Genomic DNA, 56712 nt, shown 5'->3' on the forward strand with positions numbered 1-56712 from the left:
TAAGCATAATATCGAGCTTAACGAGCTCGCTCTTTTGGAATCCTGTGATTTCGTAATCCATACTCGCATAGCCGCGCGTGCGGGACTTCAAATCGTCGACACCTCGCGCGCGAAATTGATCTACGATATTCCTCTTGCGGAGATCGTCTACGACTTTTTCGACGATTTGAAGTCCCGCACGCGCGGCTATGCGAGTATGGATTACGAAATCACAGGATTCCAAAAGAGCGAGCTCGTTAAGCTCGATATTATGCTTAACGGCGAAGTTTGCGACGCTTTGAGTTTGATCGTCCATAAGGACGACGCGTATCCCCGCGGCAGGACGATCGCGGAGAAACTCAAAGAAGTGATCCCGCGCCAAATGTTCGAAATCCCGATCCAAGCCACCGTCGGCGGGAAAGTCATTGCGCGCGAAACGGTCAAGGCGATGCGTAAAGACGTCCTTGCCAAGTGCTACGGCGGCGATATAACGAGAAAGAAAAAGCTTCTCGAAAAGCAAAAAGAGGGTAAAAAGAGGATGCGGCAGGTCGGCAGCGTCAGCCTTCCGAGCGAAGCCTTTATGTCTATTTTGAAGCGGTGAGATCTTTTTTCGACGATTTTTCCCTGTATATTCATATCCCGTATTGCGCTTCGAAATGCGCGTACTGCGATTTTTTGTCCTTTGCGGATCGAACGACGATGCGCGATTATTTCGGCGCGCTCGTCAAGGAGATCGAAAGAGAATCGAAAAAGCATAAGAGAAAGGTGACGAGCGTCTATATCGGCGGGGGAACGCCGTCGCTTACCACTGCATTTTTCCCTGCGCTCAAAGACGCGATCTTCGGGAATTTCTCCGTCGAGAGCGATGCGGAAATCAGCGTCGAAGCGAATCCCGAAAGCGTAACGGAAGAATTCGTCCGCGCGGCGAAGGACCTCGGCGTCAACCGAGTCAGCCTCGGCGTCCAGTCTTTGTCCGATCGCCTCTTAAAGCGGATCGGTCGCGTTCACGACGAAAAAACGGCGCTTGCCGCGCTGACGCTCTTGACCGAAAATTTTCCTTCCGTCGGCGCGGACGTAATGGTCGGGCTTCCTTCCGAGACGGATTCGGACGTTTCGGAGACGATCGAAAAACTTTCCGATTTTCCGCTGTCGCATCTGTCCTGTTACGGTTTGATCCTCGAAAAGGGGACGAGATTATACGAAGAAGCGAAACACGGCGATTTTATACCCGACGAGGACCTTTCCGCGGATCGTTACGATCTCGCTTGCGATCTCCTCGGGAAGCGCGGGTTTTCGCGCTATGAGATCAGTAACTTTTGCCGCGACGGAAAAGTCTGCCGATATAATACCTCCGTTTGGCAGTACGCGGATTATCTCGGTCTCGGTCTCGGAGCGAGTTCTTTTATCAAGCGCGACGGAGGATTTCCCGCATCGCGCAGGCGCAACGCGCGCGATCTTATCAAATATATCGAAAGCGAAGGCGCGGCGCGCCCCGCCTTTCAAAGGATCGACTCGGAAGAGGGAAAAGAAGAATTCATTATGCTCGGTTTGCGCCTTTCCGAGGGGCTGGATCTCGCTCGTTACCGTTTGCTTTTCGGATCGGATCTTCTCGAAGAGAGGGCGGAAAATCTTGAAAAACTCGCTCCTTTTCTCTTGTTTTCCGAGGATAAACTTGCGATCAGACCCGAATTTTTTTACGTCTCGAATTCGATCATTTCCGATCTAATATAATATATTGTTATTTGTTTATTTGTGTTTTTCCGCACGCAATCATTATCGGATTTTTGTCGTCGCGGAATTTTTTTGGAAAATTTTCGAAAAAACGGCATAAAGGGGTTGACAAAGGAACATAATGGTAATACAATGTTAGCAGTCGAAAGTCGAGAGTGCTAACACTCGAAAAAGAAAACTGCCAAGGCAGTAAAGGAGGCAAAAAGATGGACCTTTCCGCGAGGAAAAGAAAAATTCTCGGATTACTCGTCGAGCGGTACATTAAAACAGCCGAACCCGTTTCGAGTTCAGAGATCAAAACGTTATACGGCGAGGATATCAGCTCCGCGACGATCCGCAGCGAGCTTTCCGCGCTCGAAGAGCTCGGCTATCTCGTTCAGCCGCACGTTTCCGCGGGGCGCATTCCGACCGAGCTTGCCTATAAACTCTACGTCGAGAACGTTCTCTCGGGAGAGAAGAAGGAGATCGAGGTCGCCGGCGTTCGCGATTATCTCGGAAGAAAGATCGTCGAGATCGAGGACGTCGTCCGCAACACGGCGCGCGTCATTTCCGACGCAACGAATTACACGAGCGTCATCGTCATCAAAAACACCGATGAGATCCGCATCCGCGAAGTCAAGATCGTCGAGGTGGACGCGGGCAAAGCGCTCGTCGTCATTATGACGGACAGCGGCGTTATAAAAGATAACATCATCGACATCCCCGTCAATATGGGAAGCGGCTACGTCAGCGCGGCGAATAACGTCGTGAACGATCTGTTTTCGGGGCGCACCTTGAAAGAGATCAAGTCGCAAAATATGAATATTGAAGGCGAAATGCTTCAATATCACGATATTTTCGATAAGATCGTCAATCTTTTGGAGGAGTACGCTTCGGGGCGTCACGATAAAGTCTTCGTCGAAGGGACGAGCAAAATGTTCGATCACCCCGAGTTCAACGAACCGGATAACGCGAAGAACTTCATCAAACTTCTCGATGAAAAAGATAAACTCGGCGAACTTATGACGACGGACGGCGATATCGAGCTTTCCGTCCGAATCGGAAAGCCGGATGGACTGAACGACAACTGCTCGATGGTCACGGCGCGCTATTCGATCGGCGGCGCGGAGATCGGAAAAGCGGGCGTTATCGGTCCGGAAAGAATGGATTACGACAAGGTCGTCAGCGTCCTGCACTATATCCAAAAGGTATTCGGCGGGGAAGCGGACGAGAAAAAGGAGAACTCAAATGGCGAAATCAGGACAAGAAAATAAAAAGAAGGCTCCGGAGAATGACGGGGCGGAAGAGCTCGTTTCTTTCGATACCGAATCCTTGGTCAAGGAAGAGGAAAAGAAAGTCGATCCCGAAGTCGAAAGGCTGACGGCTGAGCTCAAAACGGAAAAAGATAACTATTTAAGGCTTCGCGCCGATTACGAGAATTTCCGTCGCAGAAATCTGGACGCGACGATTAAGGCGCGGCAAGACGGGACGGCGGACGCCGTCGAAGCGATCCTTCCGATCATCGACAGCATCGATCGCGCGCTGAAAATCTCGCAGGACGATAAGTCGAAAGAAGGATTGAATTTGATCAAAAAGCAGATCGAGACCTCGCTCACCGGACTCGGCGTCAGCGAGATCGAGACGGACGGAGCGGAATTCGACCATAACTTGCATAACGCGGTCCAGCGCGCGGAAGTCGAAGAAAGCGAAGTCGGAAAGATCCTCGAAACCTACCAACGCGGCTACAAACTCGGAAATAAAGTCATCCGTTACGCGATGGTCAAGGTCGGTGTGGAGAAATCGGAATAAAAGGATAAAGGTTATCCTTAATAAATAAAAACGTATCGAGGCGTTGCCTCAAATAAATAAAAGGAGATGTGAATTATGAGTAAAATTATCGGTATTGATTTGGGAACCACGAACTCTTGCGTAGCCGTTATGGAAGGCGGCGAAGCCACCGTTATCGCAAACGCGGAAGGCTCGAGGACCACTCCGTCCGTCGTCGCTTTCTCGAAAGACGGCGAAAGAATCGTCGGTCAAGCCGCGAAGCGTCAGGCGGTCACCAACCCGCAACGCACCGTTTCTTCGATCAAGAGAGAAATGGGAACGACTTACACCGTTAAAATCGACAACAACAGCTTTTCTCCGCAAGAGATCAGCGCAATGATCCTTTCCAAACTGAAAAAGGACGCGGAAGCCTATATCGGACAAAAAGTCACCCAAGCGGTCATCACCGTCCCGGCGTACTTCTCCGACAGCCAGCGTCAAGCGACCAAGGACGCGGGTAAGATCGCGGGTCTCGAAGTCCTTCGTATCATCAACGAACCGACCGCGGCGGCGCTTGCGTACGGTCTTGATAAATCGGAAAACAAGAACCAAAAGGTCTTGATCTACGACCTCGGCGGCGGTACGTTCGACGTGTCGATCCTCGAAATCGGCGACGGCGTCTTCGAAGTCCTTTCCACGAACGGCGATACTCGTCTCGGCGGCGACGACTTCGATAACAAATTGATGGACTATATCGTCAGCGAATTCAAAGCGAAAGAGGGCGTCGATCTCTCCACGGACAAAGTCGCGATGCAGCGTATCAAAGAAGCGGCGGAGAAGGCGAAGATCGAGCTTTCCGGTATGACCAAGACGAACGTTAACTTGCCGTTCATCACGGCGGGCGCGGACGGTCCGAAACACCTTGATATGGATATCACGAAAGTGAAATTCGACAGCTTGACCGCCGACCTTATCGAGAGAACGATCCGCCCGACCAAGCAGGCGATGTCCGATGCGGGGCTTACCTTCTCGGAGATCTCCAAAGTCATCCTCGTCGGCGGCAGCACCCGTATCCCCGCGGTTATCGACGCGGTTCGTAACTTGACCGGAAAAGAGCCTTACAAGGGTATCAACCCGGATGAGTGCGTCGCGATCGGCGCGGCGATCCAAGCGGGCGTTCTCGGCGGCGAAGTCAAAGACGTCTTGCTTCTCGACGTTACTCCGCTTTCCCTCGGTATCGAGACGATGGGCGGCGTCTTTACCAAACTCATCGACAGAAACACCACGATTCCGACTTCGAAATCGCAGATCTTCTCGACTGCGGCGGATAATCAACCTTCCGTCGAGATCCACGTCCTGCAAGGCGAGCGCGCGATGGCGAGCGGCAATAAGACCCTCGGCAGATTTATTTTGGACGGCATCGCTCCCGCGCCCCGCGGCATCCCGCAGATCGAAGTTACCTTCGATATCGACGCGAACGGCATCGTAAACGTCAAGGCGAAGGATAAAGGCACGAACAAAGAGCAGAGCATTACGTTGACCGCGAGCTCCAACCTCTCCGAAAGCGATATCGACGCGGCGATCAAAGACGCGGAGAAGTACGCGGAAGAGGATAACAAGCGTAAGGAACTCTTTGAAATGAAGAACAGCGGCGAGCAGCTCATCTACACCGCGGAAAAAGCGGTCAAGGACAGCGGCGACAAGCTCAGCGAAGAAGATAAAAAGACCGTCGAAGATGCGGTCAAAGTCGCGAAGGAAGAAATGAACGTGGACGACGTCGACAAGATCAAAGCCGCGATCGAGAAACTTTCCTCGGCGATCAATCCGGTCTTTACCAAGCTCTATCAACAAGAGCAAGCGAACAATCCGGGCGCGGGAGAAAACCCCGGCGACGGAAATATCAACGGGAACGGAACCGTCGAATAATTCAATTCAATAACGTTTGCAGAGAGGACAAAACCTCTCTGCAATTCGACGTTTTATCGAGCGATCGACAGCGCGTCGAAAAGGGAAAACTATGGCAGAAAAATTTGACTATTATGAAACGCTCGGCGTAAATAAGAACGCAACGGACGAGGAGATCAAATCCGCCTATCGCAAGATGGCGAAAAAGTATCACCCCGACCTTTATTCGACCAAACCCGAAGCGGAGCGCAAGCAAGCGGAAGAGCAATTCAAAAAGGTGAATCACGCTTACGACGTCTTGTCCGATAAGCAAAAACGCGCGGCGTACGACCAATACGGCGATGAAAACGGCCCGATGGGCGGTGGATTCGGCGGCGCGGGCGGCGCGCAGGGATTCAGCGGTTTCGACGACTTCTTCGGCGATTTCTTCAATGCGTTTACGGGCGGCAGAAGAGGCGGTTCGCGCGGATCCAATCGAATCGACGGCGACGATATCACCTTGAATATAACGATCGACTTTACCGAAGCCGTCAAAGGCGTTCAAAAGGATATTCCGATCACGCGTCAGGAATCCTGCCCGGACTGTAAAGGAACGGGGGCGAAAGGCGGGACGGCTTATAGGACCTGCGCCAAGTGCGGCGGGACCGGTAGGGTGACGATGCGCCAAAACACGATCTTCGGCACGCAAGTCATTCAAAGCGTTTGCCCGGATTGCCGCGGCGCGGGTAAGATCATCACCGACACTTGTAAAAACTGCGGCGGGAAAGGAACGGTTAAAAAGTCTCGCGTGATCCACGCGAATATCCCTGCGGGAATCGACAACGGGCAGATGATGACCTTCTATAACGAAGGAAACGCGGGTAAGAACGGCGGCAAAAACGGAAACTTGATCATTATCGTGAACGTTCGACCGCACGCGCTTTTCAAGAGAAAAGGTTACGACGTCTATTTCGACGTTCCGATCTCTTATGCGACGGCGGCGCTCGGAGGTGAGATCCAAGTCCCGACTTTGGACGGCGTCGTAAAATACAAAGTCGCGGAGGGGACGCAGACCGGGACGGTTTGCAGGCTTTCCGGAAAGGGGATCAAACGCGTAAATTCCGAATCGCACGGCGATATTTACTTTACTTTGCAGGTCCAGACGCCGAGCGGTCTTTCGAGATCGCAAAAAGAAATTCTTGAAAAATTCGACGAGAGCCTTTCTTCCGGGCAAAGTCCCAAGCAAAAGAAATTCGCGGAGTATTTGAAAAAATGATCAAGATCATCGTTAAGACGACGCATGAGGGCGCGGAGATCGTCTCCGACGCCCTTTATCGCTTTTCAAGATCGGGCGTCGCGGTGGACGACGCCGCGGATCTCGCTGATCTTTGGGGATCTTCTCTGGTCTGGGATTACCTCGAAGACAGCGTCCTGAACCGCCCGAAAGAGGTCACGGTGACGGGATTTTACGAGGGAAATTATTCGGATATTTCCGATGATCTCGAAGAAACGATCTCCCGCATAAAAGAGAACTGTCCTTTTGCATGTCCTTTGGAGTTATCCATTGAAGAAGTAAAAGAGCAAAACTGGACGGAAGATTGGAAAAAGTGTTATAAGATCATCGAAGTCGGAAAGATCTCGGTCGTCCCGATCTGGAAGAAAGACGAGGCGACTGGCGAAATCAAAGTCCTGATCGATCCCGGATCCGCGTTCGGAACGGGCGAGCATGAAAGCACGCGCCTTTGTTTGAAACTCTTATCCGAAATTCCTCTCGAAGGGCGTTCCGTCATCGACACCGGAGCGGGGAGCGGAATCCTCGGAATCGCGGCGATCAAACTCGGCGCGAAAGAATGTCTGTTTCGCGACATCGACGAATCCGCGCTTTGCAATCTCAGAGAAAACCTTTCGCTGAACGGCGTTTCCGCGCCTGTCGAATGCGCTTCGCTGCTCGAAGGAATTGAAAAGAAAACGGACGTTTTACTCGCCAATATTACGGCGGATATTCTCGCGCGAATGACGAACGCGGGCGATGTCGTCAAATTAGGCGGCTATGCCGTTCTCGGCGGGATCATCGATAAGTTCGCGCCCGATTTGATCAAACGATTCGAGAATATGGGGTTCGAAATCGTGAAGGAAGAGCGCGACGGCGTTTGGGTCGGTTTGCTCTTTCGCAAAAAGGAATAATTATTGAAATCGAGGTCTTTTAGACCTCTTTTTTATGATTCTTCTTGCGCCTTTCCCTGAAAAGCAATATAATAAATCTATGGAAATCAAACGTTTTTTCGTTTCGCACGAAGTTCCCGTAAAAATCGGAGAACCCATTCGAATTTACGGGGATGAATTCATTCACGCAGTCAAGGTCAGTCGCTATAAAGTCGGCTATAAGCTGATTCTTTCGAACGGCGACGGCTTCGATTATTTTTGCGTCGTGACGGAGGTCGGCAAAGACTTTTTCGAATGCGTTCCCGAACGCGCGGAAAAGAACGGAAACGAACTGACCGTTCCGCTCGCCCTTTATATGTGCGCGATCGAAAAGACCGACGTCGCCGTCCAAAAAGCGACGGAGATCGGGGCTTCGGAGATCCGATTGATGATTTCGGCGTTTACGAACGCAAAGAATCAAAATCTCGATCGATTGAATAAGATCGCTCTCGAATCGGCGAAGCAATGCGGAAGGGCGGTCGTCCCGAAAATCTATGCGCCCGTTTCTTTCGAAGAGGGAGTCGAGAACGCCGCAAAAAGATTTTCCAAAGTGATCTTTTGTTATGAAAACGCGACGTCCGGCAGAATCGCTTCCGAGATTTCGGAAAAAGATGGCTCCGTCGCGATCGTGATCGGCAGCGAAGGCGGCTTTTCGCCCGACGAAGTGCGTTTTGCGGAAGAAAGAGGAGCAAAAGTCGTAACGCTCGGTCGGCGCATCCTGCGCGCGGAAACGGCGTGTATCGTGAGTTTGGCGTTTGCTGCGGAGGAACTGGAAAAATATGAAAATTTGCGTTCTGAATCTCGGATGTAAAGTAAATCAATACGAGTGTGACAGCTTGACCGCAAGCCTGATCAAGCTCGGGCATACCGTGTCGGACGAGCTTTCCGTCGCGGATTGTTATTTGATCAATACCTGCGCGGTCACCAAAGAAGCGGAACGAAAATCCCGTCAGTATATCGGGAAGGTTTTGAAACTCAATCCGCGCGCGAAAGTCTTCGTGATCGGTTGCGCCGCGGAAAAGAATCCGGAGCAGTTCTCGATGAAGGGCGTGACTTTCGTCTCGGGAACGGCGGCGAAAGAAAAAGTCCTTGATTTCGTCGGAGAGGGCGTCCATATCGAGCCTTTGCCGACCGAGTATGAAGAAATGGCGGAGGCGAAGAACTTCCGCGCCCGCGCTTACGTCAAGATCGAGGACGGATGCAATAATTTCTGTTCGTACTGCATTATTCCTTATCTTCGCGGAAGAGTCCGTTCGAGAAAGGTCGAGTCCATCCTCGAAGAGTGTCAAAACGCAGCTTTGAGCACGGATGAGATCGTCTTGACCGGTATCAATATTTCCGCTTACGGAACCGATATCGGCAGTTCTTTTGCCGAATTGATCGCCGCGCTTTCCGTCGTCCCCGCGCGCATTCGTCTCGGCAGCATCGAAGTCGGCGTGATCGACGAGGCATTTTTGCAGGCGATCGTTTCGGCGGGAAACGTCTGCCCGCATTTTCATCTTTCCCTGCAAAGCGGGTCGGATGCGGTCTTGAAAGCGATGAATCGCCATTACACGACGGAGGAATTCGCGAAAAAGGTCGAATTGATCCGTTCGTATTTCCCGCAGGCGGCAATCACGACGGATATCATCGTCGGATTCCCCGCCGAAAGCGAAGAAAACTTCGAAGAGACGCTTGCTTTCGCGCGTTTGATCGGGTTTTCGGATATTCACGTTTTCCCGTATTCGAGAAGAAGCGGCACCGCGGCGTATCCTTTGGGCGCGCTCGATCCCGCCGTCGTCAAATCGCGCGCGGATCGCTTGATCGGTTTGAAGGCGGAGCTGAAACGCTCGTATGAAAGTCTGTTCGTCGGAAGGCGTCTCGAAGTCGTGATCGAGCGGACGGACGGTGTCTTCGCGGAAGGACATTCGGAAAATTATATCCGCGTCTACGTCCCGGACAGAGAGCAGGCGATCGGTAAAAAAATCATCGTCACGATCCAAGGCGAACACGCCGACGGACTTGTGGCGGAATAGGAGGATAAATATGGACTGTATTTTTTGTAAGATTATTAAAGGGGAGATCCCGAGCGCGAAGGTTTACGAGGATGACGATATGATCATGATCAAAGATATCGCGCCCCAAGCGAAATATCATTTTCTCGCGATTCCGAAAAAACATTTTGCGGACGTGACCGAAATGACCGAGGAAGATGAAGCGCTCGTCGGTCGTATGCTTCGCACGATCGGCAGGATCTCGAAAGACCTCGGACTCGAAGGCGGGTTCAGACTCGTTTCCAATAAAGGCGCAGACGCGAAGCAAAGCGTTCCGCATCTGCATATTCACGTTCTCGGCGGGGAAATATTGTCCGATAAAATGTGCTGAAACGATTGACAGCGGCTGCGAATCGTTGTAAACTTTTTTTATAACTATTTTACCGGTGTCGGAAGGTGGGTGAGAAAAGTGACAATCGTTAAAGTTCGTGAAAATGAATCTTTGGATAGCGCGATCAGACGTTTCAAGCGTCAATGCACCAAGGACGGTATTATAGGCGATATCAAAAAAAGAGAGGCTTATGAGAAGCCCAGCGTGAAGCGCAAGAAGAAAGAAGAAGCCGCGCGCAAAAGAAAATCTTCGAGAGACTAAAAGAAAAATCGAGCAAACGCTCGATTTTTTTTATCGTTGATTCATTTAGCTTCGTTTGAAAGGTTTGGTTTCTTCGTCGAATTCATCCGCGTCGAATATATCTTTGATCAGGTTTGCCCGTTGCAGAATTTTTACGCCGTATTTTTCGCGAAGCGCGTCCACCGTCTTTTCGAAGCGTGTGTGTCGCTCCGCGTTTTCGTTTTCTCCGAATAGGGAAGGTTGCGCGTAATCACCCGAGCCGAGGAGATAGATCGAAGTCAAGGTGATCGCGCGGATCGGGCGACGTTCTTTCCAAAGTTCGTCGAAGACGGTTTCCGCCGCGGCGGTCAGATCGGTTGCGGACGCGGTCGGGCAGGGAAGTTTCCTTTGCTTTCCTTCGGTGGAAAGATCGCTGTACTTCAAGCAAAGGTGAACGCCGCACGCCGCCTTTCCGTGTTTTCGTAGGCGAAAGGCGACTCTTTCGGCAAGCGCGGTTATAAAGCTTTCGCATTCTTCTTTCGTCAAAAGATCGCGCGCGGCGGTCGCTCCGTTTCCGATGCTTTCGGGGTCGCGTTTTTCATAATAATACTTTACTCGATCCTCTTCTTCGCCGTTCGCCCATTTCTTTAACGTCACGCCCGTTTGACCGAGCCTGCTTTTCAAAAGTTGCTCGTTTGCGTTCGCGAGATCGCCGATCGTTCGGATGCCGACGCTTTTGAAAAAGTTTTTTGCGCTTTTTCCGACCATCAAAATGTCTTCGACCGGGAGATTCCAAGCGATCGTTTTATAGTTTTCGCGGCTGATCAAGGTCTGTGCGTCGGGTTTTTTATAGTCCGATCCGAGTTTAGCGAAAACCTTCGTAAAGGAGATCCCGACGCTGACGGTCAAGCCGAGTTCTTCGCGCGCTCTTCTTCGAATGGTTTCCGCGATGGTTTCGCTCGATCCGAATAAACCGTGGCTCCCTTTGACGTCGAGCCAGCATTCGTCCAGCCCAAAGCTTTCCACTTTGTCCGTAAAAGAGGTATAGATATCGAAAAGGGCGTTCGAGTATCGCAGATAACTTTGAAAATCGGGCGGCAAAAAAATCAGGTCGGGGCATTTTTGTTTTGCTTGCCAAACCGTGTCGCCCGTCTTTACGCCGCGCGCTTTCGCGCCTTCGCTCTTGGCGAGGACGATTCCGTGCCTTTTTTCCGGATCGCCGCAAACCGCGACGTTTTTTCCTTTGAGCGACGGATCTTTGACGATCTCGACGGACGCGTAAAAATTATTCGCGTCGCAATGTAAAATATCGTTTTCCGACATAGCGCACCTTTCGCCGTTTTTCGTGAATATATTATAGCATATATTTATAATAATTTATAGTTAATCTTGATTTTTTTTCTCGATCGGACTATAATAAAGGAGAGAAAAGATGGCTCGAAAAGCAGTCGTTCTCGCGGCGGGTAACGGAGCGAGGCTCGCGCCGATTACCGCTTGCGTTCCGAAAGAACTCTTGCCGCTCGCGGGGCTTCCCGCCTTGCATCACGTCCTTGCCGAAGCGGCGGAAGCCGGGGTTACGGACGCGCGGATCGTCCTCTCGAAGGGGAAGGATTCGATCAAACGATATTTCGACCGCGCTTGTTCTTCGAAAGGAGACTTGGCGAAAATTTTATGCGCCGAACGCGATCGGATTCTCGATCGAATGCGCGTTTCCTTCGTTTATCAAAAGAAACCGCTCGGGACGGGCGACGCGATTCTCGCGGCGGGTGATTTCGCGGGAGAGGATCCGATCCTTGTCCTTTATCCGGACGACGTCCTCGGGATCTCGACAGTGCGCGGTTTTCGTTCGTTCGGATCTTGCGGAGATCAAACTCCGACGTCGGTTCTTTTTCACGAGGCGGAATGCGGAAGATCCGCTGTCCTCGTTCGCGAAATACCCGGAAGGGAAGCGAAAAACTACGGCGTCGTCTATCCCGCGGGTTCGGAGACCGATGATCGATTCTTCGTTCGAAAGATCGAAGAAAAGCCGATCGGATACGCGCTTCCTCGGGCGGACGTCCTTTTGGGGCGAATGGTTCTGTCGCCTTCCGCGATTCGGAGCCTATCCGTTCTTCCGAGAAGAGACGACGCGGGCGTCGTCCCCGCGCTCAATCTCGAAGCGAAAAACGGAGCGTTGATCGCCGTTCGATTTCAGGGCGAATGCTTCGATCTCGGTTCGCATGAAAGCTATCTTTCCGCTGCCGTAAAATGCGCGGAGTTTCTCGAATAAAACCGTTTTTTACGCCTTTTCATAAAAAGGTTTGCTATATGGAAAAAGTGTTGTGTCAAATCTGTCATACCCGAATCGCGGAGTATTCCTTCGTGCGCGTCGTTAACGGCGTAAGCACGACGTATCGCGTTTGCTCGCATTGCAAGGCGCTGATGGATAACAAATATAAAGAGCTCCAAGAGCAAGCCGTCCTTCGCAACACGCCGCCCGAAGAGCGCGTTTGCCCCGTTTGCGGAATGCGGTTGAACGATTTCCTTTCGACGGGGCTTCTCGGTTGCGATAACTGTTATCGCGTCTTCGAGGATTATCTCGTCGAGTATATTCGCGGTTATCACGGAGCGGTTCGCCACGTCGGTATGGACGCGACGCCTCCGCCGCCGACGGACGTCGAAGAATTCTATCGCGATTTGAAGGATGCGCTGGATCGAAAGGATTACGAAACCGCCGCAAAGCTCAAAGAGAAAATCGATAGGGTATGGGGGAAAGAGCAATGATCGATTACACCGTCGTTTCCTCCCGCGTTCGTCTTGCGAGAAATTTTGCCGATATGCGTTTTCCTTCCCGCGCCTCTCTTTCGGATGCGGATAAGGTCGAGAAAGCCGTCGTTTCGGCGGGAAAAGAGCTGTTTGACGCGTCTTTTTACCGAATGTCGGAGCTTGAAGAGCAGGAGAAAAGCTATCTCGTCGAGCGCCGCTTGATCAGTCCCGCATTGACCGAATCGCCTTACGGCGGCGCGCTCATCAGAAAGGACAAGTCTCTTTCCGTTATGACGATGGAAGAAGATCACGTCCGCGCGCAGAGTTTTACGTCCGGTCTCGATCTCGAATCCTGCTTCCGAAAGGTCAAGGAGTTCGATCTGTCTCTTCGCTCGAAAGCGCGGCTTGCTTTCGATAAAAGCCTCGGCTATCTGACGGCTTGCCCGACGAACGTCGGAACCGGGATGCGCGCTTCCGTTATGCTTTTTTTGCCTGCGCTTACTTCTCTCGGAAAGATCGGCGAACTCGAAGAGGAGCTCAACAGCGCGAGTTTGACCCTTCGCGGCGCGCTCGGCGAGGGAACGAAAGCGGAAGGATATTTTTATCAAATCTCGAACGGGGTCTCTCTCGGCGTTTCCGAAGAAACGATCTTGAACCGCGTTTCTTCCGCGGCGGAGAGGATTCGTTCGATCGAAAAAGATCTTTTGAGCGCATATTATCGGCGCGAAACGATCGCTCTCGAAGACGCGATCTATCGGGCGTTTGCGATCCTGACTTCGGCGAGGGTGCTTTCGGAAAAGGAACTCGAAAGCTTGATCGTTAACGTCAAGATCGGAGTTTCGCTCGGTTTGATCGAATTAAACGACGTAAATTTGGACGATCTCGCCCTGATGTGTAAACCGCTGAGTTTGGTGCGGCTTACGGGATGCGGCGATTCGCCTGCGGAGCGCGACGTCACTCGCGCGGATACGGTAAGAAAAATATTAAAAGGAAAGGAGGGCTGATTGTGTTTGATGATTTTTCCAAACAAGCCGAACAGGTCGTGGATTATGCAACGAAATTGGCTTCTCGCTCCGGGGGACTTCTCGGAACGGAGCACCTTTTGGCGGGCGTGCTTGCGATCGCGCCCGATCTCGGAAGCAAAATCGGAGGGCGCGTCACGCTTGACGCGGTTCTTCGCCATATCGACGTCAATCGCGGGATGATCTCGACGATAAAAGTATCGGAGAATTCCGCCGTAGTCATTAAAAAATCGCAATTATTCGCAAAGAGACTGGGGGCGGGGGAAGTCGAACCCGCGCATATCCTTCTCGGAATTTTGGACACACCGAGCGTCGCGACCAGCATTTTGATGGCGTACGGCTGCAATCCGCGCGACGCATATGAAAACGTCGTCTCGTCTTTTTCGGGCGGGCAAAACGAAAACGGTTCGGACGATTTCTTTTCCGATCTCGAACAAATGTACGACAAACTCCGTTTCGGAGGGCAGGATGAAGAAGCGAACGTTTCCGGACAAGCCGGCGGGCGAAAATCCGGGAAACTCGAAGAAGCGTTGAAAGGGATCGGCGAGGATCTTACCGCTCGCGCAAAAAGCGATAAACTCGACCCCGTCATCGGAAGAAAGAACGAGATCGAAAGGATCATTCAGATTTTGAGCCGCAGGACGAAGAATAACCCCGTCTTGATCGGCGAACCCGGCGTCGGTAAGACCGCGATCGTCGAGGGTCTTGCGCAGGCGATCGTCTCCGGGAACGTCCCCGAAACGCTTAAAAACAAGCGCATCTTTACGCTCGATATAACGGGCGTCGTCGCGGGGACGAAATATCGCGGTGAATTCGAAGAAAAACTCAAAAACGCGATCGACGCGATCAAAGAAGCGGGGGACATCATCGTCTTTATCGACGAGATCCATATGATCGTCGGCGCGGGCGCGGGAAACGAAAGCAGCATGGACGCGGCAAATATCTTAAAACCGATGCTTGCGAGAGGAGAGCTCCAAGTCGTCGGCGCGACGACGCTGGACGAGTATCGCAAGAATATCGAGAAAGACGCGGCGCTCGAAAGAAGATTCCAACCGATCATGGTCGATCCGCCTTCGGTGGAAGACACGATCACGATCTTAAAAGGGCTTCGCAATAAGTACGAAACGCACCACAAAGTCAAAATTACGGACGAGGCTTTGGTTGCCGCGGCGCAATTATCCGACCGCTATATTGCCGATCGTTATTTGCCCGATAAGGCGATCGATCTGATCGACGAAGCCGCGAGCCGCAAACGCATTTTGTGCTACACCGCGCCCGATTCTATCAACGAGCTCGAAACAAAGATCACCGAACTCGATAATCAAATCTCCGCTTGCTTGAAGCAGGAGGACTATGCGAAAGCGGCGACTTTGAAAAACGAAAAGGACGAACTCGTAAGCAAACTCTCGAAAAGTAAGTTGAATTGGTCTTCGGAAGTCAGTACCGCAGATCTCTCCATCAACGAGCAGGACATCGCGGAGATCGTCTCGAAATGGACGCATATCCCCGTCGTCAAACTGACCGAAGCGGAAGCGGACAGGCTGATGAATCTCGAAGCGGAGCTCGGAAAAAGAGTCGTCGGGCAAAAAGAAGCGATCAGCGCGCTTTCGAGGGCGATCCGCCGCGCGAGAGCGGGGCTCGGAGATCCCAAACGCCCGATCGGTTCCTTTATCTTTATGGGACCGACCGGCGTCGGTAAAACCGAGCTGTGCAAAGCTCTTGCGGAATGTATGTTCGGCGACGAGAACAATATCGTTCGTATCGATATGAGCGAATACATGGACAAGACTTCGGTTTCGAAACTGACCGGTTCCGCACCGGGGTACGTGGGCTATGACGAAGGCGGTCAACTCACCGAAAAGATCCGCCGCAAGCCGTATTCGGTCGTCCTGTTCGACGAGATCGAAAAGGCGCATCCGGACGTCTTCAACGTCCTTCTCCAAATTATGGACGACGGAAGATTGACCGACAGCCACGGAAGGACGGTCAGCTTCAAAAATACGATCATCATTCTGACTTCGAATATCGGAGCGAATTCTTCAAAACAGACCAAGCGTCTCGGATTCGGGACGGTGGACGAGTACGAGGACGAGCGCGAGCGTCAGATCGACGCTTTGAAGTCGGTAATGCGTCCCGAGTTTATCAATCGTTTGGATGATATCATCGTCTTCCACAGCCTTACGCCCGAGAATATTTCCGATATCGCGTCCATTATGCTCGCGGGTCTCGAAAAGCGTCTTGAGAGTAAAAATATCAGGATAGTATTGACTGAAAACGCGAAAAAGTTTATTATAGAGAAGGGAACGAACGTCGAGTACGGAGCGCGTCCGCTTCGCAGAACGGTCGAGCGTCTTTTGGAAGACGCGCTGTCCGAAAAACTGATTCGCGGCGAGATCGAGATCGGCGACGTCGTTTCCGTCGATTACGAAGGCGGAGACGGGCTTTCTTTCAAGAGAGAAGGCAAATAAATCGGTATGAGCGCTTCGGCGTTTATATAAAAACTACGTTAAGGAGGCAAAAATATGCGTATTGACATTGTGGGGAAAAATTATAACGTCAGCGACAGATTGGATGACATCATTCGCAAGAAAGCGGAAAGACTCGATCGTTTTTTCTCGGATGACGTCACCGCGAGGGTGGTGTGTAAAGAGGAGCACAAAGGTCGGTTTACGATGGAGCTTACCATTATCGTGGACGGCGTTGTAATACGTAGCGAAGAAACCAGCGATAACATGTATAACAATATCGACGTCGTCGTCCCGAAGATCGATCGTCAAATCCGTAAATACAGAACGAAATTGACCAAGAAATTCAAGGACAGCGTCTTTAACTTCAAGGCAGTCGAAGAAGAAGCGGCGGCGCTCAACGAGCCGCAAGAGCCGATCGAGGAGCCGACGATCGTCAAGACCAAGAAATTCGAGCTTCAACCGATGAGCGTCGAAGAAGCTCTCGATCAAATGGATCTTCTCGAAAACAAATTCTTCGTCTATCTGAATCCCACGACGGGAAAAGTCAATATCGTTTACAGGAGATACGACAAGACCATCGGTCTTATTGAGCCGCAATACTAAAAGGAGCATACAACAAAAATGGCAAGAATCAACAAATCCGAAAATCAGATCCGTTTCGACTTCAACAACATGATGAGCGACTACATCGGAGCGGAGCAGGGCATTCGCGAGAGCGATATCGTCGCGGTGCAAAACAAAGTCAAAGAGTCGTTCAAATCGGTCGTCGATCAAGGCGGCGCGGGTTGGCAGGGTTGGATGGACCTTCCTTTTAACCAAGACGAGATCGTCAAAGATATTATCGAAACCGCGAAAAACGTCCGCAAAGATTTCAAGACCTTCGTCGTCCTCGGAATCGGCGGAAGCGCGCTCGGTCCGATCGCCGTTTTCCAAGCGCTTCGTCATCTTCATTATAACGAACTTCCTCATAAAGTTCGGAAAGGTCCGAAGTTTTACGTTGAAGACAATATCGACCCGGAGCGTATGGCGGCTCTTCTCGACGTGATCGACGTCAACACGACGATGTTCAACGTCATCACCAAGAGCGGCGCGACGAGCGAGACGATGAGCCAATATCTCGTCATCATCGACGTCCTTAAAAAGGCGCTCGGCGATAAGTTCGCTTCTCACGTCATCGCGACGACGGATAAAGAAAAAGGCAACCTTATCAAGCTTGCGAAGAAAGAAGGGTTCAAAACTTTCTACATTCCCTCGGGCGTCGGAGGTCGTTTCTCCGAGCTTTGCCCGGTCGGTCTTTTGCCCGCCGCCGTCCTCGGTATCGATATCAAATTGATGCTTGCGGGTGCGCGCGATATGGTGAAGAAGGGCAAAAAGAGCAATAATCCGTATAAGAATATGCCTTTGATGGCGGCAACGCTTCAATACGTCGCGATGAACCGCGGCAAGAACGTTTCCGTTATGATGCCGTATGCGGATAGTTTGAAGTACATTGCCGACTGGTACTGCCAGCTTTGGGGCGAGAGCCTCGGAAAGGCGGTCGATAAGGACGGAAACGAAGTCTTCGCGGGGCAAACTCCCGTCAAAGCGCTCGGCGTTACCGATCAACACAGCCAGATTCAGCTTTACACCGAAGGTCCGTTCGATAAGGTCATCACCTTTATCGCCGTTGATTCTTTCCGCAAGGAAGTCATGATCCCGGAAGGTCTTCCCGAGTTCCCCGACGTCAATTTCCTCTGCGGAAACACGATGGGCACTTTGCTCAACACGGAGCGCAGGGCGACCGAATATGCTCTCCAAAAGAAGAAGAGACTCAATCGCACGATCATCGTTCCCGAAGTCAACGAGTACACGATCGGTCAACTTTTGATGCTCTTTATGCTTGAAACCGCTTTCGTCGGCGCGATGCTGAACATCGACACCTTCAATCAACCCGGCGTCGAAGAGGGCAAGAACGCGACCTACGCGATGTTCGGCAGAAAGGGCTATGAAGCGAAGAAAGCCGAGCTTGACGGCGCGAAGCAAAAGTCCGACAGATATATCATCGACTGATCGAAATATTTGTCGAAAGTTCGTCGGATTTCCTTGACAAAGGAGATTCGGCGGAATACAATAAAGTCAAATTGAGTTTAGGGGTGCCCGAAAGGGCTGAGATTATACCCTTTGAACATGATGAGGTAATTCTCGGCATGGAAAAACAGCGAATTGATTTTTTCACCTCCCGAGAATTCGGGAGGTTTTTTTTATGGGACTTTTGCAACTTTTGGCTGCCGATAAGGCTACTTGGTATCCGATCCTGTTCGATTCGACGTTTAACGCCGTCCGTTCGGTCCTTACTTGGTTGACCGTCGCGCTTGCGATCGCCTACGTCGTTACGTTTATCGCGTTAAACGATAAACCGATTTGGGAAAAGATCAGAAAGCCGCTTTTCTTTGCGGCGATCTTGTATGCCGCCGCCGTGGCGATCACGCTTTTGACGATGACTTTTGTCGAAGACGGTATCGTCGCGATCTTATTCTATCCGCTGCTCGCCTTGATCCTCGCGATTGCGCTCGGCGCGATCCTTCTCGTTTTCAAGCGCAGCACGCCGATCTATATCGCGGTCGCGTCGATCGTCGCCGCGGGCGTCATCGCCGTCCTCGTCTGTATGGGCGTCCATTTTTCGGGCGGAAAAGCCGCGGAAATGAACTGGATCTCGAATGACGACGTTAATCCGCTTGCGCTTTATATCTTCGCTGCGGTCGCGCTCGCCGTCCTTGTCTTCGTTGCGCTTTTCATCGGAAGAAAGGATAAAACGGGATTTACGACGAAATCCATTACCTACGGCGCGATCTCGGTCGCGATGAGTTTCGCGCTTTCTTATCTCCGCATCGTCAAGATGCCTCAGGGCGGTTCGATCACGGTCGCGTCGCTCCTTCCTTTGATGATCTATGCCTTTATGTTCGGCGTAAAGAAGGGCGTCTTCGTCGGAATGGTCTACGGACTTTTGCAAGCGATCCAAGATACTTATATCCTGCATCCCGCGCAATTCGTTCTCGATTATCCCGCCGCTTTTGCGTGTATCGGTCTCGCGGGGCTCTTCGTCTCGCTCGGCGTCTTGAATAAGATCCCGCAACTTCAATTCGCGCTCGGCGCAATCGTCGCGGGCGTCGGCCGCTTCTTAATGCACTTTATTTCCGGGATCTTCGCGTTCGGTGCGTTCGCGCCCGAAGGAACGCCCGTTCCCCTGTATAGCTTAACGTATCAATGTTTCTACGTTTTCCCCGATCTTGCGATTTGCATCGTCGTCGGCGTCATACTGTTCTCGTCCAAAGCGTTCGTCCGCACCCTTCGCCGCAGCGCGGCGCAATGATCGGTCCGCGGTCTGAAACGATAAAAAACTCTCCGATTTTTTCGGGGAGTTTTTTTTATCTCCCGAAACCGACGAACCTTTATTTGACTATTTGGGGAAAAGAGGACTATAATTTACTTATGAGTAAATTAGAGTGCAGAGACGTATCGATCAAATATTTCGGTTACGATGAATCCGTGGCGGGATTTTCCTCCTCGTTTTCGGACGGCGTAAACGTCGTTTTCGGCGCGCAGGGAAGCGGTAAGACGACGCTTTTGAAAGCGCTTGCCGGTTTGATCGAATCTTCGGGCGAGATTCTTTTCGACGGCGCGAGCGTCCGCGATATTCCTTTGAAAGATCGCGATTTTCAACTCGTATTCGACGATCTCGGTCTCTTTTCGCGCCACAGCGTTTTATATAATCTCGAATATCCTTTGAAAAAAAGAGGGATTCCGAAAGAGAAAAGGCGCGACGCCGTCTATCAAGCGGCGAAGCTTTTCGGGCTCGACGTCATGATCGAAGCGCCTGTCTATCGCCTGACCGAATGGCATAAAGTCGCGCTCGCGCTTTGCAGGGTGTATCTTCGCAAGGCGAAAGTCGTTTTTATCGACAACGTTTTTTCCCGTTTGGACGTTTGCGCGAGAAAGCAGGCGTTTTTGGAATTCATGCCTCTTTTATCCGATCGCGGGATCGTTGTCTTCGCGACGGACGAGGTCGCGGAAGCAGCGGCGCTTTCCGAGGAAATTTATTTTTTGAATGCGGGATATTTGCTTCAAAAGGGCAGTTTGCGGGAAATTATGGAAAAACCTTCGTGCGTCGCCGCTTTTTCCGCGTTTCAAGAATATCCTTCTGTTTTGACGGCGGAACTCGGCGAAGACGAGATCTCGGTCGGAAATGCCATCGCGGAATTCAAATCGCCCGTTTCGGACGTTTATATCGGGAAATCCGTTCTCGCTGGGTTTCTTCCTTTCGATTTCGTTCTATCGGAAGACGGTTTCGAGGCGAAAGTCCTTGCCCGCCTTTTTTCGGCGGAAACTCCGCTTTACGTTTTCGAAACGGAGCAAGGTAGGGTGTTCGCCGCGATTAAAGAAAAGCTCTCGATCGGAGAAAAAGTCAAACTCGGGATCGTTCGCGCGCGTTTTTTGTTTGACTTAACGAACGAACGCTGCATTATGAGGAGTCAAAATGAAAAAAGTAATTAAAATTTTGTTTTGCGTCGTGCTTTCGGCAGCGACGCTTTTATGCGTCTTTTCGTGCAAAAAAAATCCCGATTTGACCACGGACGGGGATTACGATCTTTTGCAGAACGTGATCCGTTTCGTTCAGGAAAACTACTACAAGGAAATGGATAAGGACACCGCGGATCTTTACGCGGCGTACGGAATTATCGAAAGTCTCGGCGAGCATAATTACATTTTTCCCGACAGACCGTCCGCTTCAACCGGTGACACCTCTGGATTCGGACTTCTCGTCAAATCCACTTTTTACAACGAAGTCTTTATCGATTGGATCTTGCCCGGATCGCCTTTCGAAAACGAGAGCAACGGCGTAAAACCGCAGCGCGGCGACGAGATCTACGCGATCGACGGGAAAAGAATCTCCGGCGCGGATAAAAGTTATTTTCAGTCGTTGGTCGCGGCGAAAAAGAAGGGTGTGGACACCGTCTTTACGCTGAAAAGAAACGGCGAATCGTTGAACGTTACCTATCAAAAGATCGATTACGACTTTCCGCGATGCTATTATGTAAACGATCTTCCGGGCGTACCTTCGGATTTCGGATATATCTGTTTGCGATCTTTCGACGGGTCTTACACGCGTATTTTGGCGGAAATCACCGAGTCTTTCAAGTCCTATCTCGAAGACGGGAATAAAGCTTTGATCCTCGATCTTCGCGGAAACGGCGGCGGCAGTACTTCGGTTCTTACGAGAATGGCTTCCTATTTGATCGGCGACGTTAAGGATGAAAAGTATTATAACGCGAAAACCAAGAATTACAACGTTCCGCTTGTCGAAGTTAATTACGTCAGGGCGGGAAAGACCCACGTTTATTCCACGACGCCTTCGCAATACGCGATCAAAGATCCGATCTACGTTTTGGCGGACGGCGGAACGGCTTCCGCATCCGAAGCCTTGATCGGCGCGATGAAAGCCCACGGAACGCTGACCAAACTCATCGGCAAAGAGACGGTCGGCAAGGGCGTCGCGCAAAACGGATTTACCTATTATTCGGATCGTGATCCCGGATACCTTTACGATTATTTCAAAAACGAGGACGGGGAGACGGTGCGCGAAGGATTCTTCGTCCAAGTCGTCGTCGGTGAGTATTACATTATCGACGATTCGAAAGAAGGCGGAAAGTACTGCATGAACGGAGTCCCGTTTAAGCCCGACGTCGAGATCGACGGAACGAATCCGATCACGACATCGTTTGCGGAGGATCTGTATATCGCGGCGGCGATCGCCGATTATCAATCCAAGTAATAAAAAATTTTCCAAGGGGGAAAAATTATGAAAAAAATATTAGCTGCATTACTCGTTCTTTCCTTTGTCATCGTTTCGATCTTCTCTTTTTCCGCTTGTACGGGAAAAGCCTCCGTTAAAACGGTTGCCATCACGATCGCAGTCCCGGACGGTGGTCCCGCGCTCGGTATGGCGTACCTTATGAAGAACTATGAAAAGATCGGGGAAACGAGCGTTACCTACAAGATCGTGGACGGCGCGAACGGGATCAAAGCCGCCGTTATGAGCGGGGAAGCCGATATCGCGATCCTGCCTTCGAATATGGCGGCGATCTTGTATAACAACAAAATCGATATCAAACTCGTCGGAACGAACAGTTACGGCTTGCTTTATATGCTTTCGAACGTCGTTTCCGCGGAAAGCTTTACGCTCGATTCTCTCAAAGGCGAGGTCTTAAACCTGCTCGGGCAAGGCGGGACTCCCGAGATCGTCGTCAAGAAGGTTCTCGACGCGGCGGAGATCGCTTATGAAGAAAGCGACGTTGCGATCCCGAATAAAGTCGCGTTGAAATTCCACGCCGACGGAAAGACCATCATCGGTGGGTTGAAGCAAAAGACGATCCGTTTCGCCGTCCTCGGCGAACCCGCCGTGTCGACCGCATTGCAACAGGTCGGTTCTCCGCTCGGAATCGTTTTGAATCTGCAAGATGCTTGGAAGACCGCAGCGGGAACCGCGGCGAGCTATCCGCAAACCGCGCTCGTCGCGAAGAGTTCTTTAATCAAAACTGATGCGGAACTCGTAAAAAAGGTCGCGAAATTGACTTTCGATAACAGTTTGAAACTTAATCAGGACGCGCAGCCTTTGATCGACTGTTTGCGCGAAAAGGGCGCGACCGTTCCCGCTACGTTCGGCACCGAGGGCGTCCAAAGGACGAATATCACGCCGAAATTCGGCGCTCGTGCAAAATCGGATCTCGTGGCGTATTTTACGATCTTGAAAGAGTATAAAGCGCAGTTGATCGGCGGAAAGCTCCCCGCGGACGACTTCTATATGGAAGGAGCGGATCTCGAAACCTATCAAGGCGACGAATAATCGATGGATAGAAAGAGGATCGTTGAAAATATCGTCGCGCCCCTCGTCGGTCTTGCGGCGTTCATCGGGATTTGGTACGCCGCGGCGGCGTGGATCGGCGTTTCGATCATTCTGCCGTCGCCGACGGAAACCCTTTCGAGTTTTTTCCGTTTGCTCGGAAGCTCCTTCTTTTACGTCGCGGTAGGACATACCTTGCTTCGAACGATTCTCAGCTTTCTCGTCGCGTTTTTTCTCGCTTGTGTTTTTGCATTTTTATCGAAAATATCCGCATTTTTCAGAAACGCGTTTTCTCCGATCGCGATCATTATGCGCGTCCTGCCGACGATTTCCGTCATCTTGCTCGTCTTGATTTGGTTTAAGAGCGCGACGGCGCCGTTCGTCATCACGTTTATCGTAATCTTTCCGATGCTCTATACGACCGTTTTGAACGCGTCGGACGGAGTCGATAAAAATCTCGTCGAAATGGGACAGGTATACGGATTTTCCCGCCTGAAACTTTTTTCCCGAATTTACGTTCCGCAAATGACGCCCGCCGTCCTGACCGGCGTCGGGATCACTCTTTCTTTCTCCGTTAAGTTGACGGTCGCGGCGGAAGTCTTGTCTTCGACGAAAGAGAGTATGGGGCGTTATATGCAGTCTTCCTCCGCTTATATCGAGACCGCGAACCTTCTCGCTTGGACGATCGCGGCGATCCTTCTCGGTTTTTTGCTCGAAACCGCGGTGCTTCTCATCAAGAAAAAGACGACGGGGTGGTATTATGGAAAATAAAGTAATATCCGTGCGTTTCGGCGAAAACGTCATTTTCGATCGGTTTGAATTCAAGCCCGAGGAGAATAAAATTACCTGCGTCCTCGGTCCTTCCGGGTCTGGTAAAACGACTCTTCTGAAAGCTTTTTGCGGGTTGGTGAAACAAGAGTTTTCTCCGGAAAAGTGTTCGGTCGTATTTCAAGATCAAAGGCTTCTTCCTCATTTGAATGTCCTCGATAATATCGCGATCGTTCTTCCCGGGAAAAGGAAAGAAAGAAAGGAAAAAGCTTTATCTCTTCTTGCCGACATGGAGCTCTCTTCCTCGTCGAAACTCTATCCGTCGGAGCTGTCCGGGGGAATGGCGCAACGCGTCGCGATCGCGCGCGCTCTCGCTTACAGCGCGCCTTATCTTTTGATGGACGAACCTTTCAAAGGGCTCGATCTCGCTTTACAAGAGCGATTGATCCGCTATTTTCTCTCGGTTTGGGAGAAGGATAGGAGGACGACCCTTTTCGTTACTCATAGCATTCTTGAAGCCATCCTCGTCGCGGATCGGATTGTCGTCTTGAAAAAAGAAGAGGCGGGCGCGAAGATCCTCTTCGATCGCTCTTTCGATATGCCGAGAGAAGATCGCGCGCTCGGCAATCCCGAAGTGGACGCGCTGCGTTCGGATCTACACGCCGTTCTTTCAAGGCTTTAATCGATTTCCTTTTAACATTTCGATCACGCCGTTTAACCGTTGCTTTTGCTCCTCGTTCAGCATCGGAGCGACGCTGTCGGCGAACGCGCGAAGTTTTTCGTCGCTTAAACTTCCGTTTGCTTTTTGTTCGTTCGCAACTTTGAAAATGTCGGAAAGAAGCTCGGAATCGCTTTTGTTTTTATAGGATTCCGCCGTTTTTCTCGCGTCGTTTTGATCGAATGAACCCTGCGTTTTTTCTCTTTGATCCGCCTGATTTTTGAATGATCTGAAATCCATCGTTTTCTCCTTTACACACTGAATTATATTTCGGCGCATATAGTTTTGTTACGGAGGGAGTTTATGGATCTGTCTAATCTACTCGGTGAGATCGGAAAGGGAAAGGCGGGCGCGCTCGGCGCGCTTCTGCCTTTTTTACTCGGAGGAAAAGGCGTCGACCTCGGCGGATTGTTATCGGGCGCGCTCGGCGGGAATAACGCTATTTCAGAGCTTTTCCCGTTTTTCGAAAAAAAAGGAGAGAGCGGTTCGGGATCGTATCCTCCTCTTTTCGGATCCGAAGAAATGCCGCTGAACGTTTTGTCGTCTGTGCTGAATTCTTCCGCATTATCGGGGCATAATGCGAAAACGGATAAGAAAAAGGGCGGCGAATATCCATATGAGTTACAATATAATCGCCCGGAACCTGTCATTAAAAAATAAATATAGTATAAATACTTCCCAAAAACCACAAGATATGGTATAATATCGAAGATTTTAGCGCAAAAGGCTTTTTTTGTGCGAAAATATGAAGCGTCGGTTCGTTTGAATCGCGTCGATTTTTCGGAGGCATTTGTGAGCAAAGAGTATAACGCAAAGGACATACAAGTTCTCGAAGGTTTGGAAGCGGTTCGCCTTCGCCCCGGTATGTATATCGGAACGACGGGCGCGAAAGGTCTGCACCATATCTTGTGGGAGATCGTCGATAATGCGCTGGACGAGATCTGCAACGGGTTCGGTTCTCGCGTGGAGATCATCATTTATCCGGACGGAAGCATTTCCGTTGAGGACGACGGGCGCGGTATCCCGGTCGATAAACATCCGCAGCTCGGCATCAGCGGCGTCGAGGTCGTCTTTACGCAACTGCATGCGGGCGGTAAATTCAATAACGATAATTACACCTTTTCCGGTGGTTTGCACGGCGTCGGCGCGTCCGTTACGAACGCTCTTTCCGAATGGCTCGACGTCACGATCTATAAAAACAAAAAAGTCTATAAGCAGGAGTTCCATTCTCCCGAGATCAACGGCAAGATTTTGAGCGGTATTCCGCGCACCGCGCTTGTCGAGACAGCGGAAAAGACGGATAAACACGGGACTTTCGTCCGCTTTATGCCCGATAAACGCGTCTTCGGGAAAGAGGTCTTCAATTATCAAACGATCGTCACCCACGTTCAGGAACAAGCCTTTTTGAATAAGGGGATCACGATCTCCGTCGAGGATAAACGCCAACTTGACGACGATTTGAACAGTCTCAAATCGACGTTTTGTTACGAGCGCGGAATCACGGATTTCGTAAAGTATTTGAACGACGGAAAGGAAACTCTGTTCCCCGAGCCCATCGAATTCGAGGTTTCGCAGGATAAATTTTATCTCGGTCTTTCGATGCAACACACCGGCGCCTACACCGAGAGCATTTTCTCTTTTGTAAACAGCATCCCGACGACCGAAGGCGGGACGCACGAGATCGGTTTCAAGAGCGCTTTGACCAAGGTAATGAACGATTACGGGAGAAAGCGCGGATTGATCAAAGATAAAGATCCTTCGCTCCAAGGCGAAGATTTTCGCGAAGGGTTGACTTGCGTCCTTTCGATCCGCATGCAAAACGTCCAATTCGAAGGACAGACGAAGACCAAGCTCGGAAACCCGGAGATCCGCCCGCTCGTGGAAAGCATCGTCATGGAAAAACTCGACGCTTATTTGAGCGAGAAAAAGCATTTCGAATGCGGCGACGCGATCATCGAAAAGGCGCTCGGCGCGGCGAAGGTCAGAGAAGCGGGTAAAAAGGCGAAAGAGCTTGCGCGCCAGAAGAATAACGCGACGACGAATATGCTGATCGGCAAACTCGCGAACTGCACCGGCAAAAAAGCGGAGTTGAACGAGCTTTTTATCGTCGAGGGCGATTCCGCAGGCGGCAGCGCGAAACAGGGCAGAGATCGCCGCTATCAAGCGATCCTTCCGCTTCGCGGCAAGCCGATCAACGCGGAAAAGAAAAGGATCGATCAACTCCTTTCCAATGAAGAAATATGCACGATTATTTCCGCGCTCGGCGCGAATTTCGATACCGAATTCAACGTTAACGCTTTGAAATTCGGCAAAGTCATCATTCTCGCCGATGCAGACCAAGACGGCGCGCACATTCGCTCCATTCTTTTAACCTTCTTCTTCCGCTATATGAAAGAATTGATTACGGAAGGTCACCTCTTTATCGGAATGCCGCCGCTTTTCAAAGTCGAGAAAAAGGACGTCGTAAAATATGCTTACGACGATTCCGCGCTCGAACAGATTATTTCGGAAGTCGGAAGGAATTATAAATTGCAACGCTATAAAGGTCTCGGCGAAATGAACCCCGAGCAACTTTGGGACACGACGATGAATCCCGAAACGCGTTGCCTGACGCGCGTTTCGATCGAGGACGCCGCTTCCGCCGATCGTTTGATCTCGACCCTGATGGGCGACAACGTGGACGCGCGTAAGTCCTATATCTACCAATACGCGAACTTTAACAGGAAAGACGAAATCGAGAAAAAAGGGTACTTAAATGTCTAACGAAAGAGAATTGGAAACGGAAAACAAGGAAACTTCCGAAAGAATGTACGAAAAAACCGTGGAGCAGGTGCTTCACGAGTCGATGATCCCGTACTCCGAGTACGTTATCTTGGATCGCGCGCTTCCGCGCGTCGAAGACGGATTAAAGCCCGTTCAGCGCAGAATTTTGTACAGTATGTACGAGCTTGGGATCACGCACGATAAACCGCATAAAAAGTGCGCGCGTATCGTCGGTGAATGCTTGGGTAAATACCATCCGCACGGCGATACTTCCGTGTACGACGCTTTGGTCCGTCTCGCGCAATCTTTCAATATGAGCGAACCGCTCGTGGACGGTCACGGTAACTTCGGTTCGGTGGACGGTGACAGCGCGGCGGCAATGCGTTATACCGAAGCGCGCCTTGCTCCGATCGCGCAGGAAATGCTTCGCGATATCGATAAAGATACCGTAACGTACAGCTTGAACTTCGACGACACCTTAAAAGAGCCGGATATGCTCCCGGGCAGATTCCCGAACCTCCTCGTAAACGGCGCTTCGGGTATTGCGGTCGGTCTCGCCACGAATATTCCGACGCATAATATCACCGAAGTGATCGACGGCGCGGTCGCGATGATCGACGATCCGCATATCAAGCTGGACGAACTGATGAAGGTCATCAAAGGACCGGATTTCCCGACCGGCGGTATTTTGACGGCGGGGGAAGAACTGAAACAAGCCTATGAAACGGGTAAGGGCAAAGTCCAGATCACCGCGAAAATGCATATCGAGCGCGAGGGCGATAAAAAGAGCATCGTCATAACCGAGCTTCCGTATCAGGTCAACAAAGCGAAACTTCTCCAAAAGATCAACGAACTTCGTGAAAGCAAGAAGGAGCCTTTCGTCCAGATCGCGGATATTTTGGATGAATCCGACCGTCAAGGTCTCCGCGCGACGATCAAATTGAAGCGCGACGCCGAAGTCGACAGGATCGTAAAACTCCTTTTGAAACACACCGATCTTCAAACGAATTTCGGCATCAATATGGTCGTTATCGCTGACGGGAAGCCCCGTCTGATGGGTCTTCGCGAGATCTTAAAGTATTATCTCGATTATCAACGCACGTTGATCCAAAGGCGCACTCGTTTCGATCTGAACGCGGCGAAAGAGCGTGACGAGATCTTGCGCGGTCTCCTTGTCGCGATACAAAATATCGACGAAGTCATCGCGATCATCAAAAAGGCGAGAAACGTAGGCGACGCGAAAGACGCTCTTCGCGAGAGATTTTCTCTTTCCGAAAAGCAAGCGAACGCGATCGTCGAAATGAAGCTTCGCCGCTTGACCAACCTCGAAACGGATGAGATCATAACCGAGCTCGAAGAACTCAGAAAAAAGATCGATTATCTTACCAAAGTCCTCGGTTCGACCCGTATGCAATATCAAGTCATCAAAGAAGAACTCCTCGATATCAAAAAGAGATATAAGAGGGCGCGTCGCACCGAGATCGTAAACGGTGACGGCGAAACGGTCGTCAGTGAAATCAAGCCCGAGGAAGCGGCGTCCAAGCCTGTCGTAAACGGCGGGATCGTTCTCTTTGAGAACGGCAATATCAAATTCTGCAATCAACGCACGCTCGGCGCGGGCGGAAAGAGCCTTTCCGGTCTGACCGAAGCCGACGTCGTCAAAGAGATCGTCTATCTGACTTCGGATAAGAATTTCTATGCGTTTACCGATAAAGGTAACGTCGCGAGGATCGCTGCCTCCGACCTTCCCGAGAAGTCTTGGAAAGACCGCGGAACGCCTTTCGTAAAACTTGTTCCGCAAGCGGATCGTGAGGAAAAAGTCGTCTCGATCCTCGTCCTTGACGAGGGCGAAAAGGCTTCGCCGGAAGATTCGATCGTCTTCTTTACGACGGACGGTATGGTTAAGCGCACTCTGTCGCAGGAGTATGTCCAGCTTTCCAAGAGCTACTTCCAAGCGACCGTCGTAAAAGAGGGCGAACGCGTTTTGAACGTTTGCAATTTCAAGGAAGGGGATTCCATGGTTTTCGTTTCCGTCGACGGAATGGTTTTGAACGCCGAGACGACGGACGTTCCCGTTCAGGGAAGGCGTTCCGCCGGCGTCAAAGGAATGATGCTTGCGGACGGCGATTCCATTTCTTCCGCTTCGCTGACGAGCGATATGGGCGAAGTCATCGTCGTTACCGAACTCGGATACGGAAAAAGAGTCTTGATCGGCGATCTTGAAATCTCCAAGCGTTACAGAAAAGGACTGAAGATCATCGACACCGATCTTTCGAGAGGGAAGGTTATCTTCTCGGGCGTCGTCACGATGCCGTATATGGTCGCGTTCTTCTATGACGACGGATTATGCGAATTCGTCGTAACCGATTTGATCCCGATTCAAAACAGAACGGATATCGGTTCTTATCTGCCCGAAGACACCACGGTTCGGATCGTCTCTGCGGGTAAACACAGGACGAATTGATTTAACCGCGCTTTCTTGCGCCTCGGAAAACCGAGGCGCTTTTTTTTGCTTGTCCCGAAAATTCGGTTTGGAAGTGATAGCTTGGGACAAGTTCGCATACAGTAAAGTATGTTAAAAGGTTATTTTCCCGAAACGCTATATAAAATGATTCCCGATCCCGTGCTTGAAGTCAGGGTAAGGCGAGGTCTTCCATTGACCTTTCTGACGGAAAAACGTCGCTCGATCTCTTCTCGCGCGATCCGCGAGGAAGAGTTTGATGAATGCTTGATGCTCGCGACCGAACACTCTTTGTATGCGATGACGGAACGGCTCGTCAGCGGATATTTGCCGCTTCGCGGCGGAGTCCGCGTCGGGGTCGCGGGAGAGGGCGTCTCGGAAGGCAGGTCGATCAAGAACGTAAAGAACGTTACTTCGCTCGTTTATCGCGTCCCTCACCAAATCTTCGGCGCGTCCGATTTTATTCGGATCGACGGAAATTTCAAGCAAAACGTTCTGATCGTTTCGCCGCCCGCCTGCGGTAAAACGACGCTTTTAAGGGATCTTACGAGGAAGCTTTCGAACGTGGGGAATAACGTCGCTGTTTTGGATGAAAGAGGGGAAATCGGCGGAGTCGTCAAAACCGAACGAACGCTGGATCTCGGATCGAATGCGGACGTCCTCGTCGGATTTCCGAAGCGCATCGCGTACGAAAACGCGCTTCGCGCTTTGAGCCCCGATTATATCGTTACCGACGAACTATCGGGCGAAGAGGACGTCGAAGGCGTCCTTCGCGCCTATTACGGCGGCGTAAAAGTCGTCGCGACTTTGCACGGGAAGGGCGACTTCGTCTTTTACGGGATTTTCGCGCCGCTTGAAAAGGTTTTCGATCGGGTGATCGTCCTTTCCAAAGATCCGAAAGTCGGTTCGGTCGTTCGCGACGAAAAGCGATGAGCGCGTTCTCCGTCTTTGCTGGCGCATGCGCCTTTCTTTCCGCGTCGCTCGTCGGATTATGGTTGAAACGGCGGCTTTTGAATAAAGCCGATTTCTATAAAGACTACTATGATTTTCTGTGTTACGCTCTTGAAAAAATCTCTTCCGAACGGACGGTCGTTTCGGAGATCAAACGGACGTTTCAAGGAAAAAGTAAAGAGTTCACCGAGCTTTTGAAGGGTAACGAGGTCTCGGCTCCGATCGGTGAAAAAGAGCGGAACGCCGTAAAAGAGTATCTTTCGGGGATCGGTTCCACGGATGCGGAATCGCAGATCGCTTCGCTTTCGTCAAAGTGCTCGACGTTAAAGCGATTCGTCGAAAACGAATGCGCCGCTTATCGAAAAGACGCGGCGTTACGATTCAAACTCGCCGTCCTCGTCGGCGCCGCTCTCTTTATCATTTTGGTTTGACGGGAGGAAACTATGGATATAAGCGTTTTGTTTAAGATCGCGGGGATCGGGTTGCTCGCGGCGATCATGAATACGATTTTGAAGAAAAGCGACAAAGAAGAGATCGCGACGGTGACGACGCTTGCGTCTTTGGTGATCGCGCTCGTGATCGTGCTTGATATGATCGCGTCTTTGTTTGACAGCGTCAAGTCCATTTTCAGCTTATATTGATATGCAGATCGTCAAAGTGATCGGCGTCGGCTTGATCGGCGCGCTCGTCGCCGGGATTCTGCGGCAGGAAAAATCGGAAATCTATATTTTCGCCGTGATCGCAAGCGGCGCGCTGATTCTGATTATCATTCTATCCTCGTTAACGGACGTAATCGCCGAATTCGGGCTTCTCGTCGGAAAGAGCGGGGTGGACGAATCTCTGTTCGCCGGCGTTTTGAAGATCCTCGGCGTGGGGTACATCACGGAGTACGCCGCTTCCCTTTGCAACGATTACGGCGTTTCGAGTATCTCGAATAAGATCCAACTTGCGGGAAAAATTTCGATCTTTTTTATGACCTTTCCCGTCTTGACCAATCTGATCGGCGTCATTTCTTCGATCGTATGAAACCGTTTCTTCGATTCCTTCTTATCCTGATTTTTTCCGCGATGCTTTTCTCTTTGCCTCTGTCGAGCGCATCGGCGAAAGGAATTAAACCGAAAACGAATCCGGATGAAGAATTAGCGAAAGCGATCGAAAAGTATATTGAAAATCTCGACCTCGCGGATCTTGACGAATTCGTTCGGGATATAGACGATCACGGGGTTTTGAAAGGCTCTCTCGCCGATCTTGTCAAGCGTATGACGAAGGGAGAGCTTTCCTTTGACTTTAAGACGATTTTGTCCTATTTATGGGGAAATATCGCGTCTTTGCTTTCCGAAACGTTCGCCGCGTTATTGACTGTCTTGATTCTTGCGGTTTTGAGTAGTCTTTTATCCGGACTGACCTCGGGATTTATGAATAAGCAGACGATCGAGATCGTCCATTACGTCTTTTATACCCTTGCGGTTACCGTGATCATGGTCAAAGTCGGAGGGATCGTAAAAGAAAGCGCGGACCTTGTAAATCGACTGACTCGGCTGACCGAGACGGCGTTTCCGCCGCTCGTAACTTTGATGAGCGCGCTCGGCGGGAGCGTTTCTTCGACGCTTTATAAGCCGCAACTCGCTTTTTTCTGCGCTTTGATCTCCAAAATCATAGGTAGCTTAATTCTGCCTTTGTTTACCGCTTCCGTGGCTTTTTGCCTGATCGGGCATCTTTCCGCGACGGTAAAGACGGATAAAATCCAATCCGCGATCCGTTACGGATCGACCTTCGTTTTAACTTCGGTTTTCGGTTTGTTTCTGACCTATTTGACCGTCGCGGGTATCACCGGGGGAATGGTGGACGGAATCAGCGTCAAAGCGGCGAAATTCGTCGTTTCGAGCTACGTCCCGATCCTCGGCGGCTACTTATCGCAGGGATTCGATCTCATCAGCGCGGGGTGCGTCCTCATCAAAAACGCGATCGGCGTGATCGGGATCGTCTGCGTTTTGGCGATCCTATTGAAACCGATTTTGCATATCGTCGTTTTTACGTTCGCGTTAAAAGTCGTCGCGTCCGTCGTCCAGCCGATCGGTGATAAAAGGATTTCGGACTTTTTATATTCGGTTTCGAACAGCACGAAAGTTTTGATTACGGCGATCGTCGGAACGGGCTTCGTCTTTATCGTGTCGTTGCTTTTGGTCGTCGTCACCTGTAACGCGGGGGTATTGTGATATGAAAGGATGGATTTTGAGCGTCGTAGGAATGGTTTTGACCGTTACGCTTGCGGAGATCATGCTTCCCGAGGGGCAAACCTCGAAGTACGTCAAAGGGGTCGTCTCGCTTATGGTCGTTTACGTTATGATCTTACCGATCCCGAAACTTTTATCGTTAAAATTCGACGCAAATTCTTTTTTTAATTTTTCCGCGTCGAGTTATGAAATCGATTCGGGTTTCATACAAATTATCAAAGAGGACAAACAGTCCGCGCTATCCGATTCGCTGACTTCCGTCTTTCGGGATTCCGGGATCGCGAGCGCTTCGGCAACCGTCCTGATCCAAGGCGAAAACGAGATCGATCGGGTCATTCTTTCGGCGAAAGAAGAGGACGTCGAATCCGCGTTTGCGATAACGCTTTCGTATTTGAACGTAAAGGAGGATAGGGTTGTGATCCATGAAATCGATACGTGATCTTTGGCAAAAGTTCAAGTCGTCCGAACCGATCGCAAAGCTTCGATCCGTAAAGAACGTCGAAATCGTTCTTGCCGCGATCCTCGCCCTGATCGCGATCGTCGCCTATTTCGCGATCTCCGCAAACGGTCGAAAGTCCCGATACGCGCCGACCCTTGCGACGGAAGTGAAAATGACGGACGAAGAACAGAGGCTTTCCGCGCTCTTGTCGAAGATACAAGGAATCGGAGAAGCGCGCGTCTATATCAGCTACGGCGACAAAAAAGACGTTACGGGCGTCGTCATCGTCGCAAAAGGCGCGGATACTTCGGAAAAAAGAGTCTCGGTCGTTCGCTGCGTGGAGATCGCTACCGGAGCGTCGGTAGATCAAATACAAATATTTCAAATGGAAAATGGAGGGTAAAACAATGTCGAACAAAAAGAAAATCATCATTATCTGCTCAATGGTCGTTCTGCTCATCGCGGCGGCGTACTTAAACGTCCTGATCTCGCATCGCTCGACCAAGACGGTTTCCGGAAGAATCGACGACAGAGAGTCGACGACCGTTTCGTTCTTTACGAGTTATCGGACGGCGCGCGATTCTTCGAGGCAAGAAAGTTTTATGTATTACGATTCGATCATAAACTCCGAAACCGCTTCCGCGGCGGCGATCACTTCCGCCGAGAGTAAGAGAGAAGAACTCGCCGGCTTTGCGGAAAGCGAACTCGTTCTCGAAGGATTGATCAAAGCGAAAGGATTCGAGGATGCGGTCGTTACGATCTCCACGGCGAACGTCAACGTCATCGTTAAGAAAGCGGGAGAAGTCGACGCAACCGACGCCGCGCAGATTCTCTCGATCATTACGGAAGAAACGGGAGTGACCGCAAGCAAAGTCATTATCACGCCGTATACGGTTTGATCGGAATAAAATATTCCCGCTTCGAGAGACCGCCGCCTGTTTCAAACGGACGGCGATTTTTCTTTTTCGCAAACGACGCTTGAAAAGTCCTTTCGTCGGGCTTAGTATATTTTGCCCATTCCGCTTGAAATAATAGATATACTATGTTACAATATTTTTACGGAGGAATCATAATGGACGACACCAGATACGAAGACATTATTGCGTCGATTGCGGGCGTGGCGGCTTTCAAAGTGGAAGGCGTCGCTTCTTTGTCCGGCGTGGCGGGAATGCGCGGTAAAAAACAAAAACGCGAAAAGAAAAGCGTTCAGGTCCTTATCCTCGGAGAGGATTCCGTTCGAATCGACGTCTACGTTAACGCGTTTTCGGGCGTTTCCGTTCCCGACCTTGCATACGATATTCAGGAAAGCGTTTGCAAAGAGGTCGAAAGCGCGACGAAGTTTAAGGTAAAATCCGTCAACGTCAACGTGGCTGGTATCGTTTTCAATCAATAATTTTCAATCAATAATTATGAGCAGAAAGAACGCAAGAGAAATTTTATACAAATTGGTTTTCGAATATTCCTTTTCCCGCGTCCCGAACGAGGTGACCGAAGCAATGTTTTTATCCGACGCGACTTTGTCCGAAGACGATAAAACCTACGTCAAAAATACCTACCTCGGGATCACGGAAAAGTTCGACGAACTCTCGAACCTGATCTTGAAATACACCACCGGGTACGCCTCGGCGGATCGTCTCGTCAAAGCGGATCTGATCGCGATGATCGTCTCCGCCTACGAGCTTTCTTACGAGCCCGAAATCCCCGCCGGCGTTTCGATCAGCGAGGCGGTGGATCTCGTCAAACAATACAGCACGAGCAAAAGCAGCGGTTTTGTAAACGGCGTGCTTGCGAGCATCAATAAGGAGGTAAGGGAAAATGGCTAAAATCATCGACGGAAAAGCGATCGCGAACGCTTTGCAGGAAAGACTGAAAGAGCAGTGCGCTTATTTTGCGATGCAATTCGGCAGAAAGCCCAAACTTGCCGTTATTATGGTCGGCGAGGATCCCGCGAGCGCGATCTACGTTCGCAATAAGATCCGCGCTTGCGAAGCGGTCGGTATCAATTCGGAATCCTATCGTTTACCCGAATCGACCGAACAGGCGCAACTCGAAAGCATTATCGAGAAATTGAACGCCGATCCGACGGCGGACGGAATCCTCGTTCAGTTGCCGCTTCCTTCGCGCCTCAATGCGAAAAGGATCATTCCTTTGATCGATCCTCGGAAAGACGTGGACGGATTCAGCGATTCCAATCTCGGTGCGCTCGTTTCGGATGATAAAAGCGGGCTTTATTCCTGCACGCCCCTTGGGATCATTCAACTGATCAAAAGCACGGGGATCGATCTGACGGGAAAGCGCGCGGTCGTCGTCGGTCGCTCGAACGAAGTCGGGAAGCCGGTCGCTTTAATGCTTTTGCAACAAAACGCGACGGTTACGATCTGCCACAGCAAAACCGTAAATCTCGGTGAAATCACGCGCACGGCGGACGTCCTCGTCGTCGCGGTCGGCAAAAAGAAACTCGTTACTGGCGATATGGTAAAAGAGGGCGCGGTCGTGATCGACGTCGGTATCAATCGCGACGAAGACGGAAAGCTTTGCGGCGACGTCGATTTTGCGTCCGTCGAGCCGAAAGCGGGATTCATTACGCCCGTTCCCGGTGGCGTCGGTCCCATGACGATCGCGATGCTGATGACGAACACGATCAAAGCGGCGAAACGAAATGTTCAATAAAGCGCTCAGCGTCGAAGAGTTAAACAAATATATCCATCAAATCTTTTTAGCCGAGGAAATGTTGATCGGCGTTTCGGTTTTCGGCGAAGTTTCGGGCGTTCGGGTGAGCGGTCCTCACGCGTATTTTACCGTGAAAGGGGAAAGCGCCGCGATTTCTTGCACGCTCTTTTCTTACGCGCGGACGTATCTTCCGAAGGACGGCGAAAGCGTCTTGTTGAAGGGCAGTCCGGATTATTACGTTAAGACGGGTAAACTCTCTTTCAACGTTACGCAGATCCAACCGATCGGAGTCGGAAAACTGCACGTCGAGCTTGAAAAACTCAAAGCCGCGCTCGCGAAAGAGGGCGTTTTCGACGAATCGCATAAAAAACCTATTCCCCGATTTTCGAAAGACGTTTGCGTGATCACGAGCAAAACGGGCGCGGTAATCCGCGATATTTATCGGACGATCCGTAACGTCAATCGCTCGATCAATATTCACGTTTACAACGTGCGCGTCCAAGGAGAAGGCGCGGAAAACGAGATCGCTCGCGCGATCGAAAGGACGGATAAAAAGTTCGACGTCATTATCGTGGCGCGCGGCGGCGGTTCCTTCGAAGATCTCGCGCCTTTTAATACTGAGATTGTCGCAAGGGCGATTTATCGAGCCGAAACCCCGATCGTTTCCGCAGTCGGGCACGAAACGGACTTTTCTTTGTCCGACTTTGCGGCGGACGCTCGCGCCGCCACTCCGACAGCCGCGGCGCATCTCGTCGCATACGACGAATCGGAGATCCTTTCTTCGATTTTCAACTCGCTTTCCGAAATGGGACTTTCGCTTCAACAAAAAGAAGCGTTATGCGAAAAAGATCTGACGCGCGTCGTTCGGGCGATCGAGCGCAACGCTTCGCTCCTTTCGGAACGCGGTTCGGCGAAACTCCGTTCGCTGTTATCCGCACTCTCCGGATCGCATAAATTGTTTGTTCGGAAGAAAGAAAGCGATCTCGAAAAGATCCTCGTTCGTTTGAGCGGATTAAATCCGCTTGCCGAACTTGCGAAGGGGTATGCGGCGGCATCCGTTAACGGAAGGCGCGTTTCTTCCGCTCGGGACGTCCAAGTCGGCGACGAAATGGAACTTATTTTGAAAGACGGCGCTTTAAAAGCGCAAATAAAGGAGATACGATATGACGTTTGAAGAAATTCTCGCGAAACTCGAATCGATTTCGGATTCTTTGGAAAACGGAAATCTTCCGCTTGAAAAGGGGATCGAACTCTATAACGAGGGTTTGGAATTATCCAAAAAGGCGATCGCGATCTTAAAGGAAGGAAAGGGTAAGATCACCCTTTTGAACGATGAACTCGGAAAGCTTGCGGACGAAGCGTTCGAGGTGGAGGAAGGCAATGATTAAAGACGTTCTTTCCGCATTTGCGGAAAAGTTTAATAAAGATCTCGAAAAGGTCATGGGCGAGTTGAAAGGCGGCGCGCTCGTCTCCGCCATGAGGTATTCCGTCACGGGCGGCGGGAAGCGTTTGCGCCCGTTTATGGTGCTTTTGACGGCGGAAATGGGCGGCTTGACCTACGACGACGTTTTCCCGCTTATGGTCGGCGTCGAACTCATCCATACCTATTCTTTGGTTCACGACGATTTGCCTTGTATGGATGACGACGATTATCGCCGCGGAAGAAAAGCGACGCACGCCGAATTCGGCGAAGCAATGGGCGTTCTCGCGGGCGACGCGCTTTTGAATTACGCCTACGAGTATATGCTCGCAAACGCCGTTAAAGCGAAAAATATCGGAGGTTTTATCACGGCGATCAGCTGCATTATGGTTCGCGCGGGGTATTTGGGAATGCTCGGCGGTCAAAGCTACGATATCGACGAAGAGATCAAAAAGCAGTTCAAGCGCGAAGATTTTATCAATATGTACGCGGGAAAGACGGGCGCATTGTTTCAAGCTGCGCTCGGCGCCGGCGCGTTTGCAGCCGGGCTTTCGGAAGACGATCTTACCGCGCTTTTGAAATGCGGAACCTATCTCGGCGTCGCATTTCAGCTGAAAGACGACCTCGACGATTTGACGCAGGATCAAAAGGGCGTGGACGAGAAGGAAAAGAAGCCTTGTTTGACGATGCTTGCAACCTTTGAAAATGCGTCCGCAAAAGAATTCGTCGAGCTCAATCGCGACGTCGCAAAGGATACCGTTCGAAACGTAAAAGGAAGCGAGAACCTGATCGCTTTGATCGATTATCTTTTGACGTTCTCGGAGGAAAATTCCGAAAAATCCGATAAAGACGAAGAAAAATCCGAGAATTGACGGCTCTTTATAACGGGCGTTGATCCGAGAAATTCGCTTTTTTATTGTAATTTCGGAAAAGATATGATAATATATTTATACGGTGGTGCAGTATTCTAGTCAGAACATACGCGTACGAGGGCGGGGTTAAAATATCGCCGTAGGGCACATCGATGAAGTTTCTTGTGTTGGCTCGTTTTGCCCAAATTCGGGTCGATGCTGGGAGTTAAGAATTGCGGGCGTTTCGTAACGGCATACGGAAGCCGACCCACTTTTCGTGGAGACCTAATATGGTGGTCGCTCACGGGCACTGTTTAGGATTAAACCTGCAATGCGGTCTCAAAGCTGTGTGCAGCGTAGCCTGCCTTGAGTGAAATAGGCGGATTGGGAACCACACCGATTCCGTCGGCAGACGGAGTCCGGTGATTGCCCATGAAACTTAAATTGCAAAAGAGGATAAGTCGCGTGTGGTCTGTTAAGGAAATCTTCTAGACTGTAAATCAAGCACGATAAGGATTATAGTGCGACCTTAGTGGTGATTCAGTTGCGTTTGGGGCGACCCGCGCTCTGCGGATTAAAAGGAAACTGCGCGTTCGGCGACGGCGCGTTCCGCTTGGGGAAAGCCTACTGGACCTATGGCGCAAGGTTTACTTATTTTGCTACCACCGATTCTCAAAGGAGTTATTTTTTTTGAAAGAAGACGGATCGATTCCAAGCCCGAATTCGGAAGAACCATCACCGAAAGAGCGAAAGAAAAAGGGTAATAAGCATAACGTTTGGCCATTGAAAGTAACGGTCATAACGCTTGTGTTGTCCGCTTTTTTCAGTTTTTTTACCGAGATCGTTTCAACGAAAAGTAATTTGGTCGTCGCTTTGTTGATCTGCGTCTTATTGATCGTGATCAGCATCGTTTTCGACGGGATCGGCGTCTCCGTTACGAATTGTGACCCGAAGCCTTTGACCGCGATGGCAGCAAGGCGCGTCCCCGCGAGCAAAAGGGCGCTGCGCCTCGTCCAAAACTCCGAAAAGGTCAGCAGCATTTGTTGCGACGTGATCGGAGATATCTGCGGCGTTATTTCGGGCGCGTGTTCCGCGGCGATCGTCTTGAAAATCGTTTTATTTACGGGAAACAAATATCAACTTTTGTTTTCGATCGTAGCAAGCGCGGTGATCGCGGCGATCACGGTCGGCGGGAAGGCGTTCGAAAAGACGATCGCGATCAAAAATTCGAAAGAAATGGTTATGCTGACCGCTCGTATTATGGGCATTTTCAGCAAAGAAGATAGGAAGGATCGGAAAGATGCTGCTAAAAAGAATAAATCTTCCCAATGACGTAAAAAAACTGAATATTTCCGAATTATCCGAACTCTCTCAGGAAGTCAGATCGAGAATCGTCGAAGTTACGCTTCAAAACGGAGGGCATATCGGCGCGTCTCTCGGCGCGGTCGAGCTCATCGTCTCGCTGCTTTACGTCTTCGATGCGGAAAAAGATAAAATCGTTTTCGACGTCGGGCATCAAGCCTATGCGTACAAAATTTTGACGGGGCGAAACGCGGAATTCGATTCGCTTCGAACGTTCGGAGGAATCAGCGGATTCCCGAAACCGAGTGAAAGCAAGTATGATTCCTTTGTCGGCGGACATGCGGGCAACGCGATCTCGGCTGCCTGCGGATACGCCAAAGCGCGAGAACTCTCGGGCGAGAATTACGAAGTGATCTCTGTCCTCGGCGACGGCGTTATGGTGAACGGCGAGACCGCGGAAGGCTTTAATCTCGCGTCCTCGATCGGAAAACAGATCATCGTTCTCAACGATAATACCTATTCGATCTCGGAAGGCGTCGGAAGCGTCCCGGAATATTTGAAAGCCCTACGCGCAAAACCTTGCTCGACAAAGCTCAGGAAGGGGGCGGAGAGTCCGTTCGCGCATTACGATCTTTCCTATGTCGGTCCCGTTTGCGGTCACGATATTCCTTCTTTGGTCAAAGCATTTGAAACTGCGAAAAATTCGGATAAATCCGTCGTTTTACATATCGTAACCAGTAAAGGAAAAGGGTATCTTCCCGCGGAGCAAAACCCATTGAAACTTCACGGCGTTCCTCCGAAGGGAGAGCGCGACGGCGTTTCGTTCGGTTCCGTTTTCGGAAAAACGCTCGTAAAGCTTCGCGAAAAGGACGATAAGATCGTCGCGATCGCGGCGGCAATGGCGATCGGAACGGGATTATCGGAATTCGTCGATCGATTTCCGAATAGTTTTATAGACGTCGGGATCGCGGAAAGCACGGCGGTTTCCGTCGCTGCGGCTCTTGCGAGGGCAGGTTTTAAGCCGTACGTCGCGATCTATTCCACTTTTTTGCAGCGCGCTTACGACCAAATGCTTTACGACGTGGCGATGGACGACCTCGGCGTAACGTTCATCGTGGATCGTGCGGGCATCGTCGGGGAAGACGGCGAATCGCATCAGGGGATCTACGACCTTTGTCTGCTTTCATCCGTTTCCTCCTCGCGCGTTTTTTCGCCGAGTTCGGGCGAAGAACTCGAAAAAATGCTCGAATACTGCGCCTCGGTTCCCGGACTCAAAGTGATCCGCTATCCGAAAGGCAGTGCGGAAACGGGCATTCCGACGAACGCCGATTTCCCGCATTGGGTCACGATCAAGCAAGGAAATTCGAACGCGTTTATCGTTGCCCACGGCGCGCGTATGGTTCAAAACGCGATGGAAGCGGCGAGCGTCCTTGAAACAGACGGGATCTCCGTCGGCGTCGTTAACGCGCGCTCGATCAAGCCTTTCGATTCGGAATTTCTTTCGTCCGTTCAAGGCGCGAGACTATTCGTCTTGGAAGACGTCGTGTATTCGGGTTCGCTTTCGGAAAATCTCCTCGCGAACGGTTTTGACGTTTCCGCGATCACCTTGCCGGACGGTTACGTTACTTTCGGAAAAGTTTCCGAATTGCAGCGTCTCTTCGGGCTCGACGCGGAGAGCGTCGCGGCTAAGATCAAAAAAGAGTATGAGACTGGACGTTTTTCTGGCGGAAAGAGATAATCTCTCGCGGACGCGCGCGGCGAATTTGATCAAAACGGGCGGTGTCTCGGTCAACGGAAAGCGCGTGGATAAGCCGTCCGCGGAAATCTCCGGGGAAGAGATCGTCGAAGTCGTCGACACGTTGAAATTCGCGTCTCTCGGCGGCGTTAAACTCGAAAACGCGCTGGATTTCTTTCACATCGATCTGAAAAATAAATCTTGCTTGGACGTCGGCGCGGCAAACGGCGGTTTCACCGATTGTATGCTGAAACGAGGCGCGGAACGCGTTACGGCGGTCGATCTGCACGTCGCGTTTCCCGATTTTCTCAAAGAAGACGCGCGCGTCGAGATCGCGGACGAAATCAATGCTAAGGATCTTGCCGAGCATTTCCGAGGTAGGGCATTCGACTTTATTTCGGTCGATTTGAGCTTTATTTCGCTTTGCGGTCTTTTCCCGATCTTTCGTTCGTTGCTTTCCGAAAACGGCGAATTGATCTGTCTTTTTAAGCCTCAGTTCGAAGTCGGAAGGAAAGATCTGCCGAAAAGCGGCGTCGTCAGGGATAAAAAAGCCATTGAAAAAGCCTTTGCGCGCGTCCTTCTCGCGGCAAAAGAGTCCGGATTGCGTTTTTTCGGAGATTGCGCCGTCCCCGAATTGTTCGATGATAAAAACGCGGAGCGGACGATCTTATTTCGTCTGAACTGATTTCTTTTATAAAATTTATATTTTTTTCAATATTTCGATAAATTTGCATATTTTCCTTGTAAATACTGAATAATCGCGTTATAATTTCAGTATGAAACTGTGTATTGTTATCAATGACGGAAAGAAAAAAGCGCGTGAAATCGCGGGCGAATTCATGGATGAGCTTACGGCTCGTTCGATTGATTTTTACGTTTTTTCGGGCGTTCTCTCGAAAGGAACGACGGCTGCCGTCGTCTTCGGCGGAGACGGAACGATCCTGAAATTCATCCGCACGGGCATCGTCAACGTCCCCGTTCTCGGGATCAATTGCGGAAAGATGGGATTTCTCGCGGAAACCGCGCGTCCCGCTTCGGAGACGATCGACAAGCTCCTTCGCGGCGAATATTCGATCGACGAACGGAAACTTTTGCGCGTAGATTGCGGCGGAGAAGTCTATTACGCCTTGAACGAAGTCGTTCTCGGGCGCGCGGACTCGATCAATCTCGTGGACGTAGAGATCTCGACGGACGAAGGTTCGCTCGATATGTACCGCGCGGACGGCGTGATCGTCGCGACTCCGACAGGTTCCACGGCGTATTCTTTGTCGGCGGGCGGTCCCGTTTTGAGTCCGAAAGTCCCTGCGTACGTCGTAACGCCGGTTTGTCCGCACAGCCTGCATTCCCGACCGATGGTCCTATCCGACGACGAGGTCATAAACGTGTCCGTTCGGACGTCCGGAAAATGCATCGCGGTGATCGACGGGGCAAACGTCCTTTCTTCGATGGATGGATTCGATATCCGCGTTTCGACGGACGGGAAATGCGCCGCGTTTATTCGAACGGAAAAGCGCAGTTTTTATAAAACGATGTTAAACAAAATGACGAAGGAAGGTTGAAAATGTCTTGCGATAACAGAAGGCTCCGCATCTTGGAATTGATTAAAAAATATAACGTAGGCAGGCAGGATCAGCTCGTCGAACTCCTGAACGCGGAAGGTTTCGGCGTGACGCAAGCCACCGTTTCGCGCGACATCAACGAGCTTCAACTCAAAAAGATCAAAGAAGGCGGCGTTTTCCGCTATATTCAAGCCGATGCGCCGACGATGATCACGGAAAGCAAGGTCTCCATTATGTTTAAGCAGACGGTCAACAGCGTAGCCGTCAGCCAAAATCTAATTATCGTTAAGACGCTGGCGGGCAGCGCGAACGCCGTTTGCGCGATCCTCGATAACTTTAATCTCGAAGGCGTTTTAGGCTCCGTCGCGGGCGACGATTGCATCTTTATCGCAACCGAACCCGGGAAAGCGGAAGCGATTGCGAACACCTTTCGCTCTTATCTTTGATTTTTTGCTATGTTACGCAGCTTACGCATTAAAAACATCGCTTTGATCGAACAATGTACGATCGAATTCGGCGAAAATCTGAACGTTTTAAGCGGAGAAACGGGCGCGGGTAAGTCGATCATTATCGACTCGCTTTCTTTTGCGCTCGGCGCGAGAGCGGATAAGACGCTGATTCGTCACGGAGAAAAGACGGCGGAGGTCGAAGCGGTCTTCGATCTCTCGGATTCTCCCGCGGCAAAAGCCGTTATGGTCGGTTTTGGGCTCGAAGAAGAGGATCTCTTGATCGTTTTCCGTTCGATGACCGAAAATAAAAGCGAGATTCGCTTGAACGGAAGACTCGCGACGCTCTCGATGCTGAAAGAGGTCACACGTTTGCTCGTCGATATTTTAAGCCAACACGAGAATCAATCTCTTTTGTCCGTTTCGTCGCATATCGAGCTGTTGGATAAATACGGAGAATCGAGTCTTTTGCGTTTAAAAAACACCGTCTCAGAACTGTTTGACAGCTATAAAGAAACCGAAAACGCGCTCGGATCGTTCGGAAGCGAGGCGGATCGCGCTCGAAAAATGGATATATTATCCTATCAAATCGACGAAATCGCGGCTGCGGAGTTAAAAGAAGGCGAGGAAGAAGAGCTTCTTGCCGAAAGAGAACGCTTCCGAAACTCGGAAAAGATCGTTTCCGCCGTCTCGACCGCGGCGTCCGCAATGAACGGTGACGACGCTTTCAGCGTTCAGTCCGCGATCTCCGCGGCGATGAACGCGCTTCGTTCGGTCGTTTCTTATGATAAAACGCTCGAAGAAACCTACGATCGCTTGGATCAATCCTACGCCGAAATTAAAGATCTTTCGGACGAATTATCGTCTTACGTCGATTCGTTCGATTTTGACGAGGCTACGGCGGCGTACGTCGAAAAAAGAGTGGATCAAATCCGTTCGTTAAAGAGGAAATACGGTTCTACCGTTTCCGAAATCCTCCGCGCGTACGACGAATTTTCAAAAGAATACGCCGTTTTGTCCGACGCGGACGGAGAAGTCGAGCGTTTGACGAAGAAAAAAGGCGAACTTTATGAAAAATTGATGCAAGCCTGCGCGGAACTATCCGAAAAAAGGAAGAAAACGGCAAAGGCGTTTTCCGCGGAGATCGAAAAGGAGCTTTCCGAACTCGGGATGAAAGGAAGCAAATTCGAAGTATCCTTCGCGTCCGGGGAAGCGTTTTTAACGGAAAACGGCTTTGACAAGGTTGAATTTTTGATTTCTCCGAATCCCGGGGAACCGCTTCGCGAACTTGCGAAGATCATATCCGGCGGCGAGATGTCGCGCTTTATGCTTGCGTTAAAAGTGATCACCGCTCGTCTCGACGGGATCGGAACGCTCGTCTTCGATGAAGTGGACGCAGGCATCAGCGGGCATATCGGAGAGGTGGTTGCCGAAAAATTGGTTTTGGTCTCTCGCGTGAGACAGGTTTTGACGATCACGCATTTGCCGCAGGTCGCCGCAGTCAGCGATCGCCATTTTCTGATCGAAAAGAAGACGACGAACGGTAAGACCCTTTCGTCCGTTACGCCGCTCGAAGAAGAGGGCGTTTTGAAAGAGATCGAAAGATTGTCAGCGGGCGTCGGAGCCTACGGCGCATTGCACGCAAAAGAGCTTCGAGATCTTGCAAAACAGAAAAAAGCAAATTAACGGTATCTTTATTCGGCAGGCATTTGCCTGCCTTTTTTATTATAAAATACTTTATATTTCGCTATATTGTTATAAAAACCTCTCTAAATTATAATAGTTTAGACAAATTTTCATATCAATTTGCAGATTTTACCAATTACAAATTCGATGATACGCAAATAGAAATCCCGTATTTGCAGACCATAAAACCGAGGTGGCAAAATGAAGAACAAAGTCAGGTTGATCCTGTTTTCGGTCGTTATCGCCGTTTTATGTTTCACTTTTACCGGGACGTTTGCGTTCGCGGAAGAGCGAGAAGTTTATCTCGGAGGAACGCCTCTCGGGATCGGACTTGCCGAACGAGGTCTTATCGTTACGGGGTTTGTCGATGTGATCACCGATGAGGGGACGGCTTGTCCCGCTCGCGGCAGCGAAATTTTGACGAACGACGTAATCGTTAAGCTGAACGGCAAAGAGATCGTCGGGGTAAGGGATTTTGCGTCCGCTTTGCAAGGTTCGGACGGAGTCGTGACTTTGACTGTAAAGAGGGGGGAGCGGGATTTCCTATTCTCGCTCGCTCCCGTCACCGATAGCGTAACGGGCTTAAAGAAACTCGGAATTACGGTGAAAACGGGAATTTCCGGGATCGGAACGCTGACGTTCGTTCTTCCGAACGGGCGTTTCGGCGCGCTCGGACACGGGATCGTGGATGCGGATACGGGAAAACCGTTTTTTACCGACCGAGGCTCCGTTTATTCTTGCAATATCAGCGGATTTCGACCGGCGAACGGCGGGAAAGCGGGTGAGCTCATCGGTCGATTCGTAAATCGTTTGACCCCGATCGGACAAATCGATCTATGTAACGGATTCGGCGTTTACGGAGAAGCCGGGCAAGCGATGACGAAAGGTCTTTCCAAAGTCGTTTTGGGTTCGAAAAGATCGGTAAAGACAGGGAAAGCGCAGATTTATTCGACGATCTCGGGCGGAGAGCCGAAAATGTACGAGATCGAGATCGTTAAATTGCAAAATCAGAAAACACCGAAAGAAAAGAGTATGTTGATCCGCGTGACCGATCGCGATCTCCTATCCGAAACGGGCGGGATCTTGCAGGGAATGAGCGGAAGCCCGATCGTGCAAGACGGAAAATTGGTCGGCGCGGTTACGCACGTCCTTCTTTCGGACGCGAAACTCGGTTACGGCTTATATATCGATTGGATGCTTCCGTTTGCCGTCGGCTGATCGTCCGTCGTAAATCGTTCTGGATCTCGGCGGGGCGGCATAGAATGAATTATGCCGCATATTTGTTCCGCAAAGCCGTTTCTTTTGTTGAACGACTTAAAAAACTGCGTAAAGAAGAATTCGAAACTCATTGCATTGTCCTTTGTTTTAGCGTTCGCAGGCGCCGCGCTCGGCGCGCTCATCGCCTGTAAAATCGGAGAAAAGGCGGCTCCTTACTCGGTTTTCGCTCGCTTATTCAAACTTTCTTACGCCCCGTTTTCTTTCGTCTTTTCCTATCTTTTGCGGTTTTTTCTGTATCTTTTGATCGCTTCTTTCGGTTTTTTCCTTCCGTTTTCGGCGTTTTATCCTTCGATCGCGCTCGTTCTTTACGGAAGATTCGTCGCTCGAAACGTCGCTACGGCGTTTTTGACCGATTCGATCGGATGTTCCGTCCTTTCTCTCATCTTCGTCGAATTGCCTCTGTTTCTTCTCGGCGTAAGTCTTTTTGCTTTTACGTTCGTTAAGATATCCGAGCGGAAGATGTGCCGCGGGATTGCGCTGAACGCCAAGACTTTAACCGAGATTTTACCGTATTTATTGGAATGTTTGACTCTATATTTTATCGCGTTGTTCTTGATTTTCGTCGTGATTTGCGGCGCTACGTATCTTTGGGTCGTCGTTTTGTGATAATTTTTCTCCGAGATCGCATACTAAGCGCGAGGTGAAAATATGAAAAAGATTGTTTGGATTGCGATATTTGCGGTATTTGCGTTTTTCGCGCTCGCCGTTCCCGTCAAAGGGGCGCGGGCGGATTCCGTTTCTCCCGTAAAAGCGAGAAGCGCTTATTTGATGGATAAGCGAACGGGCGAAACTTTATACGGGCAGAGGGAAAACGACGAATTCCCGATCGCGAGTATGGTGAAGATCATGACCGCGGTTTTAACTTTCGAAGAGATCGAAAAGGGCTCTCTTCGCTTTGACGAGTCGATCACGATCAGCGACGCCGCGGCCGGGATGGGCGGTTCTCAAATGTTTCTCGATCGAGGTTTATCCTATCCCGTGACCGATCTTTTGAAAGGTGTGATCGTCGTTTCCGCGAACGACGCTTGCGTCGCTCTTGCCGAGAGGATCAGCGGCAGTGAAGAAAGTTTCGTCGAAAAAATGAACGAAAAAGCAAAAGAACTCGGTATGACGCGCACGGTTTTCGTGAACGCGACGGGACTTCCGAAAGAGGGCGGGCATTCGACGGCGCACGACGTTGCTTTGATGCTTCGCGCTCTGACGTCTCACGAACGGTATTACGATTACAGCAAGATCTGGCTCGAAGAGTACAAACATCCCGACGGCAGGATCACGACGCTGACGAACACCAATAAATTCGTTCGGTTTTACGATGAATGCGACGGAGGAAAGACCGGGTTTACGAGCGAAGCGAAGTTTTGCTTGGCGGCGAGCGCGACGAGAGGGGACACGAAACTTATATCCGTCGTGATCGGCGCGGACGATTCCAAGACGAGATTCTCGGAAAGCAAACGGCTCCTTTGTTACGGATTCTCGAATTACAAAACGGAGATCGTCCTGAAAAAAGGGGAAGCCACGTTTTACGCGCCGTTGTCACGAGGCGCGAAGAATGCCGCCGCCTGCGGCGTCCTCGAAGATCTGTCCGTCTTGCTGAAAACGGGTGAAAAATCCGATAATATCGATATAAAAGCGGAGTTTCTCCCGCTTCGCGCGCCGATCGAGATCGGGCAAACGGTCGGATCGTGCGTCTTGACGGCGAACGGGAAAACGGTAACCGTTCCGATCGTCGCTTTGGAAAAGGTCGGGAAGGCGACCATAGGAGACAGTTATCAAAAGATCCTCGGAGAGTGGGCGTAACTGAGAAAAGAAACGGAAAACGGGAGTGAACGAACTCTCGTTTTCTTTTTCGCCGCCGCAAATCCTTGACTATTTTATTTTTTGCAAATATACTTATTTTAGGTAGATTATGATCACAAACATTCTTTTCAGTTCAATTTACGACACGGCGCAAAAGATCTTGCTTTTGTGCGCGTTCGTTTTCAGCGCGCTTCTCGCAATCTCCGTTCACGAGACTTCGCACGGTTTCGCCGCGTACAAAATGGGGGATATGACCGCGAAGATCCAAGGACGGTTGACGTTGAATCCCGTGGCGCATTTCGACCCGTTCGGCTTTTTAATGTTTATTCTCGTAGGGATCGGTTTCGCAAAACCCGTTCCGATCAATCCGTACAACTTCAAAAATCTCCGAAAAGGGCTGTTTTGGGTCTCGATCGCAGGCGTTTTGTCCAACCTCGCGCAAGCGTTGATCGCGTTCGGAATGCTCGTCGGGTTCGGATATTTGTATTTTACGGCGGTCAGCGCGGTTAGAGCCGTTAAACTCTTGCTGTTTTTCTTTTTGTACTTTTCGTTATACGCGATGCTTATCAACGTCGCTTTGATCGCGTTCAACCTTCTTCCGATCTATCCGCTGGACGGGTTTCACGTCGTCGAGTCCTTGACTCCTTATAATAACGGGTACGTCCGCTTTATGCGTCGCTACGGGCAATACATTTTGATCGGTATCGTTGCGATCGGTTTTCTTTGCGAAAGGCTCGGATTCCCGCAAGGCGACGTCTTCGGGATGTATCTTTCTTGGATCCAAAACGGGATCCTCGATCTTTTCTATAAAATAATCGGAGGTTTGCTTGGCTGATGGAAGATTTTTTCGCCGACAGTAAAGAAACTTTCCAATTCAAGTTGGATGATTTCGAAGGTCCTCTCGATCTTTTGTTACATATGCTCAAAGAAGCGAAGATCGAGATCAAAAACATCTTCGTTTCCAATATTACGGGGCAGTATTTGAAATACGTCGAGCAAATGCGCGAGCTTGATCTTGAAAAGGCGAGCAACTTCGCGGGAATGGCGGCGACGCTTCTCGACATTAAACTCCGCAGCGTCCTTCCGAGGACGGAAGAAGAGGACGTCGTCCTCGAAGAGGACAAAAACTCGATCATTCTTCTTTTGGAAGAGTACGATTTGATCAAGGAAACCGCCGGAAAGCTCAAAATCACCGAAACGACCAATCGCTTTTTCCGCGAACCCGAGTTCGACGAAAAGGATTGCCGTATTCTTTTAAAGAATTTCAAACTGAATAATTTACTCGACGCGTTCGCGAAGATCATGCATAAAGCGGAGACCAAAGCGACCGTCGTTCAGCCGCGCGTCATCGTCAAAGACAGGTTTACCGTCGGGGAAAAGACGAAATCGCTTGCCGCCGCCTTGATCGAAAGACGCGAATTGACGTTCTTTTCGCTGTTTGACGACGACTACACGGACAGCGAAAAAATCAACACGTTTCTCGCGCTTCTCGAACTTTTGAAGAAGCAATTCGCCGAAGCGACGCAAGATAAGCCTTTCGAAGATATTAAAATAACGATCCGCGCCGGGGCTGAAAATCTTTCCTACGAGGGGGTATTCGATGAACAACCTGATGAGTACAATTGAGGCGATCGTTTTCGCTTCGGGTAAAGGAATTACCAAAGCCGAGATTTTGGAAAAGCTCGACGTGACGAAAAAGCGTTTGGACGCGATCGTCGAAGATCTGAAAGAAAAATACGCGCCGGAAAAGGGCGGTATCGTCTTCATACAGAATAACGACACGCTTCGTTTCGTCACCGCGCCGGACGTCGGCGAGACGGTGGCGGAAGTCTTGAAGCCCTTAAAAGAGCGCGAACTCAGCCGTTCGCTTCTCGAAGTTATGGCGATCGTCGCTTACAAACAACCCGTAACGAGACTTGAAATCGACGATATCCGTTCCGCGTCTTCCGATTACGCGATCTCGATGCTTTTGAAGGCGAATTTGATCGCAGTCGTCGGCAGGAAAGACGCGATCGGTCGCCCGCTTTTATACGGCACGACCGAAGATTTCCTCGTAAAATTTCAGTTGAAAGACCTTTCCGAATTGCCTTCCGTCAAAGAAGTGCAGGAGAGGATCAAGGTTTTGGACGAAGGTTTGCAAAAGTCTCTCGAACTCTTCCCGGAGAAAGCCGTTAACGAAGTCGACGCGCCGATGCTTGCGGTCGGAGAGGAGATCAAATTCGAAAAGCCCTCGGAAGAGGAGGTCGAAGTCGACCTTTCGGGCGTCGAAATCGAAGTAGCAGCCGATCAAGAATAACCGCAAAATCAACCGTTATAATGAATTCTTCCGTTCGGATAGATCGGGAGAATTTTTTTATACTATAATCGTGACGGCACTTTTTACGATCGTTCTTACGCTTTTGATCCTCCTTGCGCCCTTTGTTTTTCGGGTGGACGGAGACTTTTGCCTTCAAAAGAAGACGGCGTTCGTCGCCGTTCGTTTCTTTCGCGTTCGCGTTTTTTCGTTGCTCCTGTATTTTTCCGACGATGGAGTCTATTATTCGATTTACGGGAAAAAGGGGAAAAAGTTCGGTAGTGAGCGCAGAAAAAAGAAAAAGAAGACGATCAAACTCCCGTTTTCGCTTGATTCGATTCGATTTGCGGATATTTCGGTAAAAATTTATCTCGGCGGAGATGCGGAAACCCTCGCTTATTCCTGCGGCGCGGCGGCGACCCTTACGGGCGAAATCTTGGATTTTCTCGAAAAACGAAAGCTCTTGGATAAAGGGAAGATCCTCGTTCTCCCGTGTTTTTCGTCGAATCAAACGACGGTAAACTTTTCCATTTGTTTTTTTACTTCAATCGTCAAACTCTTGTCGTCGATCGTCCATACTAACGACGGAGAAAACTATGCAAAACGACGTTATAGGAAATATCATGGATAAAACGCTGGATAACCTGAAAAGCCTTGCGGACGGCGAAACCGTGATCGGGAAGACGATCTACGCGCCGGACGGGACGATGGTTTTACCCGTTTCGAAAGTCACGATCGGAATGGTTTCGGGCGGCGGAGAATACGGATTGCAGAAATTCAACGGCGATTTTTCGGGTGCCGGCGCGGGAGGCGCAGGCGCTTCGATCACGCCGATCGGCTTTTTGCTTCTCGGCAAAAACGCAAACGCTTTTATCAAAGCGGATTCCGGAGAGGAGGGAAACAAATGGATCGCGGTGGCAAGTTCGGTCGCCAAACTGTTTTCAAAGAAAAAAGATTCTTGATCGCGCTCGTTTGCTTGATCGTCCTCGGGTGGATCGCGTCCTTTTTCGGCGTCGCGGAGGTTGCGAAAGGGTATAACCGATCGTCCGCGATTCTTTTGATGAATGCGGATACGGGCGAGATCCTTTATTCGGAGAATCCGGACGTTTCGATGGAGATCGCTTCCACGACGAAGATCTTGACCGCGCTTTGCGTGATCGAAAACAACGACGTTTTTTCTTTATGCGAGATCCCGAGTATTTCGGTCGGTATCGAAGGTTCGTCGATCTATTTACGAAAAGGAGAGAAATGGCGAATTCTCGATCTGTTATACGGATTGATGCTTCGCAGCGGAAACGACGCGGCAAGCGCGCTTGCGATCCTGACTTCGGGAAGCGAAGAAAAGTTCGCGGCGCTTATGAATGAGACGGCAAAGAAGATCGGCGCTTCGAAAAGCAATTTCACCAACCCGCACGGACTGCACGACGCGAAACATTATTCGACGGCGCGCGATATGGCTCTCATCACGGCTTACGCCTTAAAATGCCCGATTTTTGCGGCGATCTGCAAAACCAAGACGCACTCGTATTCTTTTGAAAAAGAAAGCGGAGAGCGCGCCAAAGGCGTTTTTTATAACAAAAACAAGTTGCTGTACGCCTACGAACCCGCGACGGGAGTGAAAACCGGTTACACGAAACATTCCGGCAGGTGCCTCGTCTCTTCCGCGTCGAAAGGCGGCGTAAACCTCGTTTGCGTCGTTCTGAACGTCTACGACACCTACGGCGTATCAAAGTCTCTGTTTGAAAAGCATTTTGCGATCCCGCCGAAAGAAGACACTTCCGAAAACGCTTGATAAATCCCCGCGAATAGAGTATGATTTTCTATGGGAGAAAACTATGAGAATCAATAAATATATCGCGGAATCGGGCGTTGCTTCGAGAAGAAGCGCGGACGAGATGATCAAACAAGGCAGAGTTTCCGTCAACGGAAAGAAAATCACCGAATGCGGATTGGACGTAAACGTCGAAAACGATTCCGTTTTCGTGGACGGTCGAAAGATCGTCCCCGTTCGCCGTTATACCTACATAATGTTCAATAAGCCGAAAGGATGCATTACCTCGTCGCAGGACGAATTCGGAAGGAAAACGATCTACGATTATTTGGAGCAATTCTCGGGGCGCGGACTTTTCCCGGTCGGAAGGCTCGATTACGACAGCGAAGGACTTCTGCTTTTAACGAACGACGGCGCGCTCGCGCAGATTTTGACGCATCCGAGCTACGAAGTTCCGAAAACCTATCTCGTAAAAATCGAAGGCACGATCGAAGAAAACGACGTTAAAAAGATCCGAAACGGCGTAAAAGGGCTGGACGGGACGCGCTACGCACCCGCGAAACTCTCGATCAAAGAAGTCAAGGATCCCTTTACGAAGATTGAGATCACCGTTACCGAAGGAAAGAATCGCGAGGTTCGCAAAATCTTCGAAGCGGTCGGCAAAAACGTGGTTTTCCTTTGCCGAAAAAAGATCGGGGATCTTTCGCTCGGCGGCTTGACCCGCGGAACCGCTCGCTATCTGACGGACAAGGAGATCGCCTATCTCAAATCGCTCGGCGAATAAAAAAGGTTGCAATTTTTATAAATATTTATCTATAATTACTATATGAGAATTTTGATCGTAAACGACGACGGTATTCAGGGGGCGGGGCTTCACAAGCTCGCAGAAGTTTTCTCGAAACGACACGAAGTCACCGTCGTCGCTCCCCACACGCAACAGTCGGGGTTCAGTCATTCGCTTTCTTTTCAAAAGACGATTTCCTACGCGCCTTATAATCTCGGGTTGCCCGTTCGGGCGTACTCTTTGACGGGAACGCCCTGCGATTGCGTAAAATTCGCGATCAACGTTTTAATGAAAGATGCGCTTCCGGACGTTATCCTTTGCGGCATTAACGACGACCATAACCTCGGAACGGACGTCGTCTACTCCGCGACGGTGAACGCCGCGCTCGAAGGCGTTCTTTTGGGATTCCCGTCTTTCGCGATCTCGATCGGCAAAGAAAACGCGGATGATTTTACCTATCCCGCGCATTTTATCGAAAAAAATCTCGACGCGCTTTTGTCGCTTCGCCGTTCGGACACCGTTTGTTACAGCATCAATTTCCCGTCCAATCGAAAAGAGAAGATCAAAGGCGTCCGTTTCGCGACGCTCGGTCTTCGCAAATTCAGCGATCGCTACGAACTGCGCGAGAATTCGGACGGAAGCGGCTATCTTTTGCTCGGAGAACCTTTGCCTTTGGATAATTCGCCCGAGTCGGACGTCGAACTGATTAAAGAAGGATATATCACCGTAACGCCCGTTCGCATTCAGGACACCGATTTCGAGATCTACGGAAAGATCGGGGAGTGTACTTTATGCTTATAGCGGTCGTAGGCGGCGGAGCGTCGGGAATGATGGCGGCTTTTGCCGCGGCGAAGAACGGCGCGCGCGTTACGCTTTTCGATAAAAACGAAAAACTCGGGAAAAAACTCTTTATTTCCGGAAAAGGCAGATGTAATCTGACGAACGATTCGGAAATTTCCGAACATATGAATAACGTCGTCACCAATCCGCGCTTTCTCTTTTCTTCCTACGGCGCGCTTTCTCCTTTCGATCTTATGAAACTCGTCTCGTCCTACGGAACTCCGCTGAAAACGGAGCGGGGCGGAAGAGTTTTTCCCGTTTCCGATAAATCGTCCGACGTTATAAACGCTTTCAAAAGGATGCTATCGGACGCAAAAGTCGAGATCAAATTGAACGAAGGCGTCAGCAAAATCGAAAAAACAAACGATCGTTTCCATATAAAGACGGAAAAGGGCGAATACGATTTCGATAAAGTCATCCTTTGTACGGGCGGCGCAACCTACCGCGCGACGGGCTCGACGGGAGACGGCTATCGATTCGCGGGCGCTTTCGGGCATACGGTCACGCCGCTCTTTCCGGCTCTTGTCGGGATTCGGGCGGATATCCCCGACGATTTGGCGGGGTTATCTTTAAAAAACGTCGAATTATCCGCATATAAGAAAGGAAAAAAGATCTATTCCGAATTCGGGGAAATGCTCTTTACGCATAGCGGGATTTCGGGGCCGCTCGTCCTGACGCTATCCAGCAAAATCAATAAATTCGATTTGAAAGAGATCAATCTGTCGATCGATTTGAAGCCCGCGCTTACGGAAGAAACGTTGAGCGCGCGTTTGGTTCGCGAATTTTCCGCCGCGCCGAATAAAAGCGTGAAAAACGTTTTCGCTTCCTTGATGCCGCGTTCGCTGATTCCGTTCGTTCTCGATCAATCGGGCGTATCGGAAAACAAAGCGTGTAACGAGATTACGAAAAAGGAAAGAGCCAATCTCGTCTCCGTAATCAAAAAACTCCCGATTATTCCGAACGATTTCGAAGAGTTCAACGGAGCGATCGTTACCTCCGGCGGCGTTAAAACGAGCGAGGTCGATCCGAAGGATATGCAAAGCAAACTCGTCAACGGGTTGTATTTCGCGGGCGAGTTACTGGACGTGGACGCTCTGACGGGCGGTTTTAATCTTCAAATCGCGTTTTCCACGGGGTACCTTGCGGGAACCGCCGCTGCAAACGCTTGCTAATTTGACGCCTCTATGTTACAATCGACTATAAAAGGAGAAGAAATATGATCAATATCGCGATAGACGGTCCCGCCGGAGCGGGGAAAAGCACGATCGCCAAAGAATTGGCGAAACGATTGAATATCACCTATCTCGACACGGGCGCAATGTATCGCGCCGTCGCGCTGAAAAGCATTTACCTCGGAGTTGACGTAAACGACGCGGAAAGCGTCAAGGCGTTTCTTCCGAGCGTAGACCTCGATATTCGCTATATCGACGGCGTTCAACACGTCTATTTGGACGGCGTCGACGTCTCGAAAGAGATCCGCGAACACAGAATGAGCAAAGCGGCGTCGGATATTTCGAGGATCCCGGACGTCCGTTTGAAACTCGTCGAAATGCAACGCGCGCTCGCGAATAAATACGATTGCGTACTCGACGGAAGGGACATCACGTCCTACGTCCTGCCGAACGCAAAGTATAAATTCTTCATTACCGCGTCGCCCGAAGTCCGCGCCCGTCGCCGCCTTCTCGAACTCGAAGCGAAAGGGGAAAAGGTCGATTTTTCCGTGCTTTTGGAAGATATCAAGCAAAGAGATTATAACGACAGCCATCGTCCGTTCGCGCCGCTTATAAGGACGGAGGACAGCGTCTATATCGACACAAGCGGGCTTTCAATCGATGAAGTTCTTTCGAAAGTTCTCGGATATATCGAGGAAAAATAATATGTACCGTTTTATAAGGTTTCTCTTCAAGCCGTTCATTTCGCTCATTTATCCGACGACCGTCATTCATAAAGAAAAGTATACCGACGAGAGCGCGATCGTCTGCTGCAACCATTACGCGTCCTGCGACGTCGTCGTCGTCGCGAACAAGCTGATCAAAAAGGATCTCAACGTCCTTGCGAAAGCGGAACTCTTCCGCAAAAAATTTTCGGCTTGGTTCTTAAAGAAGATTGGTGCGATCGCCGTCAACCGAGGAACGCCCGAAGTATCCGTCCATAAAGAGATCCTTCGCAGGCTTAAAAACGGAAAAAGGATCTTGATTTTCCCGGAAGGAACGAGAAATCTCGCGGGAACGCACGAAATGGCGGAATTCAAGTCGGGAGCGGGCGTCTATGCGATGAAAGCGAAAGTGCCGATCGTTCCTTTGATGTTTCACCATCAATCGAAAGCGTTCAAGAGAAACTATCTGATCGTAGGCGATCCGATCGATCTTTCGGAATTTTACGGAAAAAATATGCACGACGTAAAAGACGAAGTCGCCGCTTTTCTTCACGATAAAATGGAAGCGCTTCACCTCGAACTCGACTCGTACGTCGATTCGTTGAAGAAAAAGAAATGAACGTCGTTTTGGCAAAATACGCGGGCGTTTGCAAGGGAGTGGAGCGGGCGGTCTCGCTCGCGCTCGGCGCGGAAAAAACGCCGATCTATCTTCTCGGAAATCTTGCTCATAACGAACGAATCATTCGGAAATTATCGGAAAAAGGGTGCGTCGTGATCGACGAAAAAGATCTCGACGGACTTTCCGAGGGTACCGTCGTCATTCGTGCGCACGG

63 protein-coding genes and 1 riboswitch (1 of these 64 only partly in view) are annotated in these 56712 nt (G+C 50.5%); of the genes, 61 read left to right on the top strand and 2 right to left on the bottom strand.

Annotated elements, in window-relative coordinates:
* From K5753_00165 to rpsU, 11 genes are all read left to right on the top strand, one after another.
* The coding region (locus K5753_00165; protein ID MCR4725624.1) for an elongation factor 4 at nt 1-580 on the top strand (580 nt) is incomplete at its 5' end.
* Nucleotides 577-1710 (top strand): radical SAM family heme chaperone HemW, encoded by a 1134-nt coding sequence (gene hemW / locus K5753_00170; protein MCR4725625.1) that lies wholly within the window; start codon nt 577-579, stop codon nt 1708-1710. The genes K5753_00165 and hemW, both read left to right, overlap by 4 nt.
* Nucleotides 1711-1865: 155 nt before the next feature.
* Complete coding sequence (gene hrcA, locus K5753_00175; protein ID MCR4725626.1) at nt 1866-2963, top strand: heat-inducible transcriptional repressor HrcA; 1098 nt, start codon at nt 1866-1868, stop codon at nt 2961-2963.
* Nucleotides 2938-3498: a nucleotide exchange factor GrpE gene (locus K5753_00180; GenBank protein MCR4725627.1), complete on the top strand. Its 561-nt coding sequence runs from the start codon at nt 2938-2940 to the stop codon at nt 3496-3498. The genes hrcA and K5753_00180 overlap by 26 nt, the downstream gene beginning before the upstream one ends.
* A 75-nt stretch (nt 3499-3573) precedes the next feature.
* Complete coding sequence (gene dnaK / locus K5753_00185; protein MCR4725628.1) at nt 3574-5382, top strand: molecular chaperone DnaK; 1809 nt, start codon at nt 3574-3576, stop codon at nt 5380-5382.
* A gap of 91 nt (nt 5383-5473) precedes the next feature.
* On the top strand, nt 5474-6616 hold the full coding sequence (gene dnaJ, locus K5753_00190) for a molecular chaperone DnaJ (protein MCR4725629.1): 1143 nt from the start codon (nt 5474-5476) through the stop codon (nt 6614-6616).
* Nucleotides 6613-7524: a 50S ribosomal protein L11 methyltransferase gene (locus tag K5753_00195; GenBank protein MCR4725630.1), complete on the top strand. Its 912-nt coding sequence runs from the start codon at nt 6613-6615 to the stop codon at nt 7522-7524. The genes dnaJ and K5753_00195 overlap by 4 nt, the downstream gene beginning before the upstream one ends.
* 79 nt (nt 7525-7603) lie before the next feature.
* Nucleotides 7604-8353 (top strand): 16S rRNA (uracil(1498)-N(3))-methyltransferase, encoded by a 750-nt coding sequence (locus K5753_00200; GenBank protein ID MCR4725631.1) that lies wholly within the window; start codon nt 7604-7606, stop codon nt 8351-8353.
* A complete protein-coding gene (gene mtaB / locus K5753_00205) occupies nt 8322-9557 on the top strand; it encodes a tRNA (N(6)-L-threonylcarbamoyladenosine(37)-C(2))-methylthiotransferase MtaB (GenBank protein MCR4725632.1) in 1236 nt (411 codons plus the stop codon). Before K5753_00200 ends, mtaB begins: the two co-directional genes overlap by 32 nt.
* A 10-nt stretch (nt 9558-9567) precedes the next feature.
* Nucleotides 9568-9906 (top strand): histidine triad nucleotide-binding protein, encoded by a 339-nt coding sequence (locus tag K5753_00210; GenBank protein MCR4725633.1) that lies wholly within the window; start codon nt 9568-9570, stop codon nt 9904-9906.
* Between the two features lie 78 nt (nt 9907-9984).
* Nucleotides 9985-10167, top strand: coding sequence for a 30S ribosomal protein S21 (gene rpsU / locus K5753_00215; protein ID MCR4725634.1), 183 nt, complete (start codon nt 9985-9987; stop codon nt 10165-10167).
* 45 nt (nt 10168-10212) lie between these two features.
* Here the strand turns inward: rpsU and K5753_00220 are convergent, their stop codons facing one another.
* Nucleotides 10213-11448 carry a DNA polymerase IV gene (locus tag K5753_00220; GenBank protein ID MCR4725635.1) on the bottom strand — a complete coding sequence of 412 codons (1236 nt, stop codon included), beginning with the start codon at nt 11446-11448 and terminating at the stop codon, nt 10213-10215.
* A gap of 109 nt (nt 11449-11557) precedes the next feature.
* On the opposite strand from K5753_00220, the gene K5753_00225 reads away from it, so the two are divergent.
* From K5753_00225 to K5753_00280, 12 genes are all read left to right on the top strand, one after another.
* A complete protein-coding gene (locus K5753_00225; protein ID MCR4725636.1) occupies nt 11558-12394 on the top strand; it encodes an NTP transferase domain-containing protein in 837 nt (278 codons plus the stop codon).
* 38 nt (nt 12395-12432) lie between these two features.
* Nucleotides 12433-12888: a hypothetical protein gene (locus K5753_00230; GenBank protein MCR4725637.1), complete on the top strand. Its 456-nt coding sequence runs from the start codon at nt 12433-12435 to the stop codon at nt 12886-12888.
* The gene (locus tag K5753_00235) at nt 12870-13874 is read left to right on the top strand and encodes an ATP--guanido phosphotransferase (protein ID MCR4725638.1); all 1005 of its coding nucleotides are present in this window, start codon (nt 12870-12872) and stop codon (nt 13872-13874) included. The genes K5753_00230 and K5753_00235 overlap by 19 nt, the downstream gene beginning before the upstream one ends.
* The gene (locus K5753_00240; protein MCR4725639.1) at nt 13874-16360 is read left to right on the top strand and encodes an ATP-dependent Clp protease ATP-binding subunit; all 2487 of its coding nucleotides are present in this window, start codon (nt 13874-13876) and stop codon (nt 16358-16360) included. Before K5753_00235 ends, K5753_00240 begins: the two co-directional genes overlap by 1 nt.
* A 54-nt stretch (nt 16361-16414) precedes the next feature.
* On the top strand, nt 16415-16963 hold the full coding sequence (gene raiA / locus K5753_00245) for a ribosome-associated translation inhibitor RaiA (GenBank protein ID MCR4725640.1): 549 nt from the start codon (nt 16415-16417) through the stop codon (nt 16961-16963).
* Nucleotides 16964-16981: 18 nt separating this feature from the next.
* Nucleotides 16982-18409 (top strand): glucose-6-phosphate isomerase, encoded by a 1428-nt coding sequence (locus tag K5753_00250; protein ID MCR4725641.1) that lies wholly within the window; start codon nt 16982-16984, stop codon nt 18407-18409.
* Nucleotides 18410-18478: 69 nt separating this feature from the next.
* Nucleotides 18479-18569, top strand: a riboswitch (TPP riboswitch).
* Nucleotides 18570-18602: 33 nt separating this feature from the next.
* On the top strand, nt 18603-19709 hold the full coding sequence (gene thiT, locus K5753_00255) for an energy-coupled thiamine transporter ThiT (protein ID MCR4725642.1): 1107 nt from the start codon (nt 18603-18605) through the stop codon (nt 19707-19709).
* Nucleotides 19710-19828: 119 nt separating this feature from the next.
* A complete protein-coding gene (locus K5753_00260; GenBank protein MCR4725643.1) occupies nt 19829-20890 on the top strand; it encodes an ATP-binding cassette domain-containing protein in 1062 nt (353 codons plus the stop codon).
* On the top strand, nt 20874-22169 hold the full coding sequence (locus K5753_00265) for a hypothetical protein (GenBank protein MCR4725644.1): 1296 nt from the start codon (nt 20874-20876) through the stop codon (nt 22167-22169). The genes K5753_00260 and K5753_00265 overlap by 17 nt, the downstream gene beginning before the upstream one ends.
* Before the next feature lie 27 nt (nt 22170-22196).
* Complete coding sequence (locus tag K5753_00270) at nt 22197-23240, top strand: hypothetical protein (protein ID MCR4725645.1); 1044 nt, start codon at nt 22197-22199, stop codon at nt 23238-23240.
* Nucleotides 23241-23243: 3 nt separating this feature from the next.
* Nucleotides 23244-24008 carry an ABC transporter permease subunit gene (locus tag K5753_00275; GenBank protein ID MCR4725646.1) on the top strand — a complete coding sequence of 255 codons (765 nt, stop codon included), beginning with the start codon at nt 23244-23246 and terminating at the stop codon, nt 24006-24008.
* Nucleotides 23998-24687 (top strand): ATP-binding cassette domain-containing protein, encoded by a 690-nt coding sequence (locus K5753_00280; protein ID MCR4725647.1) that lies wholly within the window; start codon nt 23998-24000, stop codon nt 24685-24687. The genes K5753_00275 and K5753_00280 overlap by 11 nt, the downstream gene beginning before the upstream one ends.
* Here the strand turns inward: K5753_00280 and K5753_00285 are convergent.
* A complete protein-coding gene (locus tag K5753_00285) occupies nt 24676-24963 on the bottom strand; it encodes a hypothetical protein (GenBank protein MCR4725648.1) in 288 nt (95 codons plus the stop codon). The genes K5753_00280 and K5753_00285 overlap by 12 nt on opposite strands.
* A 63-nt stretch (nt 24964-25026) precedes the next feature.
* Here K5753_00285 and K5753_00290 point away from each other — a divergent pair, with 63 nt between their 5' ends.
* The 38 genes from K5753_00290 to ispH form a co-directional block, all read left to right on the top strand.
* A complete protein-coding gene (locus K5753_00290) occupies nt 25027-25383 on the top strand; it encodes a hypothetical protein (protein MCR4725649.1) in 357 nt (118 codons plus the stop codon).
* Nucleotides 25384-25515: 132 nt separating this feature from the next.
* Nucleotides 25516-27486: a DNA gyrase subunit B gene (locus K5753_00295; protein MCR4725650.1), complete on the top strand. Its 1971-nt coding sequence runs from the start codon at nt 25516-25518 to the stop codon at nt 27484-27486.
* Nucleotides 27479-29950, top strand: coding sequence for a DNA topoisomerase 4 subunit A (locus tag K5753_00300; GenBank protein ID MCR4725651.1), 2472 nt, complete (start codon nt 27479-27481; stop codon nt 29948-29950). Before K5753_00295 ends, K5753_00300 begins: the two co-directional genes overlap by 8 nt.
* A 108-nt stretch (nt 29951-30058) precedes the next feature.
* Nucleotides 30059-30880, top strand: a complete 822-nt coding sequence (locus K5753_00305) for a hypothetical protein (GenBank protein MCR4725652.1) — start codon at nt 30059-30061, stop codon at nt 30878-30880.
* A complete protein-coding gene (locus K5753_00310) occupies nt 30877-31329 on the top strand; it encodes a hypothetical protein (protein MCR4725653.1) in 453 nt (150 codons plus the stop codon). Before K5753_00305 ends, K5753_00310 begins: the two co-directional genes overlap by 4 nt.
* Nucleotides 31330-31341: 12 nt before the next feature.
* Complete coding sequence (gene spoIIIAC, locus K5753_00315) at nt 31342-31539, top strand: stage III sporulation protein AC (GenBank protein MCR4725654.1); 198 nt, start codon at nt 31342-31344, stop codon at nt 31537-31539.
* A 1-nt stretch (nt 31540) separates the two neighbouring features.
* Complete coding sequence (locus K5753_00320; protein ID MCR4725655.1) at nt 31541-31924, top strand: hypothetical protein; 384 nt, start codon at nt 31541-31543, stop codon at nt 31922-31924.
* The gene (locus tag K5753_00325) at nt 31921-33114 is read left to right on the top strand and encodes a stage III sporulation protein AE (protein ID MCR4725656.1); all 1194 of its coding nucleotides are present in this window, start codon (nt 31921-31923) and stop codon (nt 33112-33114) included. Before K5753_00320 ends, K5753_00325 begins: the two co-directional genes overlap by 4 nt.
* Before the next feature lies 1 nt (nt 33115).
* The gene (locus K5753_00330) at nt 33116-33571 is read left to right on the top strand and encodes a stage III sporulation protein AF (GenBank protein MCR4725657.1); all 456 of its coding nucleotides are present in this window, start codon (nt 33116-33118) and stop codon (nt 33569-33571) included.
* On the top strand, nt 33555-33974 hold the full coding sequence (locus tag K5753_00335; GenBank protein ID MCR4725658.1) for a hypothetical protein: 420 nt from the start codon (nt 33555-33557) through the stop codon (nt 33972-33974). The genes K5753_00330 and K5753_00335 overlap by 17 nt, the downstream gene beginning before the upstream one ends.
* 4 nt (nt 33975-33978) lie before the next feature.
* On the top strand, nt 33979-34470 hold the full coding sequence (locus tag K5753_00340; GenBank protein ID MCR4725659.1) for a SpoIIIAH-like family protein: 492 nt from the start codon (nt 33979-33981) through the stop codon (nt 34468-34470).
* 173 nt (nt 34471-34643) lie between these two features.
* Entirely contained in the window at nt 34644-34964 is a 321-nt protein-coding gene (locus K5753_00345; GenBank protein ID MCR4725660.1) for an Asp23/Gls24 family envelope stress response protein, read from the top strand.
* A 16-nt stretch (nt 34965-34980) separates the two neighbouring features.
* Complete coding sequence (gene nusB / locus K5753_00350; GenBank protein MCR4725661.1) at nt 34981-35394, top strand: transcription antitermination factor NusB; 414 nt, start codon at nt 34981-34983, stop codon at nt 35392-35394.
* Entirely contained in the window at nt 35387-36241 is an 855-nt protein-coding gene (gene folD, locus K5753_00355; protein ID MCR4725662.1) for a bifunctional methylenetetrahydrofolate dehydrogenase/methenyltetrahydrofolate cyclohydrolase FolD, read from the top strand. The genes nusB and folD overlap by 8 nt, the downstream gene beginning before the upstream one ends.
* On the top strand, nt 36231-37415 hold the full coding sequence (xseA, locus tag K5753_00360) for an exodeoxyribonuclease VII large subunit (GenBank protein MCR4725663.1): 1185 nt from the start codon (nt 36231-36233) through the stop codon (nt 37413-37415). The genes folD and xseA overlap by 11 nt, the downstream gene beginning before the upstream one ends.
* Nucleotides 37405-37629 carry an exodeoxyribonuclease VII small subunit gene (gene xseB / locus K5753_00365; protein ID MCR4725664.1) on the top strand — a complete coding sequence of 75 codons (225 nt, stop codon included), beginning with the start codon at nt 37405-37407 and terminating at the stop codon, nt 37627-37629. The genes xseA and xseB overlap by 11 nt, the downstream gene beginning before the upstream one ends.
* Nucleotides 37622-38533 carry a polyprenyl synthetase family protein gene (locus K5753_00370; protein ID MCR4725665.1) on the top strand — a complete coding sequence of 304 codons (912 nt, stop codon included), beginning with the start codon at nt 37622-37624 and terminating at the stop codon, nt 38531-38533. The genes xseB and K5753_00370 overlap by 8 nt, the downstream gene beginning before the upstream one ends.
* A gap of 669 nt (nt 38534-39202) precedes the next feature.
* Nucleotides 39203-39844: a CNNM domain-containing protein gene (locus K5753_00375; protein MCR4725666.1), complete on the top strand. Its 642-nt coding sequence runs from the start codon at nt 39203-39205 to the stop codon at nt 39842-39844.
* Entirely contained in the window at nt 39813-41552 is a 1740-nt protein-coding gene (locus K5753_00380) for a 1-deoxy-D-xylulose-5-phosphate synthase (protein MCR4725667.1), read from the top strand. Before K5753_00375 ends, K5753_00380 begins: the two co-directional genes overlap by 32 nt.
* Complete coding sequence (locus K5753_00385) at nt 41518-42234, top strand: TlyA family RNA methyltransferase (protein ID MCR4725668.1); 717 nt, start codon at nt 41518-41520, stop codon at nt 42232-42234. The genes K5753_00380 and K5753_00385 overlap by 35 nt, the downstream gene beginning before the upstream one ends.
* Nucleotides 42235-42325: 91 nt before the next feature.
* Complete coding sequence (locus tag K5753_00390; protein ID MCR4725669.1) at nt 42326-43108, top strand: NAD(+)/NADH kinase; 783 nt, start codon at nt 42326-42328, stop codon at nt 43106-43108.
* Between the two features lie 2 nt (nt 43109-43110).
* On the top strand, nt 43111-43554 hold the full coding sequence (locus tag K5753_00395) for an arginine repressor (GenBank protein ID MCR4725670.1): 444 nt from the start codon (nt 43111-43113) through the stop codon (nt 43552-43554).
* Between the two features lie 9 nt (nt 43555-43563).
* Nucleotides 43564-45240 (top strand): DNA repair protein RecN, encoded by a 1677-nt coding sequence (gene recN / locus K5753_00400; protein MCR4725671.1) that lies wholly within the window; start codon nt 43564-43566, stop codon nt 45238-45240.
* 201 nt (nt 45241-45441) lie between these two features.
* Entirely contained in the window at nt 45442-46458 is a 1017-nt protein-coding gene (locus K5753_00405) for a SpoIVB peptidase (GenBank protein ID MCR4725672.1), read from the top strand.
* A 51-nt stretch (nt 46459-46509) separates the two neighbouring features.
* Complete coding sequence (locus tag K5753_00410) at nt 46510-47124, top strand: hypothetical protein (protein MCR4725673.1); 615 nt, start codon at nt 46510-46512, stop codon at nt 47122-47124.
* A gap of 42 nt (nt 47125-47166) precedes the next feature.
* Nucleotides 47167-48315 carry a D-alanyl-D-alanine carboxypeptidase gene (locus tag K5753_00415; protein MCR4725674.1) on the top strand — a complete coding sequence of 383 codons (1149 nt, stop codon included), beginning with the start codon at nt 47167-47169 and terminating at the stop codon, nt 48313-48315.
* 109 nt (nt 48316-48424) lie between these two features.
* Complete coding sequence (locus K5753_00420; protein ID MCR4725675.1) at nt 48425-49150, top strand: site-2 protease family protein; 726 nt, start codon at nt 48425-48427, stop codon at nt 49148-49150.
* Nucleotides 49150-49941, top strand: coding sequence for a segregation/condensation protein A (locus tag K5753_00425; protein MCR4725676.1), 792 nt, complete (start codon nt 49150-49152; stop codon nt 49939-49941). The genes K5753_00420 and K5753_00425 overlap by 1 nt, the downstream gene beginning before the upstream one ends.
* Nucleotides 49916-50611, top strand: a complete 696-nt coding sequence (gene scpB / locus K5753_00430) for an SMC-Scp complex subunit ScpB (protein ID MCR4725677.1) — start codon at nt 49916-49918, stop codon at nt 50609-50611. Before K5753_00425 ends, scpB begins: the two co-directional genes overlap by 26 nt.
* 70 nt (nt 50612-50681) lie before the next feature.
* Nucleotides 50682-51239 carry a hypothetical protein gene (locus K5753_00435; protein MCR4725678.1) on the top strand — a complete coding sequence of 186 codons (558 nt, stop codon included), beginning with the start codon at nt 50682-50684 and terminating at the stop codon, nt 51237-51239.
* On the top strand, nt 51205-51570 hold the full coding sequence (locus tag K5753_00440; protein ID MCR4725679.1) for a hypothetical protein: 366 nt from the start codon (nt 51205-51207) through the stop codon (nt 51568-51570). Before K5753_00435 ends, K5753_00440 begins: the two co-directional genes overlap by 35 nt.
* Entirely contained in the window at nt 51513-52400 is an 888-nt protein-coding gene (locus K5753_00445; protein MCR4725680.1) for a D-alanyl-D-alanine carboxypeptidase, read from the top strand. The genes K5753_00440 and K5753_00445 overlap by 58 nt, the downstream gene beginning before the upstream one ends.
* A gap of 43 nt (nt 52401-52443) precedes the next feature.
* Nucleotides 52444-53163 carry an rRNA pseudouridine synthase gene (locus tag K5753_00450; GenBank protein MCR4725681.1) on the top strand — a complete coding sequence of 240 codons (720 nt, stop codon included), beginning with the start codon at nt 52444-52446 and terminating at the stop codon, nt 53161-53163.
* A 42-nt stretch (nt 53164-53205) separates the two neighbouring features.
* Nucleotides 53206-53964: a 5'/3'-nucleotidase SurE gene (surE, locus tag K5753_00455; GenBank protein ID MCR4725682.1), complete on the top strand. Its 759-nt coding sequence runs from the start codon at nt 53206-53208 to the stop codon at nt 53962-53964.
* Nucleotides 53955-55175 carry an NAD(P)/FAD-dependent oxidoreductase gene (locus K5753_00460; GenBank protein MCR4725683.1) on the top strand — a complete coding sequence of 407 codons (1221 nt, stop codon included), beginning with the start codon at nt 53955-53957 and terminating at the stop codon, nt 55173-55175. The genes surE and K5753_00460 overlap by 10 nt, the downstream gene beginning before the upstream one ends.
* Before the next feature lie 44 nt (nt 55176-55219).
* Nucleotides 55220-55879, top strand: coding sequence for a (d)CMP kinase (gene cmk / locus K5753_00465; GenBank protein ID MCR4725684.1), 660 nt, complete (start codon nt 55220-55222; stop codon nt 55877-55879).
* A gap of 1 nt (nt 55880) precedes the next feature.
* Nucleotides 55881-56498, top strand: coding sequence for a 1-acyl-sn-glycerol-3-phosphate acyltransferase (locus tag K5753_00470; GenBank protein ID MCR4725685.1), 618 nt, complete (start codon nt 55881-55883; stop codon nt 56496-56498).
* Nucleotides 56495-56712: the beginning of a 4-hydroxy-3-methylbut-2-enyl diphosphate reductase gene (gene ispH / locus K5753_00475; protein MCR4725686.1), read on the top strand. 2041 nt of this gene lie beyond the right edge of the window; only the first 218 of its 2259 coding nucleotides appear in the window; its start codon is at nt 56495-56497; its stop codon lies off the right edge, out of view. The genes K5753_00470 and ispH overlap by 4 nt, the downstream gene beginning before the upstream one ends.

It is taken from the genome of Clostridia bacterium, assembly GCA_024685775.1.
Lineage (GTDB): Bacteria > Bacillota > Clostridia > Christensenellales > CAG-1252 > CAG-1252.

What these genes read in the sequence shown, in the direction of transcription:
- K5753_00310 (MCR4725653.1), top strand. Translation starts at nt 30,877, where the DNA reads ATGAGCGCGTTCTCCGTCTTTGCTGGCGCATGCGCCTTTCTTTCCGCG.
- folD (MCR4725662.1), top strand. Translation starts at nt 35,387, where the DNA reads ATGGCTAAAATCATCGACGGAAAAGCGATCGCGAACGCTTTGCAGGAA.
- K5753_00300 (MCR4725651.1), top strand. Translation starts at nt 27,479, where the DNA reads ATGTCTAACGAAAGAGAATTGGAAACGGAAAACAAGGAAACTTCCGAA.
- K5753_00325 (MCR4725656.1), top strand. Translation starts at nt 31,921, where the DNA reads ATGAAACCGTTTCTTCGATTCCTTCTTATCCTGATTTTTTCCGCGATG.
- K5753_00305 (MCR4725652.1), top strand. Translation starts at nt 30,059, where the DNA reads ATGTTAAAAGGTTATTTTCCCGAAACGCTATATAAAATGATTCCCGAT.
- K5753_00225 (MCR4725636.1), top strand. Translation starts at nt 11,558, where the DNA reads ATGGCTCGAAAAGCAGTCGTTCTCGCGGCGGGTAACGGAGCGAGGCTC.
- recN (MCR4725671.1), top strand. Translation starts at nt 43,564, where the DNA reads ATGTTACGCAGCTTACGCATTAAAAACATCGCTTTGATCGAACAATGT.
- K5753_00220 (MCR4725635.1), bottom strand. Translation starts at nt 11,448, where the DNA reads ATGTCGGAAAACGATATTTTACATTGCGACGCGAATAATTTTTACGCG.
- scpB (MCR4725677.1), top strand. Translation starts at nt 49,916, where the DNA reads ATGAACAACCTGATGAGTACAATTGAGGCGATCGTTTTCGCTTCGGGT.
- spoIIIAC (MCR4725654.1), top strand. Translation starts at nt 31,342, where the DNA reads ATGGATATAAGCGTTTTGTTTAAGATCGCGGGGATCGGGTTGCTCGCG.
- K5753_00330 (MCR4725657.1), top strand. Translation starts at nt 33,116, where the DNA reads ATGAAAGGATGGATTTTGAGCGTCGTAGGAATGGTTTTGACCGTTACG.
- surE (MCR4725682.1), top strand. Translation starts at nt 53,206, where the DNA reads ATGAGAATTTTGATCGTAAACGACGACGGTATTCAGGGGGCGGGGCTT.
- K5753_00445 (MCR4725680.1), top strand. Translation starts at nt 51,513, where the DNA reads ATGGATCGCGGTGGCAAGTTCGGTCGCCAAACTGTTTTCAAAGAAAAA.
- K5753_00290 (MCR4725649.1), top strand. Translation starts at nt 25,027, where the DNA reads ATGGATCTGTCTAATCTACTCGGTGAGATCGGAAAGGGAAAGGCGGGC.
- K5753_00335 (MCR4725658.1), top strand. Translation starts at nt 33,555, where the DNA reads ATGAAATCGATACGTGATCTTTGGCAAAAGTTCAAGTCGTCCGAACCG.
- K5753_00415 (MCR4725674.1), top strand. Translation starts at nt 47,167, where the DNA reads ATGAAAAAGATTGTTTGGATTGCGATATTTGCGGTATTTGCGTTTTTC.
- K5753_00280 (MCR4725647.1), top strand. Translation starts at nt 23,998, where the DNA reads ATGGAAAATAAAGTAATATCCGTGCGTTTCGGCGAAAACGTCATTTTC.
- K5753_00405 (MCR4725672.1), top strand. Translation starts at nt 45,442, where the DNA reads ATGAAGAACAAAGTCAGGTTGATCCTGTTTTCGGTCGTTATCGCCGTT.
- K5753_00470 (MCR4725685.1), top strand. Translation starts at nt 55,881, where the DNA reads ATGTACCGTTTTATAAGGTTTCTCTTCAAGCCGTTCATTTCGCTCATT.
- K5753_00265 (MCR4725644.1), top strand. Translation starts at nt 20,874, where the DNA reads ATGAAAAAAGTAATTAAAATTTTGTTTTGCGTCGTGCTTTCGGCAGCG.
- K5753_00420 (MCR4725675.1), top strand. Translation starts at nt 48,425, where the DNA reads ATGATCACAAACATTCTTTTCAGTTCAATTTACGACACGGCGCAAAAG.
- K5753_00460 (MCR4725683.1), top strand. Translation starts at nt 53,955, where the DNA reads ATGCTTATAGCGGTCGTAGGCGGCGGAGCGTCGGGAATGATGGCGGCT.
- K5753_00195 (MCR4725630.1), top strand. Translation starts at nt 6,613, where the DNA reads ATGATCAAGATCATCGTTAAGACGACGCATGAGGGCGCGGAGATCGTC.
- K5753_00320 (MCR4725655.1), top strand. Translation starts at nt 31,541, where the DNA reads ATGCAGATCGTCAAAGTGATCGGCGTCGGCTTGATCGGCGCGCTCGTC.
- K5753_00440 (MCR4725679.1), top strand. Translation starts at nt 51,205, where the DNA reads ATGCAAAACGACGTTATAGGAAATATCATGGATAAAACGCTGGATAAC.
- raiA (MCR4725640.1), top strand. Translation starts at nt 16,415, where the DNA reads ATGCGTATTGACATTGTGGGGAAAAATTATAACGTCAGCGACAGATTG.
- K5753_00260 (MCR4725643.1), top strand. Translation starts at nt 19,829, where the DNA reads ATGAGTAAATTAGAGTGCAGAGACGTATCGATCAAATATTTCGGTTAC.
- K5753_00380 (MCR4725667.1), top strand. Translation starts at nt 39,813, where the DNA reads ATGCTGCTAAAAAGAATAAATCTTCCCAATGACGTAAAAAAACTGAAT.
- K5753_00345 (MCR4725660.1), top strand. Translation starts at nt 34,644, where the DNA reads ATGGACGACACCAGATACGAAGACATTATTGCGTCGATTGCGGGCGTG.
- K5753_00250 (MCR4725641.1), top strand. Translation starts at nt 16,982, where the DNA reads ATGGCAAGAATCAACAAATCCGAAAATCAGATCCGTTTCGACTTCAAC.
- K5753_00285 (MCR4725648.1), bottom strand. Translation starts at nt 24,963, where the DNA reads ATGGATTTCAGATCATTCAAAAATCAGGCGGATCAAAGAGAAAAAACG.
- K5753_00200 (MCR4725631.1), top strand. Translation starts at nt 7,604, where the DNA reads ATGGAAATCAAACGTTTTTTCGTTTCGCACGAAGTTCCCGTAAAAATC.
- K5753_00410 (MCR4725673.1), top strand. Translation starts at nt 46,510, where the DNA reads ATGCCGCATATTTGTTCCGCAAAGCCGTTTCTTTTGTTGAACGACTTA.
- K5753_00180 (MCR4725627.1), top strand. Translation starts at nt 2,938, where the DNA reads ATGGCGAAATCAGGACAAGAAAATAAAAAGAAGGCTCCGGAGAATGAC.
- K5753_00275 (MCR4725646.1), top strand. Translation starts at nt 23,244, where the DNA reads ATGGATAGAAAGAGGATCGTTGAAAATATCGTCGCGCCCCTCGTCGGT.
- K5753_00370 (MCR4725665.1), top strand. Translation starts at nt 37,622, where the DNA reads ATGATTAAAGACGTTCTTTCCGCATTTGCGGAAAAGTTTAATAAAGAT.
- K5753_00425 (MCR4725676.1), top strand. Translation starts at nt 49,150, where the DNA reads ATGGAAGATTTTTTCGCCGACAGTAAAGAAACTTTCCAATTCAAGTTG.
- mtaB (MCR4725632.1), top strand. Translation starts at nt 8,322, where the DNA reads ATGAAAATTTGCGTTCTGAATCTCGGATGTAAAGTAAATCAATACGAG.
- K5753_00230 (MCR4725637.1), top strand. Translation starts at nt 12,433, where the DNA reads ATGGAAAAAGTGTTGTGTCAAATCTGTCATACCCGAATCGCGGAGTAT.
- dnaJ (MCR4725629.1), top strand. Translation starts at nt 5,474, where the DNA reads ATGGCAGAAAAATTTGACTATTATGAAACGCTCGGCGTAAATAAGAAC.
- K5753_00395 (MCR4725670.1), top strand. Translation starts at nt 43,111, where the DNA reads ATGTCTTGCGATAACAGAAGGCTCCGCATCTTGGAATTGATTAAAAAA.
- dnaK (MCR4725628.1), top strand. Translation starts at nt 3,574, where the DNA reads ATGAGTAAAATTATCGGTATTGATTTGGGAACCACGAACTCTTGCGTA.
- xseB (MCR4725664.1), top strand. Translation starts at nt 37,405, where the DNA reads ATGACGTTTGAAGAAATTCTCGCGAAACTCGAATCGATTTCGGATTCT.
- K5753_00450 (MCR4725681.1), top strand. Translation starts at nt 52,444, where the DNA reads ATGAGAATCAATAAATATATCGCGGAATCGGGCGTTGCTTCGAGAAGA.
- K5753_00340 (MCR4725659.1), top strand. Translation starts at nt 33,979, where the DNA reads ATGTCGAACAAAAAGAAAATCATCATTATCTGCTCAATGGTCGTTCTG.
- thiT (MCR4725642.1), top strand. Translation starts at nt 18,603, where the DNA reads ATGGGACTTTTGCAACTTTTGGCTGCCGATAAGGCTACTTGGTATCCG.
- K5753_00270 (MCR4725645.1), top strand. Translation starts at nt 22,197, where the DNA reads ATGAAAAAAATATTAGCTGCATTACTCGTTCTTTCCTTTGTCATCGTT.
- K5753_00390 (MCR4725669.1), top strand. Translation starts at nt 42,326, where the DNA reads ATGAAACTGTGTATTGTTATCAATGACGGAAAGAAAAAAGCGCGTGAA.
- K5753_00235 (MCR4725638.1), top strand. Translation starts at nt 12,870, where the DNA reads ATGGGGGAAAGAGCAATGATCGATTACACCGTCGTTTCCTCCCGCGTT.
- cmk (MCR4725684.1), top strand. Translation starts at nt 55,220, where the DNA reads ATGATCAATATCGCGATAGACGGTCCCGCCGGAGCGGGGAAAAGCACG.
- K5753_00385 (MCR4725668.1), top strand. Translation starts at nt 41,518, where the DNA reads ATGAGACTGGACGTTTTTCTGGCGGAAAGAGATAATCTCTCGCGGACG.
- K5753_00210 (MCR4725633.1), top strand. Translation starts at nt 9,568, where the DNA reads ATGGACTGTATTTTTTGTAAGATTATTAAAGGGGAGATCCCGAGCGCG.
- xseA (MCR4725663.1), top strand. Translation starts at nt 36,231, where the DNA reads ATGTTCAATAAAGCGCTCAGCGTCGAAGAGTTAAACAAATATATCCAT.
- nusB (MCR4725661.1), top strand. Translation starts at nt 34,981, where the DNA reads ATGAGCAGAAAGAACGCAAGAGAAATTTTATACAAATTGGTTTTCGAA.